The sequence below is a fragment of the Escherichia sp. MOD1-EC7011 genome, from assembly GCF_002965005.1.
GTDB lineage: Bacteria > Pseudomonadota > Gammaproteobacteria > Enterobacterales > Enterobacteriaceae > Escherichia > Escherichia ruysiae.
On record NZ_PTRD01000026.1, the window covers coordinates 1 to 57,671 of the forward strand.

The 57,671-nt window shown below is 50.4% G+C and carries 53 protein-coding genes, 1 rRNA gene and 1 pseudogene (1 of these 55 running past the window's edge); 33 read left to right on the forward strand and 22 right to left on the reverse strand.

What is annotated here, in order from left to right:
- Positions 1–75, reverse strand: a 16S ribosomal RNA gene (locus A7098_RS13520); the annotation flags it as partial.
- A 476-nt stretch (positions 76–551) separates the two neighbouring features.
- Here A7098_RS13520 and A7098_RS13525 point away from each other — a divergent pair.
- A complete protein-coding gene (locus A7098_RS13525) occupies positions 552–1,244 on the forward strand; it encodes a FadR/GntR family transcriptional regulator (RefSeq protein ID WP_001131152.1) in 693 nt (230 codons plus the stop codon).
- Between the two features lie 19 nt (positions 1,245–1,263).
- Positions 1,264–1,395: pseudogene (locus tag A7098_RS13530) on the forward strand (hypothetical protein); the annotation flags it as partial.
- A gap of 85 nt (positions 1,396–1,480) precedes the next feature.
- On the opposite strand, the gene rbsR reads toward A7098_RS13530, so the two are convergent.
- From rbsR to kup, 7 genes are all read right to left on the reverse strand, one after another.
- Positions 1,481–2,473 carry a ribose operon transcriptional repressor RbsR gene (gene rbsR, locus A7098_RS13535; protein ID WP_000224480.1) on the reverse strand — a complete coding sequence of 331 codons (993 nt, stop codon included), beginning with the start codon at positions 2,471–2,473 and terminating at the stop codon, positions 1,481–1,483.
- A 3-nt stretch (positions 2,474–2,476) separates the two neighbouring features.
- A complete protein-coding gene (gene rbsK, locus A7098_RS13540; protein WP_024165201.1) occupies positions 2,477–3,406 on the reverse strand; it encodes a ribokinase in 930 nt (309 codons plus the stop codon).
- Positions 3,407–3,531: 125 nt separating this feature from the next.
- A complete protein-coding gene (gene rbsB / locus A7098_RS13545) occupies positions 3,532–4,422 on the reverse strand; it encodes a ribose ABC transporter substrate-binding protein RbsB (protein ID WP_024218128.1) in 891 nt (296 codons plus the stop codon).
- Between the two features lie 24 nt (positions 4,423–4,446).
- Positions 4,447–5,412 (reverse strand): ribose ABC transporter permease, encoded by a 966-nt coding sequence (gene rbsC / locus A7098_RS13550; RefSeq protein WP_000211858.1) that lies wholly within the window; start codon positions 5,410–5,412, stop codon positions 4,447–4,449.
- Positions 5,413–5,416: 4 nt separating this feature from the next.
- Positions 5,417–6,922 (reverse strand): ribose ABC transporter ATP-binding protein RbsA, encoded by a 1,506-nt coding sequence (gene rbsA / locus A7098_RS13555; RefSeq protein ID WP_105280946.1) that lies wholly within the window; start codon positions 6,920–6,922, stop codon positions 5,417–5,419.
- A gap of 7 nt (positions 6,923–6,929) precedes the next feature.
- Complete coding sequence (gene rbsD / locus A7098_RS13560; protein WP_032226881.1) at positions 6,930–7,349, reverse strand: D-ribose pyranase; 420 nt, start codon at positions 7,347–7,349, stop codon at positions 6,930–6,932.
- Positions 7,350–7,513: 164 nt separating this feature from the next.
- A complete protein-coding gene (gene kup, locus A7098_RS13565) occupies positions 7,514–9,382 on the reverse strand; it encodes a low affinity potassium transporter Kup (RefSeq protein ID WP_000102310.1) in 1,869 nt (622 codons plus the stop codon).
- Between the two features lie 222 nt (positions 9,383–9,604).
- Between kup and ravA the strand changes: the two genes are divergently transcribed.
- Together ravA and viaA are read left to right on the forward strand one after the other, a co-directional pair.
- Positions 9,605–11,101, forward strand: a complete 1,497-nt coding sequence (gene ravA, locus A7098_RS13570) for an ATPase RavA (RefSeq protein ID WP_105280947.1) — start codon at positions 9,605–9,607, stop codon at positions 11,099–11,101.
- Positions 11,095–12,546 carry an ATPase RavA stimulator ViaA gene (gene viaA / locus A7098_RS13575; RefSeq protein ID WP_105280948.1) on the forward strand — a complete coding sequence of 484 codons (1,452 nt, stop codon included), beginning with the start codon at positions 11,095–11,097 and terminating at the stop codon, positions 12,544–12,546. The genes ravA and viaA overlap by 7 nt, the downstream gene beginning before the upstream one ends.
- A 4-nt stretch (positions 12,547–12,550) precedes the next feature.
- Here viaA and asnA read toward each other — a convergent pair whose 3' ends face one another.
- Entirely contained in the window at positions 12,551–13,543 is a 993-nt protein-coding gene (asnA, locus tag A7098_RS13580) for an aspartate--ammonia ligase (protein WP_000845136.1), read from the reverse strand.
- Between the two features lie 151 nt (positions 13,544–13,694).
- On the opposite strand from asnA, the gene asnC reads away from it, so the two are divergent.
- The 24 genes from asnC (at position 13,695) to phoU (ending at position 39,116) form a co-directional block, all read left to right on the forward strand.
- Positions 13,695–14,153 (forward strand): transcriptional regulator AsnC, encoded by a 459-nt coding sequence (asnC, locus tag A7098_RS13585; protein ID WP_000432970.1) that lies wholly within the window; start codon positions 13,695–13,697, stop codon positions 14,151–14,153.
- Between the two features lie 89 nt (positions 14,154–14,242).
- Positions 14,243–14,686: an FMN-binding protein MioC gene (gene mioC / locus A7098_RS13590; RefSeq protein ID WP_000763727.1), complete on the forward strand. Its 444-nt coding sequence runs from the start codon at positions 14,243–14,245 to the stop codon at positions 14,684–14,686.
- Between the two features lie 378 nt (positions 14,687–15,064).
- A complete protein-coding gene (mnmG, locus tag A7098_RS13595; protein ID WP_085461489.1) occupies positions 15,065–16,954 on the forward strand; it encodes a tRNA uridine-5-carboxymethylaminomethyl(34) synthesis enzyme MnmG in 1,890 nt (629 codons plus the stop codon).
- Positions 16,955–17,017: 63 nt separating this feature from the next.
- On the forward strand, positions 17,018–17,641 hold the full coding sequence (gene rsmG / locus A7098_RS13600; RefSeq protein WP_105280949.1) for a 16S rRNA (guanine(527)-N(7))-methyltransferase RsmG: 624 nt from the start codon (positions 17,018–17,020) through the stop codon (positions 17,639–17,641).
- A gap of 616 nt (positions 17,642–18,257) precedes the next feature.
- Complete coding sequence (gene atpI / locus A7098_RS13605) at positions 18,258–18,638, forward strand: F0F1 ATP synthase subunit I (RefSeq protein WP_000116699.1); 381 nt, start codon at positions 18,258–18,260, stop codon at positions 18,636–18,638.
- Positions 18,639–18,646: 8 nt separating this feature from the next.
- Entirely contained in the window at positions 18,647–19,462 is an 816-nt protein-coding gene (gene atpB / locus A7098_RS13610; protein WP_000135622.1) for a F0F1 ATP synthase subunit A, read from the forward strand.
- 46 nt (positions 19,463–19,508) lie between these two features.
- The gene (gene atpE / locus A7098_RS13615) at positions 19,509–19,748 is read left to right on the forward strand and encodes a F0F1 ATP synthase subunit C (protein ID WP_000429386.1); all 240 of its coding nucleotides are present in this window, start codon (positions 19,509–19,511) and stop codon (positions 19,746–19,748) included.
- 61 nt (positions 19,749–19,809) lie between these two features.
- Complete coding sequence (atpF, locus tag A7098_RS13620) at positions 19,810–20,280, forward strand: F0F1 ATP synthase subunit B (protein ID WP_001052219.1); 471 nt, start codon at positions 19,810–19,812, stop codon at positions 20,278–20,280.
- A 14-nt stretch (positions 20,281–20,294) separates the two neighbouring features.
- Positions 20,295–20,828, forward strand: a complete 534-nt coding sequence (gene atpH / locus A7098_RS13625) for a F0F1 ATP synthase subunit delta (RefSeq protein WP_001288587.1) — start codon at positions 20,295–20,297, stop codon at positions 20,826–20,828.
- 12 nt (positions 20,829–20,840) lie between these two features.
- Positions 20,841–22,382, forward strand: a complete 1,542-nt coding sequence (gene atpA / locus A7098_RS13630; RefSeq protein WP_001176745.1) for a F0F1 ATP synthase subunit alpha — start codon at positions 20,841–20,843, stop codon at positions 22,380–22,382.
- A gap of 50 nt (positions 22,383–22,432) precedes the next feature.
- Positions 22,433–23,296 (forward strand): F0F1 ATP synthase subunit gamma, encoded by an 864-nt coding sequence (gene atpG, locus A7098_RS13635; protein WP_000896498.1) that lies wholly within the window; start codon positions 22,433–22,435, stop codon positions 23,294–23,296.
- 26 nt (positions 23,297–23,322) lie between these two features.
- On the forward strand, positions 23,323–24,705 hold the full coding sequence (atpD, locus tag A7098_RS13640; protein WP_000190506.1) for a F0F1 ATP synthase subunit beta: 1,383 nt from the start codon (positions 23,323–23,325) through the stop codon (positions 24,703–24,705).
- A gap of 20 nt (positions 24,706–24,725) precedes the next feature.
- Positions 24,726–25,145: a F0F1 ATP synthase subunit epsilon gene (locus A7098_RS13645; RefSeq protein ID WP_001251965.1), complete on the forward strand. Its 420-nt coding sequence runs from the start codon at positions 24,726–24,728 to the stop codon at positions 25,143–25,145.
- A gap of 404 nt (positions 25,146–25,549) precedes the next feature.
- Positions 25,550–26,920, forward strand: a complete 1,371-nt coding sequence (gene glmU, locus A7098_RS13650; RefSeq protein ID WP_000933711.1) for a bifunctional UDP-N-acetylglucosamine diphosphorylase/glucosamine-1-phosphate N-acetyltransferase GlmU — start codon at positions 25,550–25,552, stop codon at positions 26,918–26,920.
- A gap of 162 nt (positions 26,921–27,082) precedes the next feature.
- Positions 27,083–28,912: a glutamine--fructose-6-phosphate transaminase (isomerizing) gene (gene glmS, locus A7098_RS13655; protein WP_000334114.1), complete on the forward strand. Its 1,830-nt coding sequence runs from the start codon at positions 27,083–27,085 to the stop codon at positions 28,910–28,912.
- A 304-nt stretch (positions 28,913–29,216) separates the two neighbouring features.
- A complete protein-coding gene (lpfA-O113, locus tag A7098_RS13660) occupies positions 29,217–29,789 on the forward strand; it encodes a long polar fimbria major subunit LpfA-O113 (RefSeq protein ID WP_000827800.1) in 573 nt (190 codons plus the stop codon).
- Between the two features lie 46 nt (positions 29,790–29,835).
- Entirely contained in the window at positions 29,836–30,567 is a 732-nt protein-coding gene (gene lpfB-O113, locus A7098_RS13665; RefSeq protein WP_000088108.1) for a long polar fimbrial chaperone LpfB-O113, read from the forward strand.
- Between the two features lie 24 nt (positions 30,568–30,591).
- Complete coding sequence (gene lpfC-O113 / locus A7098_RS13670; RefSeq protein WP_000258932.1) at positions 30,592–33,114, forward strand: long polar fimbrial usher protein LpfC-O113; 2,523 nt, start codon at positions 30,592–30,594, stop codon at positions 33,112–33,114.
- A 10-nt stretch (positions 33,115–33,124) separates the two neighbouring features.
- Positions 33,125–34,192 (forward strand): fimbrial protein, encoded by a 1,068-nt coding sequence (locus A7098_RS13675; protein WP_105280950.1) that lies wholly within the window; start codon positions 33,125–33,127, stop codon positions 34,190–34,192.
- 246 nt (positions 34,193–34,438) lie between these two features.
- On the forward strand, positions 34,439–35,479 hold the full coding sequence (pstS, locus tag A7098_RS13680) for a phosphate ABC transporter substrate-binding protein PstS (protein WP_105280951.1): 1,041 nt from the start codon (positions 34,439–34,441) through the stop codon (positions 35,477–35,479).
- 85 nt (positions 35,480–35,564) lie between these two features.
- The gene (gene pstC, locus A7098_RS13685; RefSeq protein WP_000741617.1) at positions 35,565–36,524 is read left to right on the forward strand and encodes a phosphate ABC transporter permease PstC; all 960 of its coding nucleotides are present in this window, start codon (positions 35,565–35,567) and stop codon (positions 36,522–36,524) included.
- Positions 36,524–37,414, forward strand: coding sequence for a phosphate ABC transporter permease PstA (gene pstA, locus A7098_RS13690; protein WP_001251991.1), 891 nt, complete (start codon positions 36,524–36,526; stop codon positions 37,412–37,414). Before pstC ends, pstA begins: the two co-directional genes overlap by 1 nt.
- A 182-nt stretch (positions 37,415–37,596) precedes the next feature.
- Positions 37,597–38,370: a phosphate ABC transporter ATP-binding protein PstB gene (gene pstB / locus A7098_RS13695; protein WP_000063120.1), complete on the forward strand. Its 774-nt coding sequence runs from the start codon at positions 37,597–37,599 to the stop codon at positions 38,368–38,370.
- Between the two features lie 14 nt (positions 38,371–38,384).
- Complete coding sequence (phoU, locus tag A7098_RS13700; RefSeq protein ID WP_000377802.1) at positions 38,385–39,116, forward strand: phosphate signaling complex protein PhoU; 732 nt, start codon at positions 38,385–38,387, stop codon at positions 39,114–39,116.
- A 69-nt stretch (positions 39,117–39,185) separates the two neighbouring features.
- Here the strand turns inward: phoU and yieH are convergent, their stop codons facing one another.
- Positions 39,186–39,851, reverse strand: a complete 666-nt coding sequence (gene yieH, locus A7098_RS13705; protein WP_032226867.1) for a 6-phosphogluconate phosphatase — start codon at positions 39,849–39,851, stop codon at positions 39,186–39,188.
- Between the two features lie 166 nt (positions 39,852–40,017).
- Here yieH and adeP point away from each other — a divergent pair, with 166 nt between their 5' ends.
- On the forward strand, positions 40,018–41,355 hold the full coding sequence (gene adeP / locus A7098_RS13710) for an adenine permease AdeP (RefSeq protein WP_105280952.1): 1,338 nt from the start codon (positions 40,018–40,020) through the stop codon (positions 41,353–41,355).
- Positions 41,356–41,409: 54 nt separating this feature from the next.
- On the opposite strand, the gene yieF is transcribed toward adeP, so the two are convergent.
- From yieF to rpmH, 12 genes are all read right to left on the reverse strand, one after another.
- On the reverse strand, positions 41,410–41,976 hold the full coding sequence (gene yieF / locus A7098_RS13715; protein WP_001291116.1) for a class I chromate reductase YieF: 567 nt from the start codon (positions 41,974–41,976) through the stop codon (positions 41,410–41,412).
- Positions 41,977–41,997: 21 nt separating this feature from the next.
- Positions 41,998–42,747: a 4'-phosphopantetheinyl transferase superfamily protein gene (locus A7098_RS13720; RefSeq protein ID WP_105280953.1), complete on the reverse strand. Its 750-nt coding sequence runs from the start codon at positions 42,745–42,747 to the stop codon at positions 41,998–42,000.
- 156 nt (positions 42,748–42,903) lie between these two features.
- Entirely contained in the window at positions 42,904–43,863 is a 960-nt protein-coding gene (gene yidZ, locus A7098_RS13725) for an HTH-type transcriptional regulator YidZ (RefSeq protein ID WP_105280954.1), read from the reverse strand.
- Positions 43,838–45,013 (reverse strand): multidrug efflux MFS transporter MdtL, encoded by a 1,176-nt coding sequence (mdtL, locus tag A7098_RS13730; RefSeq protein ID WP_105280955.1) that lies wholly within the window; start codon positions 45,011–45,013, stop codon positions 43,838–43,840. The genes yidZ and mdtL overlap by 26 nt, the downstream gene beginning before the upstream one ends.
- A gap of 259 nt (positions 45,014–45,272) precedes the next feature.
- Complete coding sequence (gene tnaB, locus A7098_RS13740) at positions 45,273–46,520, reverse strand: low affinity tryptophan permease TnaB (protein ID WP_000138823.1); 1,248 nt, start codon at positions 46,518–46,520, stop codon at positions 45,273–45,275.
- Between the two features lie 90 nt (positions 46,521–46,610).
- Complete coding sequence (gene tnaA, locus A7098_RS13745) at positions 46,611–48,026, reverse strand: tryptophanase (protein WP_105280957.1); 1,416 nt, start codon at positions 48,024–48,026, stop codon at positions 46,611–46,613.
- Positions 48,027–48,247: 221 nt separating this feature from the next.
- Positions 48,248–48,322, reverse strand: coding sequence for a tryptophanase leader peptide (gene tnaC / locus A7098_RS13750; protein WP_032147965.1), 75 nt, complete (start codon positions 48,320–48,322; stop codon positions 48,248–48,250).
- A gap of 241 nt (positions 48,323–48,563) precedes the next feature.
- Positions 48,564–49,928 (reverse strand): tRNA uridine-5-carboxymethylaminomethyl(34) synthesis GTPase MnmE, encoded by a 1,365-nt coding sequence (gene mnmE / locus A7098_RS13755; RefSeq protein ID WP_001282346.1) that lies wholly within the window; start codon positions 49,926–49,928, stop codon positions 48,564–48,566.
- A gap of 105 nt (positions 49,929–50,033) precedes the next feature.
- Positions 50,034–51,680, reverse strand: coding sequence for a membrane protein insertase YidC (gene yidC / locus A7098_RS13760; protein WP_000378289.1), 1,647 nt, complete (start codon positions 51,678–51,680; stop codon positions 50,034–50,036).
- A gap of 2 nt (positions 51,681–51,682) precedes the next feature.
- Entirely contained in the window at positions 51,683–51,940 is a 258-nt protein-coding gene (yidD, locus tag A7098_RS13765) for a membrane protein insertion efficiency factor YidD (RefSeq protein WP_001307474.1), read from the reverse strand.
- Entirely contained in the window at positions 51,904–52,263 is a 360-nt protein-coding gene (gene rnpA, locus A7098_RS13770; protein ID WP_000239730.1) for a ribonuclease P protein component, read from the reverse strand. The genes yidD and rnpA overlap by 37 nt, the downstream gene beginning before the upstream one ends.
- 16 nt (positions 52,264–52,279) lie before the next feature.
- On the reverse strand, positions 52,280–52,420 hold the full coding sequence (gene rpmH, locus A7098_RS13775; protein WP_000831330.1) for a 50S ribosomal protein L34: 141 nt from the start codon (positions 52,418–52,420) through the stop codon (positions 52,280–52,282).
- Positions 52,421–53,026: 606 nt separating this feature from the next.
- Here rpmH and dnaA point away from each other — a divergent pair.
- The 4 genes in view from dnaA to gyrB are tightly spaced (at most 28 nt apart) and all read left to right on the forward strand, a layout consistent with a single transcriptional unit that may run on beyond the window.
- The gene (dnaA, locus tag A7098_RS13780) at positions 53,027–54,427 is read left to right on the forward strand and encodes a chromosomal replication initiator protein DnaA (protein WP_000059098.1); all 1,401 of its coding nucleotides are present in this window, start codon (positions 53,027–53,029) and stop codon (positions 54,425–54,427) included.
- Between the two features lie 4 nt (positions 54,428–54,431).
- Entirely contained in the window at positions 54,432–55,532 is a 1,101-nt protein-coding gene (gene dnaN, locus A7098_RS13785; protein WP_105280958.1) for a DNA polymerase III subunit beta, read from the forward strand.
- Complete coding sequence (gene recF / locus A7098_RS13790) at positions 55,532–56,605, forward strand: DNA replication/repair protein RecF (protein WP_000060090.1); 1,074 nt, start codon at positions 55,532–55,534, stop codon at positions 56,603–56,605. The genes dnaN and recF overlap by 1 nt, the downstream gene beginning before the upstream one ends.
- Positions 56,606–56,633: 28 nt before the next feature.
- Positions 56,634–57,671, forward strand: partial view of a DNA topoisomerase (ATP-hydrolyzing) subunit B gene (gene gyrB, locus A7098_RS13795; protein WP_000072054.1) — the beginning only. The gene runs 1,377 nt beyond the window's last position; 1,038 of the gene's 2,415 nt are visible here — the first part of the coding sequence; its start codon is at positions 56,634–56,636; the stop codon falls past the right edge of the window.

Genomic DNA, 57,671 nt, shown 5'->3' on the forward strand with positions numbered 1-57,671 from the left:
CTGTTACCGTTCGACTTGCATGTGTTAGGCCTGCCGCCAGCGTTCAATCTGAGCCATGATCAAACTCTTCAATTTAAAAGTTTGATGCTCAAAGAATTAAACTTCGTAATGAATTACGTGTTCACTCTTGAGACTTGGTATTCATTTTTCGTCTTGCGACGTTAAGAATCCGTATCTTCGAGTGCCCACACAGATTGTCTGATAAATTGTTAAAGAGCAGTGCCGCTTCGCTTTTTCTCAGCGGCGCGGGGTGTGCATAATACGCTTTCCCGCTACAGAGTCAAGCATTTTTTTGCTTTCTCTGCCAAGATTCTCAGGAGAATCCCGCTGACCCGGCGGCGTGTTTGCCGTTGTTCCGTGTCAGTGGTGGCGCATTATAGGGAGTTATTCTGAGCTGACAAGAGGAAATTTAAAATAATTTTCCGAATGCGCGTTTTTTCATCAAAACACTTGTTGATGTGCCATAAAACAAGCAATTTGCCGTTTTTGCAACCGCAATCACACTTCCTGGTGGCATACTAAGGAGGAAAAAAAGAATAAGGAAGATGAGTATGCCATTAAGCGCACAACAGTTAGCTGCACAGAAAAACCTTTCGTATGTTCTGGCCGAGAAGCTGGCGCAACGGATCTTAAAAGGTGAATACGCACCCGGCACCATTCTGCCTGGTGAAATTGAGCTGGGTGAGCAATTTGGAGTGAGCCGTACTGCGGTACGCGAAGCGGTCAAGACGTTAACGGCAAAAGGAATGGTTTTGCCACGACCACGAATTGGTACGCGTGTCATGCCGCAATCCAACTGGAATTTTCTTGATCAAGAGTTGCTCTCCTGGTGGATGACAGAAGAGAACTTTCATCAAGTTATTGATCATTTTCTGGTTATGCGTATCTGTCTGGAGCCGCAAGCCTGCTTATTGGCAGCAACGGTGGGCACCGCAGAACAGAAGGCGCATCTCAATACACTGATGGCCGAAATGGTGTCGTTAAAAGAGCATTTCCGCCGGGAGCGTTGGATTGAGGTCGATATGGCCTGGCATGAACATATTTATGAAATGAGCGCCAATCCGTTTTTGACATCTTTCGCTTCACTATTTCATTCGGTTTATCACACTTACTTTACGTCAATAACCAGCGATACCGTGATAAAACTGGATCTACACCAGGCGATTGTCGATGCAATAATCCAAAGTGATGGCGACGCTGCATTTAAAGCTTGTCAGGCGCTGCTACGCTCCCCGGATAAGTAATATAACAAACGGATACAGTATGGCAGGTTTGCCGTGCATTGCGGCAATGGTCATCTTTATACGGACACTAAATCTCACCATCCTGAATACCACCTTATCCGCAATTGCTGCCATCATCAGTTATACGCTGACGGTGGCAATGCTTATTCCGGAGAATTATTACTGTTGCTTCAGTAGCAATATTCATGCTTCTGAAAGCAACTGATAGTAATAATTTGATTAAAAAAAGCGTAAATCTAAGCCGAGCCGCGCTCCATCAGTATCGGCGTAAGTTGTAGTCGTTGTTGCTGTAGATTTGGCTGTGCTATCCGGTGGATGAGTACATCAATCGCCAGCTCTCCCAGTTCATCTTTTGGTTGATGAATTGTAGTGAGCGGTGGCGTCATAAAGCTTGCCAGTTCGATATCGTCATAGCCAATCACCGCGATATCCTGCGGGACATATAACCCAGCCTGATATAGAGCCTGGTATACGCCAACTGCCATAGCGTCATTTCCAGTAAAGACTGCCTGGGGGCGCAGCGGATGCGATAACAATTGCTGCATCGCGTCAAACCCGCCGTTAAATTCAAAATCGCCAGTGACTTCATAACCATCAGGAACGTCAAGGCCAGCACGCTTCATTGCCGCCCGATAACCTTCCAGCCGCAAGCGCGCAGGCGTTTTATCCAACGGACCGGTAATACAGGCAATTCGGGTATAACCTTTGTCGATCAGATATTGCGTCGCTAAATCTCCGCCCAGCAACGAGTTATCCTGAATAAGATCGCTGTCGCCATCGAACGGCGCCCAGTCCATCATCACAGTAGGGATTGTTGGATAACGTTGCATTATTTCACGCGAAGGCTGGTGTGTTTCGGTGCACAGTAACAGCAAGCCATCAACGCGCTTTTGCATCAGCGTTTCCAGATTGCGATTCATTCGCTGCTCATCGCCTTCGGTATTACAAAGAACAAGGCTATAACCGCGTTCGAAGCAACTGCGTTCAACGCCACGCACCAGTTCGGAATAGAAAGGATTGGTACTGGCAGTAATCAACATGCCAATGGTTCGAGTCTGATTGAGCTTGAGGCTACGCGCCAGAGCTGATGGCGCGTAATTGAGTTCCTTAATCGCCGCTTCAACTTTGGCGGTAATCGCTTCGCTGACGAAGCGATCTTTATTGATGACGTGAGAAACGGTTGAGGTAGAAACGCCCGCCAGGCGGGCAACATCTTTCATTGTGGCCAAGCGTCACCTCTGCCTGTCTAAAAATGTTTCGATCTCTTCACGCCACGGTACTGACGGTTGTGCGCCTTTGCGCGTTACGGCAATCGCAGCGGCAGCATGAGCAAAACGAATCGCCTCAGGCAATGGTTTTTCTTCCAGCAACGCCGTGATTAACGCGCCGTTAAAAGTATCTCCGGCAGCAATGGTATCGACAGCCTGAACCCGGAATCCAGGAACGCGCTGACCTTCGCCATTCACGCTAGCCCACACGCCACGACTTCCTAAGGTAATCAGTACGGTACGGATACCTTTCTCATGCAGTACCTGCGCAGCCTTCGCCGCATCTTCATCATTTTCAACACGAATACCGGTGAGCTTTTCTGCTTCAGTTTCGTTTGGCGTAATAATGTCCACCAGCGCCAGCAATTCATCAGGTAATTCGCGAGCCGGAGCGGGGTTAAGCGCGACGATAGTCTTATTTTGATGGGCGATTTTCGCCGCCGCCATCACACTTTCGAGTGGTGATTCCAGCTGCATTAATAATGCCGACGCGTTAGCAATACGCTCACGTTGTGCTTCCACCAGCGCCGGGGAAAGGGCAGCGTTAGCCCCGGCATGAATACCAATGACGTTCTCGCCTTCACCATTAACAAAAATCAGTGCCACGCCTGTCGATTCGCCTTTGATCACGCTGACCGGCGAAATATCAATATTATCAGTGGCGAGCTGCTGGCGAACGCTCTCACCAATACTGTCATCTCCCGTGCAGGCAATAAACGCGATATTCGCGCCGCTACGGCCTGCTGCCACAGCCTGATTCGCGCCTTTACCGCCGAATGCGACTTGATAGTGGTTACCGGTTACTGTTTCGCCTGGAGTTGGAAAAGATTGAAGATTAAGAATGTGGTCAGCATTAATGCTGCCAAGAACAACGAGGCTGCCTGCGTTTTGCATATTCGGGATGTCCATAAAATGCGCCACCGTGTTAGGGTGGCGCGTGCCCTGCTTTTCTTTATATTACACGTTCATCTGTCGATGACGTATTTATGTCACCATCAGGTCATACAACCTGATTAAAACTACTGCTTAACAACCCGTTTCAGATCAACCGGATACTTAGCCTGAACTTTCTCGCCTTTCAGCACTTTATCAGCGGTTTCGACGCCTTTAGCGCCAATCTGATCGGGTAGCTGAGCGATAGTCGCTGCTAGTTTGCCATCATTCACCGCTTTTTCGCCATCCGGTGTACCGTCAAATCCGACGACCATCACATCCGATTTACCGGCAGTTTGCAGCGCGCGCAGTGCACCCAGCGCCATTTCATCATTCTGCGCGAACACAGCCTGCACATCCGGGTGAGCGGTCAGCAGGTTCTGCATGACGTTCAAACCTTTGGTGCGATCGAAGTCTGCCGGCTGGCTAGCGAGAACGTTAAACTTGTGAGCAGCAACGGCCTGCTGGAAGCCTTCACCACGTTCACGAGCAGCGGATGTACCGGCAATGCCTTGCAGTTCGATAACTTTTGCACCTTCGCCAGCTTTCTTCGCGATGTAATCACCCGCAATTTTGCCTCCCAGTACGTTATCAGAAGCAATGTGGCTAACCACTTCACCTTTCGTTGCCTGGCGGTCAAGAGTGATAACCGGGATGTTCGCCTGGTTAGCCATCTTCACAGCATTACCCACTGCGTCGGAGTCCGTCGGGTTAATCAGCAGAATTTTGGTGCCGCGAACGGTTAAGTCCTGCACGTTTGCCAGCTCTTTCGCCGGGTTGTTCTGGGAGTCCAGCACCACCAGGTTATAGCCAAGTTTATCCGCCTCTTTCTGCGCGCCATCTTTCAGCGATACAAAGAACGGGTTGTTAAGTGTAGAAACCACCAGCGCGATGGTGTCTTTTGCCATCGCATTCGCACTGACGGTGGCGCTTAGCGCAACAGCGGAAACCAGGGTAGCCAGTTTTTTCATGTTCATATTCAAGATGTCCTGTAGTCGTTATTACTGTTTTTTGTTGTCTACCAGCACCGCCAGCAAAATCACCACCGCTTTGACGATCATCTGGTAATAGGAGGAAACACCTAACAAATTCAACCCATTATTAAGGAAGCCAAGAATTAATGCGCCGATCAACGTCCCAACAATGCGACCTTTTCCGCCCGCCAGGCTCGTACCGCCCAGAACCACCGCAGCAATAGCATCCAGCTCATAGCCAGTCCCCGCCGTGGGTTGCGCGGAGGAGAGGCGCGCCACTTCAATGATCCCGGCCAGCGATGCCAGCAGACCACAAAGAGAATAGACGATGATTTTGATTTTATTGACGTTGATACCAGAAAGGCGCGTTGCTGCTTCGTTACCACCCAGCGCGTAGATGTAACGTCCCAGACGCGTGTGATGCAGCATGTACCAGGCCGCGAGGAAAACAATCCCCATGATCCAGACTGGCGTCGGAACACCCAGCGGACGACCAATACCAAACCAGCCGAACAGATCGGCGTTCTCAGTAAATCCGGTATTCACCGGACTACCGTTGGTGTAAACCATGGTCACGCCGCGCAGTAAAAGCATCATAACCAGCGTAGCGATGAACGCCTGGACGCGACCTTTCGCCACAATCACCCCGGTTACCGCGCCAATTGCCGCACCTAACGCGAGAGCGGCAGCGACAGCCACCAGCGCGTTGACTTCAATGCCGACGATAGATGCAGCAACTGCACCAGTCAGCGCCAACAGAGAACCGACCGACAGGTCGATGCCTGACGTCAGGATAACCAGCGTCATCCCGACCGCCATAATGGCGTTCACCGAGGTTTGCTGGAGAATATTGAATAAGTTATTGATGGTGAAAAAGTTCGGGCTTAACGTCGAGACAATCGCGATCAGCACCAGCAGAGCGATAAGCGATTTCTGTTCCATCAGCCACGCTTTCGTGAAATAACGGCGACCAGAGACAGTCTGGGTTGTCATTTTTTTACTCCTGATTCACGCGATTAAGCTTGCCCACAGCGGCAGCCATTAACACTTCCTGAGTGGCCTGCTCTCGAGTAAATTCCCCGCTGAGATGCCCTTCATGCATGACGATAATGCGATCGCTCATGCCTAATACTTCTGGCATTTCCGATGACACCAGAATGATGCTCAAACCATCGGCTTTGAACTGGTTAATCAGTTGATAGATCTCTTTTTTCGCGCCGACATCTACGCCACGGGTAGGCTCATCAAGGATCAACACTTTAGGACGCGTCATCAGGCCACGGGCAATCGCCACTTTTTGCTGATTTCCCCCGGAAAGCAGGCCTATTGCCTGTTCCATCGACGGCGTCTTGACGTTGAACAGACGGATAAAATCACTGACCGCCTGCTGCTCATCCGCATGTTTCAGGCTACCACCTGTGCGACTGAAGTAGCGTAGCGCGGTCAGTGACATGTTCTCTTTTACTGACATGCCCAACACTAAACCGTCGCGTTTACGGTCTTCAGAGATATACACAATGCCGTTTGCCAGGCCATCCTGCGGCGAACAGGTAACGACCTCATGCCCATCCAGGGTGACGTAACCGCTGGTGCGCGGCAGGGCGCCATAGAGCACTTTCATCAGTTCGGTACGACCTGCGCCCATCAAACCAGAGACGCCAAGAATTTCGCCTTTGCGTAAAGTAAAAGAGACATCGTTAACGCCAGGTCCGCAGAGATTATCGACTTTCAGTAAGACGTCTCCCGGCGCTTTGTCCAGGTGTGGATACTGATCTTCCAGCTTACGTCCCACCATCATCTCAATCAGCGAATCTTCAGTCAGTGACGCTACTTCGCGCTCGGCAATAAATTGCCCGTCACGAAAAACGGTAACGTCATCGCAAATCTCGAAGATTTCTTTCATACGGTGGGAAATATAGACAATGCCGCGCCCCTGCGATTTCAGTTCGCGGATAACGCGGAACAGGGATTCTGTTTCTGTATCGGTCAGCGCATCGGTCGGTTCATCCATAATGATGACTTTCGACTCAAAGCTCAGCACTTTGGCAATTTCCACCATCTGCTGGTCGCCAATAGAAAGATCGCCCACCAGCTTGTCGCTTTTAAACCGCAGGTTAAGTTTGGCTAAGAGTTTATCCGCTTCGGCATACATGGTTTTCCAGTCAATTTTGCCAAAGCGATTTACAAACTCACGACCGAGGAAAATGTTTTCTGCAATGGTCAACTGCGGGATCAGGTTCAGTTCCTGGTGGATAATCCCAATCCCGGCTTCCTGGGAGGATTTCGGCCCGGTAAAAGTAGTCTCTTTACCCAACCATAAAAGCGTACCAGCATCACGGGTATAGATACCGGTCAGCACTTTCATCATAGTGGATTTACCCGCACCATTTTCGCCTACCAGCGCCATCACACGACCTGGATAGACATTTAACGCGGCTCCCGAGAGAGCTTTTACGCCCGGAAACGCTTTATCGATACCTTTAAGCTGTAGTAATGCTTCCATGGCGGCCTCAGAACGTCACGCCAGCACAGAGAATGATATTCGCATACGGAGAACATTCTCCGCTGCGAATTACCGCCTGACTTTCTGCGGTTTGTTGTTTGAATTGTTCATGCGTGGTGTAACGAATTTCAATAGTGTTTCCCTGGTGTTTTTGCAGCTGCTCAAGGTGAGTGAGCAACGTTTCGTGGAGTTGCGGATTATGTTGTTTGATCTCTTCCGCGATAATGGCTGCCTCGACCTGCATTTCACTTGTGACGACGCCCAGCACCTGCATAAAAGAAGGTACACCCTGGGTTAATGCCATATCGATACGCGTTGTACTTTTGGGGATGGGTAAACCAGCATCACACACCACCAGCGTATCGGTATGCCCCAGGCAGGAGATCACCGACGAAATATCAGAATTAAGAACGGCGCCTTTTTTCATTTTTTTCTCCATCAGCGAAACGTTTCGCTGACCCGCAGTTTAATCCCGACTGATTAAGGAAAACCATCACGACGTTACTGAAATGTGATCAACATCGAAACGTTTTACATCGTGAGTAACCATGAAAAAAAACGCCCCCTTATGGAGAAAGGAGGCGTCTGGCGTTAGATTTCGACCTGAGTACCCAATTCGATAACCCGGTTTGGTGGGATTTCAAACTGATCCGGCGCGCGCAGCGCATTACGTTGCAACAGCAAGTACAGCTTGCCGCGCAGACGCAAATACCACGGGCGTTTGCCAAGGATCAGTGATTCATGCGACATAAAGAAGGAGGTTTCCATCATCCGGCAACTTAATCCTTCCAGACCGCAGCGGTGGAAAACTTCTTCCACGTTTGGCGTTTCTCGCCAACCATAACTTGCCACCACCCGCCAGAAAGTGGGCGACAATTGTTCAATCTGTACCCGACGGACGTTATGGACATATGGCGCGTCTTCAGTACGCAGAGTTAACAGAATAACCCGCTCATGCAACACCTTGTTATGTTTAAGGTTATGCATCAGCGCAAAGGGAATGACATTAATTGCACGCGACATATACACAGCGGTTCCGGGAACGCGAACAGGCGGTGATTTCTCCAGTGAAGCAATCATTGCTTCCAGAGAGTTACCATGTTCGTGCATCCGACGCAGCAGGCGGAAACGCTCGCTCTTCCAGGTCGTCATCACGATAAACATCACCGTGCCGAGGCTCAGAGGCAACCAGCCGCCGGAAAGCAGTTTATCGAGGTTAGCGGTAAACAGAGGGATATCGACACAAAGGAAAGCAATCAAAATCAGCGCAACAAAATACTTATTCCAGTGCCAGTTCTGACGCGCCACGGTGGTTGAAAGAATAGACGTCAGCACCATCGTTCCGGTCACCGCAATTCCATACGCCGCCGCCAGGTTGCTGGAGTGCTCAAAGCTGACAATGACAATCACGACTGCGACATAGAGCATCCAGTTCACAAACGGAATGTAGATTTGCCCTGACTCCATTTCAGAGGTGTGAATAATGCGCATCGGCGACAAGTATCCCAGACGTACCGCCTGACGCGTCAATGAGAAAACACCAGAAATAACCGCCTGCGAGGCAATCACCGTTGCCAGTGCGGCGATGATCAGTAGCGGGATCAGCGCCCAATCCGGAGCCAACAGGAAGAACGGGTTCTTAATCGCTTCCGGGTGTTTTAACAGCAGCGCCCCCTGCCCAAAGTAGTTAAGGGTCAAAGACGGCAATACGACGGTGAACCACGCCAGGCGAATAGGGAACTTACCAAAGTGCCCCATATCGGCATACAGCGCCTCGACACCGGTAATCGACAGCACCACCGCGCCTAACGCAATAAAGGAAACGGTTTTATATTCAAGGAAGAAATGCACCGCCCACATTGGATTTAAAGCATGTAACACTTCAGGGTTGGCAATAATGCTACGTAACCCCAGCCCCGCCAGAATCAAAAACCAGGTCAGCATAATCGGCGCAAACAACTTACCGACCATGGCAGTGCCATGCTTTTGAATCATAAACAGTAAAGTGAGAACGATGATTGAGAGGGGAACTATCCAGGTATCCAGCTGAGGGGCGACGATTTCCAGACCTTCAATGGCTGACATCACCGAAATAGCGGGTGTTATGACAACTTCACCATAGAAGAAACTGCCGCCGATTAGCCCCATAATCACCAGCATTGATGTCGTTCGCGCCGACGTATTACGCCCGGCAAGCGACATCAATGTCAGTATGCCCCCTTCCCCGGCGTTATCTGCCCGCATCACGAAGGTGAGATATTTAATGGAAACCACAAAGATTAGCAGCCAGAAGATCAGCGATAAAAAGCCAAACACGGCATCGCGTTCAACGCCAAAACCAAACTGGCCGGACAAACATTCACGAAGTGTATATAACGGGCTGGTACCAATATCGCCGTAGACAACTCCAATCGCCGCGAGGGTAATCGCGGGCAACGATTGCTTATTATCAGTGCTCATAGACTAGTCTTTCGTTGAAATATGAAATGTGTGCGTAGTCCCTTGGCCCACAAAAAAGCGCACAGTATGCACGATTAACGGCAAAATCGTACTCCTAAATGCGACCACATTAACCTGGCTCAAAGAAAAATAGCCCTCCTTTGAGACTATTTTTGCCACCAGCAAGAAACGTCTATACTCGCAGTTTACGCAGAACTTTTGACGAAAGGACGCCACTTCATTATGGCTCACCCTCATTTATTAGCGGAAAGAATTTCCCGTCTAAGCAGTTCGCTTGAAAAAGGGCTTTATGAACGTAGCCACGCCATCCGCCTGTGTTTGTTAGCGGCATTAAGTGGTGAAAGCGTATTCCTGCTTGGCCCACCAGGTATTGCTAAAAGTTTAATCGCCCGGCGCTTAAAATTCGCCTTCCAGAATGCGCGCGCGTTTGAATATCTGATGACCCGCTTCTCCACACCGGAAGAAGTTTTTGGCCCCCTTTCTATTCAGGCGTTAAAAGATGAAGGCCGCTATGAGCGTTTAACCAGCGGCTACCTGCCGGAAGCAGAAATCGTCTTTCTTGATGAGATCTGGAAAGCCGGGCCAGCGATTCTTAATACCCTACTAACCGCTATTAATGAACGCCACTTCCGCAACGGCGCACATGTTGAAAAAATCCCTATGCGCCTGCTGGTGGCGGCCTCCAACGAACTGCCAGAAGCAGACAGCAGCCTGGAAGCGTTATATGACCGTATGCTGATTCGTCTGTGGTTAGATAAAGTGCAGGATAAAACGAATTTTCGCTCCATGCTGACCAGCCAACAGGATGAAAACGACAATCCCGTTCCACCATCCTTGCAGGTCACGGATGAAGAATACGAACGCTGGCAGAAAGAGATTGGTGAAATTACGCTGCCCGATCATGTATTTGAGCTGATTTTTATGCTGCGCCAGCAACTGGATAAATTACCGGATGCGCCTTATGTCTCCGACCGTCGCTGGAAAAAAGCGATCCGCTTATTGCAGGCCAGCGCCTTTTTTAGCGGTCGCAGCGCGGTTGTCCCGATTGATCTCATCTTGCTGAAAGATTGCCTGTGGTACGACGCCCAAAGTCTGAATTTAATTCAACAACAAATTGACGTATTGATGACCAGTCATGCGTGGCAGCAACAGGAAATGCTGACGCGACTGAGTGCAATTGTGCAGCGTCGCCTGCAACTCCAGCAGCAACAAAGCGATAAAACGGCCTTTACGGTGATTCGTCAGGGTGGCATGTTCAGCCGTCGCCCACAGTATCAACTTCCTGCCGACGTTGCTGCTTCCACGCTGACCCTGTTGCTGCAAAAACCATTAAAATTGCATGATATGGAAGTTGTTCATATCGCTTTTGAGCGTAGCGCACTGGAACAGTGGCTGAATAAAGGTGGTGAAATTCGCGGCAAACTGAACGGTATCGGCTTTGCCCAGAAACTGAATCTGGAAGTTGATAGCGCCCAACATCTGGTTGTACGCGATGTGAGTTTACAAGGCAGTACGCTGGCGCTTCCCGGTTCATCGGCTGAAGGTCTGCCAGGTGAAATAAAACAACAACTGGAAGAGCTTGAAAGCGACTGGCGCAAGCAACACGCCTTATTCAGCGAACAGCAAAAATGTCTGTTTATCCATAGCGACTGGTTAGGTCGCATTGAAGCCAGCCTACAGGATGTCGGCACCCAGATTCGCCAGGCGCAACAATGCTAACACTGGATACGCTCAATGTGATGCTGGCCGTCAGCGAAGAGGGATTGATCGAAGAGATGATCATCGCTCTGTTGGCCTCACCGCAGTTGGCTGTCTTCTTTGAAAAATTCCCACGACTGAAGGCGGCAATCTCTGATGATATTCCCCGCTGGCGTGAGGCGCTACGCAGTCGGCTGAAAGATGCCAGAGTTCCGCAGGAACTCACGGAAGAAGTCATGTGCTATCAGCAAAGCCAACTTCTTTCCACACCTCAATTTATTATGCAGCTACCGCAGATACTGGACTTACTGCATCGACTGAATTCCCCGTGGGCCGAACAAGCCCAGCAGTTGGTTGATGCCAACGGCACGATCACTCCAGCATTACACACGCTTTTTCTCCAGCGTTGGCGCTTAAGTCTGATAGTGCAAGCGACGACGTTAAATCAACAGTTATTAGAAGAAGAACGCGAACAACTGTTGAGTGAAGTTCAGGAACGCATGACGCTAAGTGGGCAGCTTGAACCGATTCTGGCAGAAAACAACACCGCAGCCGGTCGTCTGTGGGATATGAGCGCCGGTCAGCTTAAACGTGGCGACTATCAGTTAATTGTAAAATACGGTGAATTTCTTAACGAACAGCCGGAACTGAAGCGCCTGGCGGAACAGCTCGGGCGTTCGCGGGAAGCCAAATCGATACCACGCAACGATGCGCAGATGGAAACCTTCCGCACTATGGTGCGCGAACCGGCGACCGTTCCTGAGCAGGTTGATGGTCTGCAACAAAGCGATGATATTTTACGCCTTCTGCCGCCGGAACTGGCTACGCTTGGGATAACTGAACTGGAGTATGAGTTTTACCGTCGGCTGGTGGAAAAGCAGTTGCTTACCTATCGTCTGCACGGTGAATCGTGGCGTGAAAAAGTGATCGAACGCCCGGTGGTACATAAAGATTACGACGAACAGCCGCGCGGGCCGTTTATTGTCTGCGTGGATACTTCCGGCTCAATGGGCGGCTTTAATGAACAGTGTGCGAAAGCATTCTGCCTGGCATTGATGCGCATTGCCCTCGCTGAAAACCGGCGCTGCTTTATTATGTTATTTTCCACCGAGATTGTCCGTTATGAGCTTTCAGGCTCACAAGGCATCGAACAAGCGATTCGCTTTTTAAGCCAGCAGTTTCGTGGCGGCACCGATCTTGCCAGTTGTTTTCGCGCCATTATGGAACGCTTGCAAAGCCGGGAATGGTTTGACGCCGATGCGGTGGTGATTTCTGATTTTATCGCCCAGCGGTTGCCTGACGACGTGACGAGTAAAGTGAAAGAGTTGCAGCGGGTACATCAGCATCGCTTTCATGCCGTGGCGATGTCGGCACACGGCAAACCCGGCATCATGCGCATTTTCGATCATATCTGGCGTTTTGATACCGGGATGCGAAGCCGCCTGCTCAGACGCTGGCGGCGATAAATTATTACAGCAGAGAAGGGACGCTCTCACGAACTGCCGCAGGCCAAACGCCACACTGAACCTGGCCGATATGCGGCAGTTGCAGCAGTAGCATGGTCAAACGAGACTGGCCGATACCGCCGCCGATAGTCTGCGGCATTTCACCGCGCAGCAGCGCCTGATGCCACTCTAGTTGCAGACGATCTTCATCACCAGTTAGCGCCAGTTGGTGCTTCAGCGTGTCAGCATCTACGCGAATCCCCATGGAAGAAAGCTCAAACGCATCTTCCAGTACCGGGTTCCACACCAGAATATCGCCGTTCAGACCCGCATGGCCCAGCTCTGACGGGGTGCTCCAGTCATCATAATCCGGTGCGCGCACGTCATGACGATGACCATCACTCAACTTGCCGCCAATCCCGACAAGGAATACCGCGCCAAGATCTTTCGCAATCGCCCGCTCACGCCCTTTGGCATCGAGATCCGGATAACGAGACAGTAATTCCTGGCTGTGTACGAAGTGGATCTGATCCGGCAGGAACGGTGCCAGGCCAAACTCTTCGCTAACCGCAGCTTCGGTTGCTTTAATTCCCGCCCAGATCGCCTCTACCGTGCTTTTCAGAGTCGAGAATTGACGCTCGCCGTCGCCCATTACGCGTTCCCAGTCCCACTGGTCTACATAGACCGAGTGCAACGGAGAAAGACGGTCTTCATCGGGGCGAAGGGCTTTCATGTGCGTGTACAGCCCTTCGCCCACGCTGAAGTCGTGTTGCCCTAACGTCTGACGTTTCCACTTCGCCAGTGAATGAACCACTTCGAACTGGGCATCAGGCAGAGCTTTCACTTTTACCTGTACCGCTTTTTCACAGCCCGACAAGTTATCCTGCGTGCCATCCCCCACACGACTAAGGATTGGCGCCTGGACTTCAATCAGCCCTAAGCGTTCTTCCAGTTGACGAGAAAAGTGAGATTTCACGAAGCTAATTTGACGTTGTTTGGCAATGTAAGCGGTTTTCATTTTTTATACTCCTGCGTCCTGTTGCGTATGATTAAGCAACAAAAACCAGCACACATGCAATAATCATTCAATAAAAAGCCTTACCCACTTTTGATTCATTAAAAAAGAAGACTAAAATAGAATGAATCATCAATATGAATAAGAAAATCCTATGGAAAATTATCTGATCGACAATCTGGACCGTGGCATCCTGGAAGCATTAATGGGCAATGCGCGCACCGCTTACGCTGAACTGGCGAAACAATTTGGCGTCAGCCCGGGGACGATTCACGTTCGTGTAGAGAAAATGAAGCAGGCGGGGATCATTACCGGTGCGCGTATCGACGTCAGCCCGAAGCAGCTTGGTTATGACGTAGGCTGCTTTATCGGCATTATATTAAAGAGCGCCAAAGACTACCCTTCCGCGCTGGCAAAGCTGGAAAGCCTTGATGAAGTTACTGAAGCCTATTACACAACCGGCCACTACAGCATCTTTATAAAAGTGATGTGCCGTTCGATCGATGCTCTCCAGCATGTACTTATCAACAAGATCCAAACAATTGATGAAATTCAGTCCACCGAAACACTGATCGTCCTGCAGAACCCGATCATGCGTACCATCAAGCCATGATCAGCTTTTTTAATCCCATACTTTTCCACAGGTAGATCCCAGCGCGTTCACAGCGTACAATACGCCACTCTTAATAAAGGTGGCGGTTTATGGCAGATATCACTCTTATCAGCGGCAGCACCCTGGGCGGTGCCGAATATGTAGCAGAACACCTGGCAGAAAAGCTGGAAGAGGCGGGTTTTACCACCGAAACGCTGCATGGTCCGTTGTTAGAAGATTTATCTGCCTCCGGGATCTGGCTGATTATCAGTTCTACCCACGGTGCCGGAGATATTCCGGACAACCTTTCTCCTTTCTATGAAGCGTTGCTGGAACAAAAACCCGATCTTTCTGCGGTACGCTTTGGCGCAATCGGTATTGGCAGTCGTGAATACGACACTTTTTGTGGGGCTATCGATAAACTCGAGGCAGAACTCAAAAATTCCGGTGCGAAACAGATGGGCGAAACACTGAAGATCAACATCCTTGATCACGACATTCCGGAAGATCCGGCAGAAGAATGGCTGGGATCGTGGATTAATTTACTCAAATAAGTATACAGATCGTGCGATCTACTGTGGATAACTCTGTCAGGAAGCTTGGATCAACCGGTAGTTATCCAAAGAACAACTGTTGTTCAGTTTTTGAGTTGTGCATAACCCCTCATTCTGATCCCAGCTTATACGGTCCAGGATCACCGATCATTCACAGTTAATGATCCTTTCCAGGTTGTTGATCTTAAAAGTCGGATCCTTGTTATCCACAGGGCAGAGCGATCCTAATAAGAGATCACAATAGAACAGATCTCTAAATAAAAAGATCTTCTTTTTAATACCCAGGATCCCAGGTCTTTCTCAAGCAGGCAAAGTTGAGTAGAATCCACGGCCCGGGCTTCAATCCATTTTCATACCGCGTTATGCGAGGCAATCACCATGTTTTATCCGGATCCTTTTGACGTCATCATCATTGGCGGGGGTCATGCAGGCACCGAGGCCGCGATGGCTGCGGCGCGTATGGGTCAACAGACTCTGCTTTTGACACACAATATCGACACTCTGGGACAGATGAGCTGCAACCCGGCAATCGGCGGTATTGGGAAGGGACATCTGGTAAAAGAAGTGGATGCACTCGGCGGTCTGATGGCAAAAGCGATCGACCAGGCGGGTATCCAGTTTAGGATACTAAACGCCAGCAAAGGACCGGCGGTTCGTGCAACCCGAGCACAGGCGGATCGTGTGCTGTACCGTCAGGCGGTACGCACTGCACTTGAGAATCAACCAAACCTGATGATCTTCCAGCAGGCGGTTGAGGATCTTATTGTCGAAAACGATCGCGTGGTCGGTGCTGTCACCCAAATGGGGTTGAAATTCCGTGCTAAGGCTGTCGTGCTCACCGTTGGGACGTTCCTCGACGGTAAAATTCATATCGGTCTGGATAACTACAGCGGTGGTCGTGCTGGTGATCCGCCGTCCATTCCGCTCTCTCGCCGTTTGCGTGAACTGCCGCTGCGCGTTGGTCGTCTGAAAACAGGGACGCCGCCGCGTATTGACGCCCGCACCATCAATTTCAGTGTGCTGGCGCAACAGCATGGCGATAACCCAATGCCGGTGTTCTCGTTTATGGGCAACGCAGCGCAGCATCCACAGCAGGTGCCGTGCTATATCACCCATACCAACGAGAAAACTCATGACGTGATCCGCAGTAACCTCGATCGTAGTCCAATGTATGCCGGAGTGATTGAAGGTGTTGGCCCACGCTACTGTCCGTCGATCGAAGACAAAGTCATGCGCTTCGCCGACAGAAATCAGCATCAGATCTTCCTTGAACCGGAAGGGCTGACGTCTAACGAAATTTATCCGAACGGTATCTCCACCAGCCTGCCGTTCGATGTGCAGATGCAAATCGTCCGCTCCATGCAGGGGATGGAAAACGCGAAGATCGTGCGTCCGGGTTATGCCATTGAGTATGACTTCTTCGATCCACGCGACCTGAAACCGACGCTGGAAAGCAAGTTTATTCAGGGGCTGTTCTTTGCTGGTCAGATTAACGGCACTACCGGTTACGAAGAAGCCGCTGCGCAAGGTTTGCTGGCCGGTCTTAACGCCGCTCGACTGTCTGCCGACAAAGAAGGCTGGGCGCCTGCGCGATCCCAGGCTTACCTTGGCGTACTGGTCGATGACCTGTGCACTTTAGGAACCAAAGAACCGTACCGTATGTTTACCTCACGCGCAGAATATCGACTGATGCTGCGTGAAGATAACGCAGACCTGCGTCTGACTGAAATTGGTCGTGAGCTGGGGCTGGTTGATGATGAACGTTGGGCGCGCTTTAACGAGAAGCTTGAGAACATCGAGCGTGAGCGCCAGCGTCTGAAATCGACCTGGGTAACGCCGTCAGCGGACGTTGCAGCCGAAGTGAATGCTCACCTGACTGCGCCGCTTTCCCGTGAAGCCAGTGGTGAAGATCTGCTGCGTCGTCCGGAAATGACTTATGAAAAATTAACCACGCTGACGCCGTTTGCCCCTGCGTTGACAGACGAACAGGCGGCGGAACAGGTTGAGATTCAGGTTAAATACGAAGGTTATATTGCGCGCCAGCAAGATGAGATCGAAAAGCAGCTGCGTAACGAGAATACCTTGCTGCCTGCGACGCTGGATTACCGCCAGGTATCCGGTCTTTCTAACGAAGTGATCGCCAAACTCAACGATCACAAACCGGCCTCTATCGGTCAGGCTTCGCGTATTTCTGGCGTCACGCCTGCGGCTATCTCCATTCTGCTGGTATGGCTGAAAAAACAAGGTATGCTGCGTCGTAGCGCATAACGCATTAAAAATGCCTGGTAAGCAGGTGCTTACCAGGCAACGCATCAAGAACAGGTAATCACCGTGCTCAACAAACTCTCCTCACTGCTGAAAGACGCAGGAATTTCGCTTACCGATCACCAGAAAAATCAGCTTATTGCCTACGTAAATATGCTGCACAAATGGAACAAGGCGTACAACCTGACTTCGGTGCGCGATCCTAATGATATGCTGGTACGCCATATTCTGGACAGCATTGTCGTCGCACCTTATCTGCAAGGTGAACGTTTTATTGATGTCGGCACCGGCCCGGGTCTGCCCGGCATTCCTCTATCTATCGTACGCCCTGACGCCCACTTCACACTACTGGATAGCCTCGGTAAACGCGTGCGTTTCCTGCGTCAGGTTCAACATGAATTGAAACTGGAGAACATTGAGCCGGTACAGAGTAGGGTAGAAGAGTTTCCGTCAGAGCCACCGTTTGATGGTGTAATTAGCCGTGCTTTTGCCTCTCTGAACGATATGGTGAGCTGGTGTCATCATCTTCCTGGCGAGCAAGGCCGTTTCTATGCGCTGAAAGGACAAATGCCGGAAGATGAAATAGCCCTATTGCCCGCAGTATATCAGGTTGAATCAGTGGTTAAACTTCAGGTTCCTGCTCTGGATGGCGAACGCCATTTGGTTGTGATTAAAGCAAATAAAATTTAATTTTTATCAAAAAAATCATAAAAAATTTATCGGTTTGACTGTTAACAACGACCGGGTTTTTTACTGATATAACTGGTTACATTTAACGCCACGTTTACCATTTCGCATCAATGAACTAACGTGGCTTTTTTGGGTAAGCAGAAAATAAGTCATCGGTGAAAATATCAGTCTGCTAAAAATCGGCGCTAAGAACCATAATTTGCTGTTAAAATTTTATTAAGAATGTCAATGTCTGGTTTTTGTTGTGTAAATGCTATTTATGAAAACAGTATCTGTTTTTAGACTGAAATATCAGAAACTTGCAATGGCATCATTTGCCAAGTAAATAAATATGCTGTGCGCGAACATGCTCAATCTGTGATCTGAAGCACGCTTTACCACCAGTGTTTACGCGTTATTTACAGTTTTTCATGATCTGGCGTGGTTAGCAGAAAAGTCGCAATTGTATGCACTGGAAAAATATTTAAACATTTATTCACCTTTTGGCTACTTATTGTTTGAAATCACGGGGGCGCACCGTATAATTTGACCGCTTTTTGATGCTTGACTCTAAGCCTTAAAGAAAGTTTTATACGACACGCGGCATACCTCGAAGGGAGCAGGAGTGAAAAACGTGATGTCTGTGTCGCTCGTGAGTCGAAACGTTGCTCGGAAGCTTCTGCTCGTTCAGTTACTGGTGGTGATAGCAAGTGGATTGCTGTTCAGCCTCAAAGACCCCTTCTGGGGCGTCTCTGCATTAAGCGGAGGCCTGGCAGTCTTTCTGCCTAACGTTTTGTTTATGATATTTGCCTGGCGTCACCAGGCGCATACACCAGCGAAAGGCCGGGTGGCCTGGACATTCGCATTTGGCGAAGCTTTCAAAGTTCTGGCGATGTTGGTGTTACTGGTGGTGGCGTTGGCGGTTTTAAAGGCGGTATTCTTGCCGCTGATCGTTACGTGGGTTTTGGTGCTGGTGGTTCAGATACTGGCACCGGCTGTAATTAACAACAAAGGGTAAAAGGCATCATGGCTTCAGAAAATATGACGCCGCAGGATTACATAGGACACCACCTGAATAACCTTCAGCTGGACCTGCGTACATTCTCGCTGGTGGATCCACAAAACCCCCCAGCCACCTTCTGGACAATCAATATTGACTCCATGTTCTTCTCGGTGGTGCTGGGTCTGTTGTTCCTGCTTATGTTCCGTAGCGTCGCCAAAAAGGCGACCAGCGGCGTACCAGGTAAGTTTCAGACCGCGATTGAGCTGGTAATCGGCTTTGTTAATGGTAGCGTGAAAGACATGTACCATGGCAAAAGCAAGCTGATTGCACCGCTGGCCCTGACGATCTTCGTTTGGGTATTCCTGATGAACCTGATGGACTTACTGCCTATCGATCTGCTGCCATATATCGCAGAACACTGGATCGGTTTGCCGGCACTGCGTGTAGTTCCGTCTGCTGACGTGAACGTGACGCTGTCAATGGCTCTGGGCGTATTTATCCTGATTCTGTTCTACAGCATCAAAATGAAAGGCATCGGCGGCTTCACGAAAGAGTTGACGCTGCAGCCGTTCAATCACTGGGCGTTCATTCCTGTCAACTTAATCCTTGAAGGGGTAAGCCTGCTGTCCAAACCAGTTTCACTCGGTTTGCGACTGTTCGGTAACATGTACGCCGGTGAGCTGATTTTCATTCTGATTGCTGGTCTGTTGCCGTGGTGGTCACAGTGGATCCTGAATGTGCCGTGGGCCATTTTCCACATCCTGATCATTACGCTGCAAGCCTTCATCTTCATGGTTCTGACGATCGTCTATCTGTCGATGGCGTCTGAAGAACATTAATTTACCAACACTACTACGTTTTAACTGAAACAAACTGGAGACTGTCATGGAAAACCTGAATATGGATCTGCTGTACATGGCTGCCGCTGTGATGATGGGTCTGGCGGCAATCGGTGCTGCGATCGGTATCGGCATCCTCGGGGGTAAATTCCTGGAAGGCGCAGCGCGTCAACCTGATCTGATTCCTCTGCTGCGTACTCAGTTCTTTATCGTTATGGGTCTGGTGGATGCTATCCCGATGATCGCTGTAGGTCTGGGTCTGTACGTGATGTTCGCTGTCGCGTAGTAAGCGTTGCTTTTATTTAAAGAGCAATATCAGAACGTTAACTAAATAGAGGCATTGTGCTGTGAATCTTAACGCAACAATCCTCGGCCAGGCCATCGCGTTTGTCCTGTTCGTTCTGTTCTGCATGAAGTACGTATGGCCGCCATTAATGGCTGCCATTGAAAAACGTCAAAAAGAAATTGCTGACGGTCTTGCTTCCGCAGAACGAGCACACAAGGACCTTGACCTTGCAAAGGCCAGCGCGACCGACCAGCTGAAAAAAGCGAAAGCGGAAGCCCAGGTAATCATCGAGCAGGCGAACAAACGCCGCTCGCAGATTCTGGACGAAGCGAAAGCTGAGGCAGAACAGGAACGTACTAAAATCGTGGCTCAGGCGCAGGCGGAAATTGAAGCCGAGCGTAAACGTGCCCGTGAAGAGCTGCGTAAGCAAGTTGCTATCCTGGCTGTTGCTGGCGCCGAGAAGATCATCGAACGTTCCGTGGATGAAGCTGCTAACAGCGACATCGTGGATAAACTTGTCGCTGAACTGTAAGGAGGGAGGGGCTGATGTCTGAATTTATTACGGTAGCTCGCCCCTACGCCAAAGCAGCTTTTGACTTTGCCGTCGAACACCAAAGTGTAGAACGCTGGCAGGACATGCTGGCGTTTGCCGCCGAGGTAACCAAAAACGAACAGATGGCAGAGCTTCTCTCTGGCGCACTGGCGCCAGAAACGCTCGCCGAGTCGTTTATCGCAGTTTGTGGTGAGCAACTGGACGAAAACGGTCAAAACCTGATTCGGGTTATGGCTGAAAATGGTCGTCTTAACGCGCTCCCGGATGTTCTGGAGCAGTTTATTCACCTGCGTGCCGTGAGTGAGGCTACCGCTGAGGTAGACGTCATTTCCGCTGCCGCACTGAGTGAACAACAGCTCGCGAAAATTTCTGCTGCGATGGAAAAACGTCTGTCACGCAAAGTTAAGCTGAATTGCAAAATCGATAAGTCTGTAATGGCAGGCGTTATCATCCGAGCGGGTGATATGGTCATTGATGGCAGCGTACGCGGTCGTCTTGAGCGCCTTGCAGACGTCTTGCAGTCTTAAGGGGACTGGAGCATGCAACTGAATTCCACCGAAATCAGCGAACTGATCAAGCAGCGCATTGCTCAGTTCAATGTTGTGAGTGAAGCTCACAACGAAGGTACTATTGTTTCTGTAAGTGACGGTGTTATCCGCATCCACGGCCTGGCCGATTGTATGCAGGGTGAAATGATCTCCCTGCCGGGTAACCGTTACGCTATCGCACTGAACCTCGAGCGTGACTCTGTAGGTGCGGTAGTTATGGGTCCGTACGCTGACCTTGCCGAAGGCATGAAAGTTAAGTGTACTGGTCGTATCCTGGAAGTTCCGGTTGGTCGTGGCCTGCTGGGTCGTGTGGTTAACACCCTGGGTGCGCCAATCGACGGTAAAGGTCCGCTGGATCACGACGGCTTCTCTGCTGTAGAAGCAATCGCTCCGGGCGTTATCGAACGTCAGTCCGTAGATCAGCCTGTACAGACTGGTTATAAAGCCGTTGACTCCATGATCCCAATCGGTCGTGGTCAGCGTGAATTGATCATCGGTGACCGTCAGACCGGTAAAACCGCACTGGCAATCGACGCGATCATCAACCAGCGCGATTCCGGTATCAAATGTATCTATGTCGCTATCGGCCAGAAAGCGTCCACCATTTCTAACGTGGTACGTAAACTGGAAGAGCACGGCGCACTGGCTAACACCATTGTTGTGGTAGCAACCGCGTCTGAATCCGCAGCACTGCAATACCTGGCACCGTATGCCGGTTGTGCAATGGGCGAATACTTCCGTGACCGTGGCGAAGATGCGCTGATCATTTACGATGACCTGTCTAAACAGGCTGTTGCTTACCGTCAGATCTCCCTGCTGCTCCGTCGTCCGCCAGGACGTGAAGCATTCCCGGGCGACGTATTCTACCTCCACTCTCGTCTGCTGGAGCGTGCTGCGCGTGTTAACGCCGAATACGTTGAAGCCTTCACCAAAGGTGAAGTGAAAGGGAAAACCGGTTCTCTGACCGCGCTGCCGATTATCGAAACTCAGGCGGGTGACGTTTCTGCGTTCGTTCCGACCAACGTAATCTCCATTACCGATGGTCAGATCTTCCTGGAAACCAACCTGTTCAACGCCGGTATTCGTCCTGCGGTTAACCCGGGTATTTCCGTATCCCGTGTTGGTGGTGCAGCACAGACCAAGATCATGAAAAAACTGTCCGGTGGTATCCGTACCGCTCTGGCACAGTATCGTGAACTGGCAGCGTTCTCTCAGTTTGCATCCGACCTTGACGATGCAACACGTAAGCAGCTTGACCACGGTCAGAAAGTGACCGAACTGCTGAAACAGAAACAGTATGCGCCGATGTCCGTAGCGCAACAGTCTCTGGTTCTGTTCGCAGCAGAACGTGGTTACCTGGCGGATGTTGAACTGTCGAAAATCGGCAGCTTCGAAGCCGCTCTGCTGGCTTACGTCGACCGTGATCACGCTCCGTTGATGCAAGAGATCAACCAGACCGGTGGCTACAACGACGAAATCGAAGGCAAGCTGAAAGGCATCCTCGATTCCTTCAAAGCAACCCAATCCTGGTAACGTCTGGCGGCTTGCCTTAGGGCAGGCCGCAAGGCATTGAGGAGAAGCTCATGGCCGGCGCAAAAGAGATACGTAGTAAGATCGCAAGCGTCCAGAACACGCAAAAGATCACTAAAGCGATGGAGATGGTCGCCGCTTCCAAAATGCGTAAATCGCAGGATCGCATGGCGGCCAGCCGTCCTTATGCAGAAACCATGCGCAAAGTGATTGGTCACCTTGCACACGGTAATCTGGAATATAAGCACCCATACCTGGAAGACCGCGACGTTAAACGCGTGGGCTACCTGGTGGTGTCGACCGACCGTGGTTTGTGCGGTGGTTTGAACATTAACCTGTTCAAAAAACTGCTGGCGGAAATGAAGACCTGGACCGACAAAGGCGTTCAATGCGACCTCGCAATGATCGGCTCGAAAGGCGTGTCGTTCTTCAACTCCGTGGGCGGCAATGTTGTTGCCCAGGTCACCGGCATGGGGGATAACCCTTCCCTGTCCGAACTGATCGGTCCGGTAAAAGTGATGTTGCAGGCCTATGATGAAGGCCGTCTGGACAAGCTTTACATTGTCAGCAACAAATTTATTAACACCATGTCTCAGGTTCCGACTATCAGCCAGCTGCTGCCGTTACCGGCGTCAGATGATGATGATCTGAAACACAAATCCTGGGATTACCTGTACGAACCCGATCCGAAGGCGTTGCTGGATACCCTGCTGCGTCGTTATGTCGAATCTCAGGTTTATCAGGGCGTGGTTGAAAACCTGGCCAGCGAGCAGGCCGCCCGTATGGTGGCGATGAAAGCCGCGACCGACAATGGCGGCAGCCTGATTAAAGAGCTGCAGTTGGTATACAACAAAGCTCGTCAGGCCAGCATTACTCAGGAACTCACCGAGATCGTCTCGGGGGCCGCCGCGGTTTAAACAGGTTATTTCGTAGAGGATTTAAGATGGCTACTGGAAAGATTGTCCAGGTAATCGGCGCCGTAGTTGACGTCGAATTCCCTCAGGATGCCGTACCGCGCGTGTACGATGCTCTTGAGGTGCAAAATGGTAATGAGCGTCTGGTGCTGGAAGTTCAGCAGCAGCTCGGCGGCGGTATCGTGCGTACCATCGCAATGGGTTCCTCCGACGGTCTGCGTCGCGGTCTGGATGTAAAAGACCTCGAACACCCGATCGAAGTCCCGGTAGGTAAAGCGACTCTGGGTCGTATCATGAACGTACTGGGCGAACCGGTCGACATGAAAGGCGAGATCGGTGAAGAAGAGCGTTGGGCGATTCACCGCGCAGCACCTTCCTACGAAGAGCTGTCAAACTCTCAGGAACTGCTGGAAACCGGTATCAAAGTTATCGACCTGATGTGTCCGTTCGCTAAGGGCGGTAAAGTTGGTCTGTTCGGTGGTGCGGGTGTAGGTAAAACCGTAAACATGATGGAGCTGATTCGTAACATCGCGATCGAGCACTCCGGTTACTCTGTGTTTGCGGGCGTAGGTGAACGTACTCGTGAGGGTAACGACTTCTACCACGAAATGACCGACTCCAACGTTATCGACAAAGTATCCCTGGTGTATGGCCAGATGAACGAGCCGCCGGGAAACCGTCTGCGCGTTGCTCTGACCGGCCTGACCATGGCTGAGAAATTCCGTGACGAAGGTCGTGACGTTCTGCTGTTTGTTGACAACATCTATCGTTACACCCTAGCCGGTACGGAAGTATCTGCACTGCTGGGTCGTATGCCTTCAGCGGTAGGTTATCAGCCGACCCTGGCGGAAGAGATGGGTGTTCTGCAGGAACGTATCACCTCCACCAAAACCGGTTCTATCACCTCCGTTCAGGCGGTATACGTACCTGCGGATGACTTGACTGACCCATCCCCAGCAACCACCTTTGCTCACCTTGACGCAACCGTGGTACTGAGCCGTCAGATCGCGTCTCTGGGTATCTACCCGGCCGTTGACCCGCTGGACTCCACCAGCCGTCAGCTGGATCCGCTGGTAGTTGGTCAGGAACACTACGACACCGCTCGTGGCGTTCAGTCCATCCTGCAACGTTATCAGGAACTGAAAGACATCATCGCCATCCTGGGTATGGATGAACTGTCTGAAGAAGACAAACTGGTGGTAGCGCGCGCTCGTAAGATCCAGCGTTTCCTGTCCCAGCCGTTCTTCGTGGCAGAAGTATTCACCGGTTCTCCGGGTAAATACGTCTCCCTGAAAGACACCATCCGTGGCTTTAAAGGCATCATGGAAGGCGAATACGATCACCTGCCGGAGCAGGCGTTCTACATGGTCGGTTCCATCGAAGAAGCAGTGGAAAAAGCCAAAAAACTTTAACGCCTTAATCGGAGGGTGATATGGCAATGACTTACCACCTGGACGTCGTCAGCGCAGAGCAACAAATGTTCTCTGGTCTGGTCGAGAAAATCCAGGTAACGGGTAGCGAAGGTGAACTGGGGATCTACCCTGGCCACGCACCGCTGCTCACCGCCATTAAGCCTGGTATGATTCGCATCGTGAAACAGCACGGTCACGAAGAGTTTATCTATCTGTCTGGCGGCATTCTTGAAGTGCAGCCTGGCAACGTGACCGTTCTGGCCGACACCGCAATTCGCGGCCAGGATCTCGACGAAGCGCGAGCCATGGAAGCGAAACGTAAGGCTGAAGAGCACATTAGCAGCTCTCACGGCGACGTAGATTACGCTCAGGCGTCTGCGGAACTGGCCAAAGCGATCGCGCAGCTGCGCGTTATCGAGTTGACCAAAAAAGCGATGTAACACCGGCTTGAAAAGCACAAAGCCAGTCTGGAAACAGACTGGCTTTTTTATTGCGTGCGCTGCGCATATTTTCATCTGGATAGCGGTACAGCAGGATTTGTGCTGTGGTCATTCATGTTCCGCGATTAACTCTTCTTATATAAACCAGCGAAATTCTTTGCTTGTTTTCTCGTTTATTCATTGATCGAAATAAGAGCAAAAACATCATGCTGACGCTTAAATGAAGGTGCTATCTTACTTTTATGCAGACAAAAGGCGCGCCAATGGTCGAAAATGATGTTTTCGTCAGTGGGGATAATCCTTTACTGCGCAATTTATCCTCTGTCCATTTCACGATGAAAAAAATGTAGTTTTTTCAATGTGAAGCGGTTTAAATTCGTTCTCAAATTACAGTCAGGACGCGTATGTTGAATAATGCTATGAGCGTAGTGATCCTTGCAGCAGGCAAAGGCACTCGCATGTATTCTGATATTCCAAAAGTGCTGCATACCCTTGCCGGGAAAGCGATGGTTCAGCATGTCATTGATGCTGCGAATGAATTAGGCGCAGCACACGTTCACCTGGTTTACGGTCACGGTGGCGATCTGCTTAAACAGTCGCTGAAAGATGACAACCTGAACTGGGTGCTTCAGGCCGAGCAACTGGGCACCGGTCATGCAATGCAGCAGGCTGCACCTTTCTTTGCCGATGATGAAGACATTTTAATGCTCTACGGCGATGTGCCGCTGATCTCGGTCGAAACACTCCAGCGTCTGCGTGATGCAAAACCGCAGGGTGGGATTGGTCTGCTGACAGTGAAACTGGATGATCCAACCGGTTATGGTCGCATTACCCGTGAGAATGGCAAAGTTACCGGCATTGTTGAGCATAAAGATGCTACCGATGAGCAGCGTCAAATCCAGGAGATCAACACCGGTATTCTGATCGCCAACGGTGCAGATATGAAACGCTGGCTGGCGAAGCTGACCAATAATAATGCTCAGGGCGAGTACTACATCACCGACATTATTGCCCTGGCGTATCAGGAAGGACGTGAAATCGTCGCTGTACATCCGCAGCGTTTAAGCGAAGTCGAAGGTGTAAATAACCGTCTGCAACTCTCCCGTCTGGAGCGCGTTTATCAGTCCGAACAGGCAGAAAAATTGCTGCTGGCGGGAGTTATGCTGCGCGATCCGGCTCGTTTTGATCTGCGCGGTACGCTTACTCACGGGCGCGATGTTGAAATTGATACTAACGTTATCATCGAGGGTAATGTTACTCTCGGCAATCGCGTGAAAATTGGCACTGGTTGCGTGATTAAAAACAGCGTGATTGGCGATGATTGCGAAATCAGCCCATATACAGTCGTGGAAGATGCGAATCTGGCGGCGGCCTGTACCATTGGCCCGTTTGCCCGTCTGCGCCCTGGTGCAGAACTGCTGGAAGGCGCACACGTCGGTAACTTTGTTGAGATGAAAAAGGCGCGTCTGGGTAAAGGCTCGAAAGCCGGTCATCTGACTTACCTGGGCGATGCGGAAATCGGCGATAACGTTAACATCGGCGCGGGAACTATTACCTGCAACTACGACGGTGCGAATAAATTTAAAACCATTATTGGCGACGATGTATTTGTCGGTTCTGACACCCAACTTGTTGCACCGGTAACGGTTGGTAAAGGCGCAACCATTGCTGCGGGTACTACCGTAACGCGCAATGTTGGTGAAAATGCCCTGGCAATCAGCCGTGTGCCGCAGTCACAAAAAGAAGGCTGGCGTCGTCCGGTTAAGAAAAAGTAATTCTGGCTGGGTAATCCGGCCACCAGGGATGAGGAGATAACATAATCTCCCGCCCAATATGTTGTACTTATAAAAATAACCCCACTCTCTACAAGGCTCGGGGCGCCCGAAAAATCGGGTATACAGGTTGACCGACAACGATATCAATCGGAATTAAAAACTATGTGTGGAATTGTTGGCGCGATCGCGCAACGTGATGTAGCTGAAATCCTTCTTGAAGGCTTACGTCGTCTGGAATACCGTGGTTATGACTCTGCCGGTTTGGCAGTCGTCGATGCAAACGGAAATATGACCCGCTTGCGTCGTCTCGGTAAAGTACAGATGCTGGCCCAGGCAGCGGAAGAACATCCTCTGCATGGTGGCACCGGTATTGCTCACACCCGCTGGGCGACTCACGGAGAACCTTCAGAAGCGAATGCGCATCCGCATGTTTCTGAACACATTGTGGTGGTGCATAACGGCATCATCGAAAACCATGAACCGCTGCGCGAAGAGTTAAAAGCGCGTGGCTATACCTTCGTTTCTGAAACCGACACAGAAGTGATTGCTCACCTGGTGAACTGGGAACTGAAACAGGGCGGCACTCTGCGTGAGGCCGTTCTGCGCGCTATCCCTCAACTGCGTGGCGCTTACGGTACGGTTATCATGGACACCCGCAACCCGGATACTTTGCTGGCGGCTCGTTCCGGTAGCCCGCTGGTTATCGGCCTCGGTATGGGCGAAAACTTTATCGCTTCTGACCAGTTGGCACTATTGCCGGTGACCCGCCGTTTTATCTTCCTTGAAGAGGGCGATATTGCGGAAATCACTCGCCGTTCGGTAAACATCTTCGATAAATCTGGCGCGGAAGTAAAACGTCAGGATATCGAATCCAATCTGCAATATGACGCGGGCGATAAAGGTATTTACCGCCACTACATGCAGAAAGAGATCTACGAACAGCCTAACGCGATCAAAAACACTCTCGCCGGACGTATTAACCACGGTCAGGTTGATCTAAGCGAGCTGGGCCCGAATGCCGATGAACTGCTGTCGAAGGTTGAGCATATTCAGATCCTCGCCTGTGGCACTTCTTACAATTCTGGTATGGTTTCCCGCTACTGGTTTGAATCGCTGGCAGGCATTCCGTGCGACGTCGAAATCGCCTCTGAATTCCGCTATCGCAAATCAGCCGTGCGTCGTAACAGTCTGATGATCACTCTGTCGCAGTCCGGTGAAACGGCAGATACCCTGGCTGGCCTGCGTCTGTCGAAAGAGCTGGGTTACCTTGGTTCGCTGGCAATCTGTAACGTTCCTGGTTCTTCTCTGGTGCGTGAATCCGATCTGGCGCTGATGACCAATGCCGGTACTGAAATTGGCGTGGCATCTACCAAAGCCTTTACCACTCAGCTAACTGTGCTGTTGATGCTGGTGGCAAAATTGTCTCGACTGAAAGGTCTGGATGCCTCCATTGAACATGACATCGTGCATGGTCTGCAGGCGCTGCCGAGTCGTATTGAGCAGATGCTGTCTCAGGACAAACGTATTGAAGCTCTGGCAGAAGATTTCTCTGACAAACATCACGCACTGTTCCTGGGCCGTGGCGATCAGTATCCCATCGCGCTGGAAGGCGCATTGAAGCTGAAAGAGATCTCTTATATTCACGCTGAAGCCTACGCTGCGGGTGAACTGAAACACGGTCCGCTGGCGTTGATTGACGCCGATATGCCGGTTATCGTCGTCGCGCCGAATAACGAACTGTTGGAAAAACTGAAATCCAACATTGAAGAAGTTCGCGCGCGTGGCGGTCAGTTGTACGTCTTTGCCGATCAGGACGCAGGTTTTGTAAGTAGCGATAATATGCACATCATCGAGATGCCGCATGTGGAAGAAGTGATTGCCCCAATCTTCTACACCGTTCCGCTGCAACTGCTGGCGTACCATGTCGCGCTGATCAAAGGCACCGATGTTGACCAGCCGCGTAACCTGGCGAAATCGGTTACGGTTGAGTAATTCTAACCGTTAAGTAAGTAAGGGCTGCCAGCGGGTGGCCCTTTTTCATATTTATTTCCAATAAATTTTCCATTTAGATAACTAAATAAATATATTCTGAATTTTTACCAATGTCCGTTTACGAACTTGATTTACTATTATTTGAATAATATTTATATAATAAATTTATATTCTCCGATTGATTTATAGATATTAATTTAGCTAAACCTGTGTCATTGATGTAATATGTTTGCGAATCATAAATACACTTATTAATATAAGTGATGGTTCGGGTTGAAGGATATATTATATCAATGGAATTTTTATGAAACGTAATATTATTGGTGGTGCATTCACGCTGGCATCTTTAATGCTGGCCGGACATGCACTCGCAGAGGATGGTGTTGTTCACTTTGTTGGTGAAATTGTTGACAGTAGTTGTGAAGTTACCTCCGATACAGCGGATCAAACTGTTCCTCTTGGAAAAGTCAGTAAAAATGCATTTTCAGGCGTAGGTAGCATGGCATCGCCACAGCAGTTTAGTATTAAACTGGAGAAATGCCCGGCAACGTACACTCAGGCTGCGGTTCGTTTTGATGGTACAGAAGCACCTGGCGGCGATGGCGATCTGAAAGTGGGTACTCCGACTACAGCTGCCGATCCGGGTGATTATACCGGCACCGGGGCAGCGATTGTGGCCACTGGTGTTGGTATCCGTATCTTTAACCAGGCTGACAACTCTCAGGTCAAACTTTATAACGACTCAGCTTATACCACTATCGATGGTAACGGCACTGCGGAAATGAAATTTATTGCACGCTATGTTGCAACAAATGCAGTCGTAACGGCGGGTACAGCGAACGCCGATTCACAATTTACTATCGAATATAAGAAATAATTTATCAGAGCCTTTTTATTCAGTTGGCTTTGGCCAGGGAGTTATTATGTCCAGAAAAAGTTGTTTAATCAGGCTCTTTAAAACAACCCTTTGGTACAAATTATTTATCGCGATTATGTTAAGCCTTTTTTTAGGCCAGCCAGCATTAACCTATGCAGGCGTTGTCATTGGCGGTACGCGGGTTGTTTACATAAGTAATAATGCAGATAAATCTATTTCTGTATTCAGCAAGGAAGAGAAGATCCCTTATCTCATCCAGTCATGGGTGGATCCGTTTAATAAAGATGATAAAAGTAAAGCGCCCTTTACTGTTATACCTCCTGTATCCCGACTTGAACCCGGACAAGAAAAAGTATTACGTATTCTTCACACGAAGGGAATGTCATTACCCGACGACCGTGAATCCGTCTTCTGGCTGAATATCAAAAATATTCCGCCTGCAGCAACCAATAAAGCGGCTAACTCTTTGGAAATTGCTGTTAAAACGCGTATCAAGCTGTTCTGGCGACCAGCAACTATTCGACTTATTCCTGAAGATGCAGCGCCTAAGGTTAAGTGGCGCCGTGAAGGCAAAAATCTGATTGCTGAAAATCCAAACCCGATTCATATCAGTGTGATGGATGTCATTGTTGATGGCCATGATGTGCCTCTCAACATGATCCGTCCTTTCGAAACGCTCTCTTTACCGTTGCCTGCCAATTCTGCGGGTAACCAAATGACCTGGCGATTCATAAATGATTATGGCGCGATAAGCGAACCGCTAAAAAACGCACTGTAAGCATGGCATAAGGATAGGCGTATTATGGTTACGACCAGAATAGCGGTTGGCCTGATGGCAGGGACGTGTCTGATATTCTCACATAGTCTGATGGCCCAGGTCAGCGTATTTAACCCGGCGCTACTGGAAATCGACCATCAATCCGGGGTCGACATTCGTCAGTTTAACCGGGCAAATATGATGCCTCCCGGCGTTTATAGCGTTGATATTTTTATCAACGGTAAAATGTTTGAACGTCAGGATGTGACATTTGTTCAGGATAATCCCGATGCTGATTTACACGCCTGCTTTGTCGCTATAAAAAAAACGCTGATCTCCTTTGGCGTAAAAGTTGATGCACTGAAATCGCTCAATGATGTGGATGAAACGGTCTGTATTGATCCTGAGCCACGCATTGAAGGCTCATCCTGGCAACTGGACAGCGATAAACTGCAACTGAATATCTCCATTCCCCAAATCTACATGGACGCGATGGCCTACGATTACATAAGCCCTACGCGTTGGGATGAGGGGATTAATGCGCTCACTATCAACTACGATTTTTCCGGTTCACATACCCTGCGTTCTGATTATGGTTCTCAGGAGACGAATACCAGCTATCTCAACCTGCGCAACGGACTGAATATTGGGCCGTGGCGATTACGCAATTACAGTACTTTAAACACAACCGATGGTCGTGCGGATTACAACTCTATAAGCACCTGGATACAACGTAATATTGCCGCGTTACGAAGCCAGATTATGATCGGCGATACGTGGACGGCGAGCGATATTTTCGACAGCACGCAAATCCGTGGCGCACGTCTTTATACCGATAACGATATGTTGCCTGCTAGCCAGAATGGATTTGCCCCTGTGGTGCGTGGCATTGCCAAGTCCAACGCCACGGTCATCATTCGTCAAAGTGGTTATGTGATTTACCAGTCTGCCGTTCCACTAGGTGCCTTTGAAATTACTGACCTGAACACTGCCAGTTCAGGGGGAGATTTGGACGTAACTATCAAGGAAGAAGATGGTAGCGAACAACGATTCACCCAACCTTACGCCACTTTGGCAATCCTTAAGCGTGAAGGTCAAACAGATGTCGATATCAGCGTGGGTGAATTACGCGATGAAGATGGATTTATGCCAGATGTCATCCAGGCGCAGATCCTTCATGGCCTGCCGCATGGGTTTACGTTGTATGGTGGTTTACAGGCTACCGAGAATTATGGTTCAGCAGCGTTAGGGATGGGTAAAGATCTTGGTTCTCTGGGTGCTATCTCGTTCGATGTGACTCATGCGCGTGCAAAATTTAGTCATGATGATACGGAAACCGGACAGTCCTATCGCTTTCTGTATTCGAAACGTTTTGATGATACGGACACCAGTTTGCGTCTGGTTGGCTATCGTTATTCCACTGAAGGCTACTATACCCTCAACGAATGGGCGTCACGGAGCAACAGTCCTGACGATTTCTGGCAAACCGGTAACCGCCGCAGTCGTGTGGAAGGAACGCTAACGCAGTCGCTGGGAAGAGATTACGGCAACGTATACCTGACATTAAGTCGTCAGCAGTACTGGCATACCGATGATGTCGAGCGATTAATGCAATTTGGCTACAGCAGTAGCTGGAAGCGTCTCTCGTGGAATATCTCCTGGAGTTATTCCAATACCGCTCGTCAGGGGACGAGTAATAATTATGCCAGTGATAACAGCAGTGAGCAGATCTACATGCTCTCTTTATCTGTGCCTTTATCTGGCTGGTGGGGGAATAGTTACGCCACATATTCCGTTTCACAAAATGATAATTCCGGCAGTTCACATCAAGTAGGGATAAGCGGAACAGCCCTGGAAAAAAATAATCTGTCCTGGAATTTAATGCAGTCTTATAACAGCCACGATGATGAAGTTGGCGGGAATATGTCACTGTCTTATGACGGCACCTACGGTTCGCTGAACGGCAGTTATAATTACAGCCAAAATTCCCAGCGACTCAATTACGGTATTAAGGGCGGTATTCTGGCGCACAGCGAAGGGGTAACGTTAAGTCAGGAGTTAGGTGAAACCATCGCGCTGGTTAAAGCACCAGGCGCAGCCGGGCTGGAAATTGATAATATGCGCGGTGCCGCAACGGACTGGCGTGGCTACACGGTCAAGACACAACTAAATCCATATGATGAAAACCGAGTGGCAATCAGTGATAACTATTTCTCGAAAGCCAATGTCGAGCTTGATAATACCGTCGTGACGATGATTCCGACGCGTGGCGCTGTGGTTAAAGCAGAGTTTGTTACGCATGTGGGTTACCGTGTTTTATTCAGAGTCATGAATGTAAAAGGTAAGCCAGCACCATTTGGCGCGATGGCATCAGTACAAAGCGCGTCCTCTGCAAACTCAGGGATTGTGGGGGAGCATGGCGAGCTTTATCTCTCGGGGCTTCCTGAAAAGGGACAAGTAACATTATCCTGGGGCGAAAATGCGACCACAAAATGTACCTTCGATTACACTCTCTCATTACCTGCAAGTGAAAGTGGATTAATTGAGCAAGACGTGACATGTCATTAAAAGGATTTTTATGAACAAGAATATTATACGATGGTGGCTGGCGGTTCTTATTATCTCTTTTAGTGGCACAATACTAGCTGCGCCTAAAGGTATTTGTACTCCAGATAATGGGGTTTTCCATAGTACGCTTAATTTTTCAGGCTATCTTATTACAGCCAACCAGAACAGAGTAGGTACGATATTTAACACTACGGTAAGTAATGGTGCTTCTTATCCAGGTCGCTGTCATTGTGATACGGGGCCTTTAGATCGATTCCCTTTTGTTTACTATACGGCCAGAATTAATGATGCTTTAAGCTTTGCTGGTGTTCACTCAAATTTGAGTTATTATAATCTTAATCCGAATCTCGATGTGGGTATTGCAATCGATATTCTCGGGGTTGGAATGGTTAATGCACCTTTTGAATATCAGCCTAATAAGCCTTCTGCCAGTTATGATTGCGGTCGCATAGCACCATTAAATTTTTCGAGTGGTGCAAGAGCACAAATTTATTTTTATATCAAAAAAACCTTTGTGGGAAAGTTAATTATTCCTGAAACACGGATATCTACGTTGTATGCAACCATCAGTCGTGATACGCCGGTTGATTATTCTCAACCGCTGGCTGATGTCTACATTCGTGGTGATATCACTGCGGCACAAACTTGCGAAATTAATAATTTACAACCGGTTTATTTTGATTTTAAAGAAATACCCGCCGCAGATTTTTCCTCTGTTACCGGGAGTGCGGTAACAACGCATAAAATCACTAAAACCGTCACTATTGAGTGTGAAAACATGGGGTTACTGAATACAGACGATATCACCACATCATTTTATGCTACTGAATCCAGTACGGATAATTCTATGGTTGTAACGTCAAACCCCAACGTGGGGGTAAAAATATACGATAAAAATAATAAGGAAATCAAAGTAAACGGAGGCGAATTGTCGACAGATATGGGCAAAACAACCGTCTATGGAGAGAAAGCTGGCAACGTCACTTTTTCTGCCGCACCTGCAAGCCTCACTGGAGCTCGCCCTGCGCCAGGAACATTTACCGCGACTGCAACCATAACAATTGAGATTGTTCGCTAACCGAACTGACAGCGGTGCTCCTCACACCGTTGTCATTTTACGCATTTTTGGCTGTATATTTTCATCCGACATGACAAAACGATGACATCGCTTTCCTTTTTTTCTTCAAATAAATTAAATACTTAAATAATAATCCTGATTTGTCATAAAACTGTCATAAACCTTACATATAACTGTCACCTGTTTGTCCTATTTTGCTTCTCGTAGCCAACAAACAATGCTTTATGAATCCTCCCAGGAGACATTATGAAAGTTATGCGTACCACCGTCGCAACTGTTGTCGCCGCGACCTTATCGATGAGTGCTTTCTCTGTGTTTGCAGAAGCAAGTCTGACAGGTGCAGGTGCAACCTTCCCTGCGCCGGTGTATGCCAAATGGGCTGACACTTACCAGAAAGAAACCGGTAATAAAGTTAACTACCAGGGTATCGGTTCTTCCGGTGGCGTAAAACAGATTATCGCTAACACCGTTGATTTCGGTGCTTCTGACGCGCCGCTGTCTGACGAAAAACTGGCTCAGGAAGGACTGTTCCAGTTCCCGACCGTGATTGGCGGCGTGGTGCTGGCGGTTAACATTCCGGGGCTGAAGTCTGGCGAACTGGTGCTGGATGGTAAAACCCTCGGCGACATCTACCTGGGCAAAATTAAAAAGTGGGATGATGAAGCCATCGCCAAACTGAATCCGGGTCTGAAACTGCCTTCACAGAACATTGCTGTAGTACGCCGCGCAGATGGCTCCGGGACTTCCTTCGTCTTCACCAGCTACCTGGCGAAAGTGAACGAAGAGTGGAAAAACAACGTTGGTACTGGCTCTACCGTAAAATGGCCGATCGGTCTGGGCGGTAAAGGTAACGACGGTATCGCCGCGTTCGTTCAGCGTCTGCCGGGTGCAATTGGTTACGTTGAATATGCTTACGCTAAGCAGAATAACCTGGCGTACACCAAACTGATCTCCGCCGACGGTAAACCGGTCAGTCCGACCGAAGAAAACTTCGCCAATGCGGCAAAAGGCGCAGACTGGAGCAAAACCTTCGCTCAGGATCTGACCAACCAGAAAGGCGAAGATGCGTGGCCTATTACCTCTACCACGTTCATACTGATCCACAAAGATCAGAAGAAACCTGAGCAGGGTGTAGAAGTGCTGAAGTTCTTCGACTGGGCATACAAAACCGGGGCTAAACAGGCTAACGACCTTGATTACGCCAGCCTGCCGGAGAGCGTTGTAGAACAGGTTCGCGCTGCGTGGAAGACCAATATTAAAGACAGTAGCGGTAAGCCGCTGTACTAATAAAACACCATGCCGGATAAGGTCTTTACGTCGTATCCGGCATTACAAAATGACTTTGTAAACGCGTTTAACTGAAGAGTAACTTATGGCTGCAACCAAGCCTGCTTTTAACCCACCGGGTAAAAAGGGCGACATAATTTTCAGCGTGCTGGTAAAACTGGCGGCGCTGATTGTGCTATTGATGTTGGGTGGCATTATTGTCTCTCTGATCATCTCCTCCTGGCCGAGCATTCAGAAATTTGGTCTGGCTTTCCTGTGGACCAAAGAGTGGGATGCGCCGAACGATATCTACGGGGCGCTGGTGCCGATCTACGGTACGCTGGTGACCTCGTTTATCGCGCTGCTGATCGCCGTTCCGGTGAGTTTCGGTATCGCCCTGTTCCTGACCGAGCTTGCGCCAGGCTGGCTGAAGCGCCCGCTGGGGATCGCCATTGAGCTGCTGGCAGCCATTCCAAGTATCGTTTACGGCATGTGGGGCCTGTTTATCTTCGCGCCGCTGTTTGCCGTTTACTTCCAGGAGCCAGTCGGCAATATCCTGTCGAATATCCCGATTGTCGGCGCGCTGTTCTCCGGCCCGGCCTTTGGTATCGGTATCCTCGCGGCAGGCGTGATCCTCGCCATCATGATCATTCCGTACATTGCGGCGGTCATGCGCGATGTGTTCGAACAGACACCTGTGATGATGAAAGAGTCGGCCTACGGTATCGGCTGCACCACCTGGGAAGTTATCTGGCGTATTGTTCTTCCGTTCACCAAAAATGGTGTTATCGGCGGCATTATGCTGGGGCTGGGGCGCGCGCTCGGTGAAACCATGGCGGTGACCTTTATCATCGGTAACACCTACCAGCTCGACAGCGCCTCGCTGTACATGCCGGGCAATAGTATCACCTCTGCGCTGGCCAACGAATTTGCGGAAGCGGAATCTGGCTTGCACGTTGCCGCACTGATGGAACTCGGCCTGATCCTGTTTGTAATTACCTTCATCGTACTGGCCGCATCGAAGTTTATGATTATGCGCCTGGCTAAGAATGAGGGGGCACGCTAATGGCTATGGTTGAAATGCAAACCACTGCGGCGCTGGCGGAATCCCGCCGCAAAATGCAGGCGCGTCGCCGTCTCAAAAACCGTATTGCGCTGACGCTCTCAATGGCGACGATGGCCTTCGGCCTGTTCTGGCTGATCTGGATTTTAATGTCCACCATCACTCGCGGAATCGACGGTATGTCGCTGGCGCTGTTCACCGAAATGACGCCGCCGCCAAATACGGAAGGTGGTGGTCTGGCGAACGCCCTGGCGGGTAGCGGCCTGTTAATTTTGTGGGCCACGGTATTCGGTACGCCGCTGGGTATTATGGCGGGGATTTATCTGGCGGAGTATGGCCGTAAATCCTGGCTGGCAGAAGTGATTCGCTTTATTAACGACATTCTGCTCTCTGCACCGTCGATTGTGGTTGGTCTGTTTGTTTATACCATCGTGGTGGCGCAGATGGAGCACTTCTCCGGCTGGGCGGGCGTAATTGCGCTGGCGCTGTTGCAGGTGCCGATTGTTATCCGTACCACCGAGAACATGCTGAAACTGGTGCCGGACAGCCTGCGTGAAGCGGCTTATGCGCTGGGTACGCCGAAGTGGAAGATGATCTCCGCGATTACGCTGAAAGCGTCGGTATCCGGGATCATGACCGGTATCCTGCTGGCGATTGCCCGTATTGCCGGTGAAACCGCGCCGCTGCTGTTTACCGCGCTCTCCAACCAGTTCTGGAGCACGGACATGATGCAGCCGATCGCCAACCTGCCGGTGACGATCTTTAAGTTTGCGATGAGCCCATTTGCGGAATGGCAGCAACTGGCCTGGGCCGGGGTATTGATCATCACCCTGTGCGTCCTGCTGCTAAACATTCTGGCGCGCGTTGTTTTTGCGAAGAATAAACACGGTTGATATTGCTGACACGGTTTTCCCCTCACCCTAACCCTCTCCCCAGAGGGGCGAGGGGACCGATCGAGCGCCTTTTTGACTCTGTACACGGTTAACACTTTGCCGGATGCGGCGTGAGCGCCTTATCCGGCCTACGGTAAGCCTGATTCGCGAAGTGCATCAGGCACGATGAGGAAAAGATTGCAATGAGTATGGTTGAAACTGCCCCGAGTAAAATTCAGGTTCGTAATTTGAACTTCTACTACGGCAAATTCCATGCCCTGAAAAACATCAACCTGGATATCGCTAAAAACCAGGTTACGGCGTTTATCGGGCCGTCCGGCTGCGGTAAATCGACGCTGCTGCGTACCTTCAATAAAATGTTTGAACTGTACCCGGATCAGCGTGCGGAAGGTGAAATTCTGCTCGATGGCGACAACATTCTGACGAACACTCAGGATATCGCCCTGCTGCGTGCGAAAGTGGGCATGGTGTTCCAGAAACCGACGCCGTTCCCGATGTCCATTTACGACAACATCGCTTTTGGTGTCCGTCTGTTTGAGAAGCTCTCTCGTGCCGACATGGACGAGCGCGTACAGTGGGCATTGACCAAAGCCGCATTGTGGAACGAAACCAAAGATAAATTGCACCAGAGCGGTTACTCTCTCTCTGGTGGTCAGCAACAGCGTCTGTGCATTGCGCGAGGAATCGCCATTCGCCCGGAAGTGCTGCTGCTCGACGAACCGTGTTCGGCGCTCGACCCTATCTCCACCGGGCGTATTGAAGAGCTGATCACCGAACTGAAGCAGGATTACACCGTGGTGATCGTCACCCACAACATGCAGCAGGCTGCGCGTTGTTCCGACCACACGGCATTTATGTATATGGGCGAATTGATTGAGTTCAGCAACACGGACGATCTGTTCACCAAGCCAGCGAAGAAACAAACAGAAGACTACATCACCGGTCGTTACGGTTGATTCAGGAGTGCGTTATGGACAGTCTCAATCTTAATAAACATATTTCTGGCCAGTTCAATGCCGAACTGGAAAGCATCCGCACGCAGGTGATGACCATGGGCGGTATGGTGGAGCAACAGCTTACTGATGCCATCACCGCCATGCACAATCAGGATAGCGATCTGGCGAAGCGTGTGATCGAAGGCGACAAAAACGTCAACATGATGGAAGTGGCAATCGATGAAGCCTGTGTGCGCATTATTGCTAAACGTCAGCCGACGGCGAGCGACCTGCGTCTGGTGATGGTGATAAGCAAGACCATCGCCGAACTGGAGCGTATTGGCGACGTGGCGGACAAAATCTGCCGTACTGCGCTGGAGAAATTCTCCCAGCAGCATCAGCCGTTGCTGGTAAGTCTGGAATCTCTGGGGCGTCACACAATCCAGATGCTGCATGACGTACTGGACGCGTTCGCGCGCATGGATATTGACGAAGCGGTACGAATTTATCGTGAAGATAAAAAAGTCGATCAGGAGTACGAAGGTATTGTTCGTCAGCTGATGACCTACATGATGGAAGATTCGCGCACTATTCCGAGCGTACTTACCGCGCTGTTCTGTGCGCGTTCAATCGAACGTATCGGTGACCGTTGTCAGAATATCTGTGAATATATCTTCTACTACGTGAAAGGGCAGGATTTCCGTCACGTCGGCGGCGATGAGCTGGATAAACTGCTGGCAGAGAAAGATCCGAAAGCCTCACGCTAACCGTATGCCGCATCAGGCAATCTGCGAGTACGTAATCTGACCGGTGAGATATATCACCGGTCTCTTTATTTACTGAGTGATATCCCAGCCGCGAGCCTTCCAGAGTTCCGGTAACTGTGAAAGATGGGTAAAAGTAGTGACTTTCGGATGAACGATCGGCTTATTGTGCGGGTCAGCGCAGAAGTAAAACACTTCCATACCGGCATCGATTCCTGACTGCGCACCGGCGCTGGAGTCATCAACCAGAATGCAGTTTTCAACGTTCACATTCATCGCTTTTGCCGCATGGAACATTAACGCCGGATCGGGCTTCCAGCGTTGGATATCGTAACCGCTGAACAGTTTTTCCGGGAAATAGTGCAGCATATTGAGTTTGCCAAGCGAATGTTGCATTTTGCTGACTGGGCCGTTAGAGACGACGCACATCGGCACGTTAACGCTCGCCAGCAATTCGTTAGCACCCGCAATCACCTCCAGTTCGCTATCAAACAGACGCGCCACTTCCGCACGATAAACGTGCTCGGCATCGGCACGAACCATTTCTACGCCCTGTTCTTTGCTAATGATGTCGATGATTTCGTAGAGTTTTACGCCTTTAAAACGGGTAAAAATCTCTTCCAGGTCAACGTGAATGCCAAATTCCCTGAACATCGTGACATAGGCGCGAGAGCAAATAACCTCGCTATCGACCAGCGTACCGTCACAGTCGAAAAATACCGCTTCTATCTGGGACATGTCTTTCCTTTATCGTTAGTTTAACGTTTTCGTCATGCAGATTGGCGCGACGCAATCGTTGCCGTATAAGCAAATACAATGAAAAAAAGTTATCTTCAGCCGTCCATATTGTCTCATTTTGGTATACGATAGCGACGGATTTTCCCTCCTTGTTCGGAAATAGATAATGAGTCAACAACACACAACCCAGGCTTCTGGCCAGGGGATGCTGGAACGCGTGTTTAAACTGCGCGAACATGGCACGACGGCACGAACCGAAGTGATCGCTGGTTTTACCACCTTCCTGACGATGGTTTACATCGTTTTTGTTAACCCGCAAATTCTTGGCGTCGCTGGCATGGACACCAGCGCCGTCTTCGTCACCACCTGTCTGATTGCTGCGTTCGGCAGTATTCTGATGGGGCTGTTTGCTAACCTGCCAGTCGCGCTGGCTCCCGCTATGGGTCTGAATGCGTTCTTCGCCTTTGTTGTGGTGCAGGCGATGGGCTTGCCATGGCAGGTCGGGATGGGCGCCATTTTCTGGGGCGCGATTGGTCTGCTGTTACTGACGATTTTCCGCGTTCGCTACTGGATGATTGCCAACATTCCGGTGAGTCTGCGTGTGGGGATCACCAGCGGTATCGGCCTGTTCATTGGTATGATGGGGCTGAAAAACGCAGGTGTCATTATCGCTAACCCGGAAACGCTGGTCAGCATCGGTAACCTGACTTCTCACAGCGTGCTGCTGGGTATCCTCGGCTTCTTCATCATTGCTATTCTGGCCTCGCGCAACATTCACGCGGCGGTACTGGTTTCCATCGTGGTGACGACGCTTTTGGGCTGGATGCTGGGTGATGTGCACTACAACGGCATTGTCTCCGCGCCGCCGAGCGTGATGACGGTAGTGGGTCATGTGGATTTAGCCGGGTCATTAAACCTCGGTCTGGCAGGGGTAATTTTCTCTTTCATGCTGGTCAACCTGTTTGACTCCTCCGGTACGTTGATTGGCGTAACCGATAAAGCGGGTCTGGCGGATGAGAAAGGTAAATTCCCGCGCATGAAGCAGGCGCTGTATGTCGACAGTATCTCTTCTGTTACCGGTTCCTTTATCGGTACATCTTCCGTCACGGCGTATATTGAGTCCTCTTCTGGTGTTTCCGTTGGCGGTCGTACCGGTCTGACGGCAGTGGTTGTCGGCCTGCTATTCCTGCTGGTTATCTTTCTGTCACCGCTGGCGGGAATGGTGCCTGGCTATGCTGCTGCTGGCGCGCTGATCTACGTGGGCGTACTGATGACCTCAAGTCTTGCTCGCGTGAAATGGCAGGATCTTACTGAATCCGTTCCGGCGTTTATTACCGCCGTGATGATGCCGTTCAGCTTTTCGATTACTGAAGGTATTGCGCTGGGCTTCATTTCCTACTGCGTGATGAAAATCGGCACCGGACGTCTGCGTGATCTAAGCCCGTGCGTAATCATCGTTGCGCTGCTGTTTATCCTGAAGATCGTGTTTATCGACGCCCACTAAAATCGATAACTCGTTAAAAAACCCGCCATGAGTTACCGCTGGCGGGTTTTTTATTTAGAGTTTCACCCGCTGAATAAACTCGCCAAATGCGGTCAATTGTCCGGTCAGATGATCCAGTGTTCCTTGATCAATCACTTCTCCGGTTTGTGGATCGACTTTGTTCTGAATCACACCGCCCATAAACTCCGGTTTGTTCATTACCATCGCGTCGAGAAAAACCAGAATCTGGCGCAGGTGATACTGGCAGCGCGCGCCGCCAATCACGCCCATTGAGCTGGTCTGAATCAACACCGGTTTACCGGCCAGCGGTTGATCCGGCAGGCGAGATAGCCAGTCGATGGCATTTTTCAGTCCGCCCGGCACGGAGTAGTTATATTCCGGCGTGACGATCACCACGCCGTCAGCTTGGCGAATTTGTTCCGCCAGAGCTTCAACTGTCGCTGGAAAACCTTCTTCCTGCTGTACGTCAGCGTCATACAGAGGAATGTCGGCAATGGAAGGTAACGCATTGACTTCCATACCCGCAGGGGCAATTTTCGGCAGTGTACGTGCAACCATGCCATTAAATGAGCCTTTGCGCAGGCTCCCCAGTAACGTAACCACCTTCAATTTTTCAGACATGATGACTCCTGTGGTTGTCTATCAATATGGCGAAAAAGACTTCACGGTAGATAGCTGGGCAAAACGCATCATCCGGCTGGTGGGGGTGTTGGCGCGACTGTGAATATCCGGCAGACTTTTCCAGCCTTGCTTACCATCTAACTCCCAGACACTGAGCTTCTCAATCGCGGGAGTGACCGCCACGGACCACACCAGCACGTCCTCTGCGTCGCATAACGCTTCTACATGATTTACATGGGCACATTTCAGGCGTCCGGCAATGGGCAGCAATTGCAGATCGCGCGGGTCGTCATTCAGTACATCGCCGGTAAGTTTTAGCACGCTTCGGCGCAAAGTAATGAGTTGCGCTCGTGCTTCATTAGGATCGTTCTGCTTACTGATCCATAACGATTCATTGCTGGAAAAAATAGGGTTATCGGGTGCATGGGGACTATGAAACCCGCGTGTTGCGCGCTGTAGCTCCATATCGAGACCACACTCACCTTCGGTTGTTAACGCTACGCCGACCATATTTCCGGCATAGGATATTGAAAATGATGGTAAATTTTTATCGAGGAAAACCGGCTTTCCTTTAGCCTGGGTGACGATCTCTGGTAATTCGCTTATGCCATACAGCATAGACATCAGTTCTGCGAGTAAACCTCTGGACGCCAGAAAACGGCTTTGACGATGAGGGAGAAGATTTCGGGCTTCTTGATGACACCGGGAGGGGAGACGAACAGATATCAAATGTCCTTCCGTTAAAATCCCTCGGGCAAAGTGAGTCGCCATTTTTCGCTCCATGCTTAATGGTCCATTATGAATACAAGAGTAATCATTTGCTGGAACTATGGACAGACTAAAGTGGCGAAAAGTTCGATTCGGATAAGTTTATTACATGTTTTTTACATTTTATCGTGAAATGTGGTCGCATTTTATACGATTTTATTATGCTATCGAGGTGTAAATATTTTTAATGGTTTCCCGTAACCAGACGATCTTTGGGTTATGGCTATTCCGTTTGTGCCACAGCAGAGTAAACGGTACTTCCAGCTTTTTTTGCTGGCTTTCGTCAAAGGGGAGAGGAAGAGCAACCAACGGCAGTTGGTGGAGCTGATTGTAGTACTGACAGTAGCGTGGCGCGGTCGCCATTAGCAGATTGTCGGGCTGCGCCGCCATAAATAGTGCCTGCTCAAATTCTGGCAGACTCATAGCAATCGTGCGTTCTCGGCCTAGCTCCTGTAACACATTGTCCAGTGCCCAGGTGTCGCTCTGTTCCCAGCAAATGCTGATATGCGGATAACGCAGAAAGGTGTCCAGATCCCACGCTTCACGTAGTGCCGGATGATCTTTGCGTAGCCAGACGCAGGGCACATCACTAAACAGCACTTCATAATCAATGGATAACGGCAACGAACTTAGTAGCTCCCGCGAACGGGGATGACTTTCACGACCGGAAAAACCGATATCCACTTCGCCACGGGTAATTGCATCCAGCGAATCGTAATCCCAGTTACGTAGTTTGATGGTCGCCTGGGGGTAACGCTGGTAGATCTGTTTCGATAACGCGTTAAACATGATCATCATCAGCGGCGACTCCGCCGCTAACTCAAACTTAAGGCCGCGCGGCGTTTCGTGATGCGGTTTATCCAGCAGCAGATTGCTCATTTGCATCCATTCCGCCAGATTTTGTTCCATGCTGACCATCAGCGGTGTGGGCGACAGGCCCAGCGGTGAGTTCACAAAGAGCGGATCATCAAACCATGCCCGAAGTTTTGCCAATGACTTGCTCACCGCCGAAGGCGTTACGTTCATCCGTTTCGCCGCTTTGGTTACGCTGCGCTCCTGCATCAGCAATTGCAGACAGAGCAGCAAATTGAGATCAAGCGTGGTGATGGATTTCTTCATGAGCGGCAACCGGGCGTCCAGGCGCGACGAACATAATCAGCAACAGGCTCACTATGCTACAGGCAATCAGAATCCCGATCAGCATATTCCATGCGCTGAGACCAACCACCGCTGCCAGCCAAATCCACAGTGACGAGCCGCAAACCTGCGCGATGCCTAAGGTCGAACTGGCCACGCCTGCGCGTAATGAAAACGGCCCTAACGCCTGACTCATTGCCACGCCGAAGCCTACCGAAAAACCGGCGCAAATCAGCGTGATGCCAAACAGAGAAATCACGTGGGAAGGTGAAATGGCAAGGGTGATACCCGCCGCCAGGAATAACACCTGCGAGGTGATCATCAGCGTTCGCGGCTTAAAAATTCCCAATGCAAACGGCGTGGAGAACGATACGGTCATACTGACGCCTGCGGTCAGCGCCATAATGGTGGCGTATTCTCCGCGCTCAAAACCCATGATTTCCATCATCAATACAGGCGACGTATTCACGAAGGTGAGGATCACCGAAACGCTGAGGGTGGTGATAACAACACGGCTGAGGAAAAAACGGTTAAGCAGCGATTCAGTATCTTCTCGTGGTTTGTCCGAAGCGGCAGGCGCAGCAGGGCGCGTTTCTTTTAAAATAAATAAAGACAACATCAGTACTGCGAAGCCCATCATCGCCATTACCCAGAACAGGCTTTGCCACGGGAATTTAAGCATAATCAGATGCCCGAGTACCGGCGCTAACACCGGAATGATGCAGGTAATGCCGTTGAGTAACGACAGCACTTTTGCCCGACGTCGATCGTCCAGTGTGTCGCGTAAAATGGCGAACGCCACCACGTAACAACAGCCCGCGCCCAGCCCCTGTAGAAAGCGTCCTGCAAGAAATAACGCGCTGGTTTCAGCCAGTGAACAGAACACTGAGGCGATAATAAATAGCGTCGCGCCGGGGATGGCGACCGGCTTTCTCCCTGAACGATCGGCCACTTTACGGGCAAATAACATCGCTACCGCCATTCCCGCCAGATAAACGGAAAACGCAATATGTAACTGCGCTTCGCTGGCATTGAGGTCGGCGGCGATGCGCGGTAAACCAACGAGGTACATATCAATCCCTGCGGGATAAAGTAAAACCAGGGCAAAACTACAAATTAAGAAACGGGACATGAGCTAAAGCGTCCTGACGGAAAGGTGACGCAAAGCATACGTGGTGACGGAGAATCAGGCGAGTTGCCATTTGGACAAAAGAGATTTCCTGAGAGGCAAGAAGCCAGCGAAATGGCTGGCTTCTATACTCGTCATACTTCAAGTTGCATGTGCGGCGTCTGCGTTCGTTCACCCCAGTCACTTACTTTAGTAAGCTCCTGGGGATTCACTCACTTGTCGCCTTCCTGCAACTCGAATTATTTAGAGTATAAGTGGCTGTTTAGCCAAATTTAGGTAACACGTTAAAAACGTTACCGAACCAGCATAAAATTACGGTTATACCAAAGAGAATGACAATCGCCGGAATAAGATTGCCGCCCCAGACCGTAAACATCTGATTGGGAAACTTCTTGCGAGCTTTGATTGCCAGCACTGCGGGAATAATGACCGCCCAGATAGTGGCGCACAGTCCGGCACCGCCGATCCCGTAAATAAAGCCATTCGGGAAGACGAGATACAACAACGCGGGTGGCAGGAAGGTTAACAGCACGGTTTTGAAACGCCCGCCGTGGGAGTTATCAATCTTAAACAGATCCGCCAGATAATCGAACAGTCCCAGCGTGACGCCAAAGAACGAACTGGCGACAGCTAAGTTAGAGAACACCAGCAGGCAAAACTCGATAATGCCATGTTGTTTGGTGCCGAGGAACGATTTCACCAGTGAATCGACGTTGCCGCCGGAGGAGATAATCGCTTTAAAACTTTCACGCGGAATATTCCCCATCGTGCAATACAGCCAGAAGAGATAAATCACCAGCGCCAGCAGCGAACCGAAAACCACGCTTTTGATGAGCTTATCTTTGCGTTTGCCATAGCAAATAATCAGGCTGGGAATATTGCCGTGGAAACCAAATGACGCAAGGCACACTGGCAGAGCCATAAAAATGTACGGGAAGTAAGACGTCCCCGCAGTCGTGCTGGTGGCATCACGTAGAACGGAATAATCGACCTGGAAGAAGAAAGAGCCAAACACAATGACAAAGGAGATAATCTTCAGCCCGAGGAACAATGACGTGATACGGCTGGCGGCTAACGAACTTATCCATAATACGCTGGCGACGAAAATGGCCGTGCAGATCCCGACAATGCGAGGATTGGCATGGTAGCCCAGATTCATTGATATCGTTTCGCTAATGATCGCGCCGTTAGCGGAGATATAGGCGTAAGTGAGAATATAGAGAACGAAGGCAACGGTAATGCCGCTGATAATGTTCCAGGTGTTACCGATTAAATCTTTAGTGATGGTATTAAAACTGGAGCCGACGGGATAATTTAAATTTGCTTCTAATAAAAGTAACCCAGAATGTAGCATTGAAAACCAGGCAATGATAAGGATAAAGGCACCCCAGAAAAACCAGGCACCGGCAAGATCAACAGGCAAAGCAAACATACCTCCACCGATTACTGTACCTGCTATAACCATAACACCCCAAAATGCAGAGTGTTTTTTTTCTGCTTGTTCAGTCATGATGCCACCTTTAGAGGAAGGCTATTTTTGTTATTGAGGATGTAGGGAGTGGAGTGGCTAACATCCTTATAGCCACTCTGAGTGTATTAATTAAACTTCTTTCAGTTTTGCGGTGAAGTGACGCAATACTTTAGGTTCGTAGGTAAAGGTTAACCCTTTAATATTTGCTGCGTTCTCTTTCACATGTTTGAAGGCTTCAATAATAAAGTCCATATGTGTTTGAGTATAGGTTGCGCGTGGAATGGTTAAACGCAGCAATTCTGCCGGGCACGGCAGTTGTTTACCGGTTTTCGGATCGCGGCCTAACAGGAAAGAACCAATTTCTACCGCACGGATACCGGCGACTTTATACAGCTCGCACGCCAGCGCCTGTGCCGGGAACTGATCTGTCGGAATATGCGGCAACAGTTTACCGGCATCAACGAACGCCGCGTGACCGCCCGCCTGCTGACACACAACGCCAATCTCTTCCAGACCATCGACCAGATACTGCACCTGCGCAATACGATAAGCCAGCCAGTCATGATTCATGCCATCATACAGACCCACAGCCAGACGCTCCATCGCGCCACCTTCCAGACCACCATAAGTCGGGAAGCCTTCCTGCACCACGCAAAGGGTTCTGCACTCGGTATAGACATCGAAGAAGCTGTCGTCTTTCACGCACAGCAGGCCGCCCATCGGCACCATCGCATCTTTCTTGGCGGACATTGCCAGCATATCGGCATATTTGTAGGTTTCGCGGGTAATTTGCTCGATAGTCCAGTCTTTGTATTCCGCTTCACGTTGCTTGATGAAATAGGCGTTTTCAGCAAAGCGCGCGGAGTCCATCACTACAGGAATGTCATATTTCTTCGCAATGCTGTACATCGCTTTCATATTTGCCAGTGAAACCGGCTGACCACCTGCGGAGTTACTGGTGATGGTAGCAACGATATATGGCACGTTATTCGGGCCAACTTCCTCAATACCGCGTTCTAATCCTTCGAGGTCAAAGTTACCTTTAAAGTCGTAACGCACGCCCGTATCGAAGGCTTCTTTGATATAGACGTTACGCACGGTACAGCCGTTAATCTGGCTATGCCCCTGCGTGGTATCAAAGAAATAGTTAGAGAATGCCACCATTTTGCTGCGATCCAGGCCTTTTTCCTGCTCGCGTTTTTTAATCAGTACCGGAATATAGATTTGTTCTGCACCACGGCCCTGGTGAGTCGGAATGGTGTATTGATAACCAAAGATATTCTTCACTGACTCGGCTAACGCATAGTAGCTGCGGCTGCCGCTGTAAGCTTCGTCGCCGCGCATCATCGCAGCCTGCATGCTCTGCGTCACCGCCCCGGTGCCACTATCGGTCAGTAAATCGATAAACACATCTTCGCTATCCAGCAGAAATGGGTTCATACCGGATTTAATAATCGCTTCTTCACGATAAGCGCGAGTGGTACGTTTTACTGGCTCAATAACACGAATGCGGAACGGTTCAGGGAGGTGTTTAAAGTTTTCCATTGCATAATCCTTCATTTATTTTAATTGCAGTGATCCCTGTGAATATTACATTTGCAATATCTATTAATTCGCCAGATATATATGCAAGAGCCATTATTTACTAAAACAAGTAAATAAATGAGAGATAGCCTTTGCAAAAGGCAAAATTAAGATATAGCAAACAAATAGATCACATTGAATCTAATTCGGTTTGGTTATTATGATGGCTACAGAAGGGCAAATTAAGGGCGGTGATCGACAATTCTGTTGTCAATATTAAACCACTTTGAGGTCACACATATATGTAAGGTATTCATAATGCACTTATCCTCGAAAGACACGACGTTACAGTATAATACTCAAGATTTTTGTCTATTCTGAAATTGTTTAAATGTGAATCGAATCACAAACGATTACGAAGCAATATTAAATGCTTTTTTAAGAAAATAAGTTACGTGAGAAGGTTAAGGTTTATAAAAAGGGTTGAGTAATAATAAGAGTGCTAACAAGAAAGCAAAGCCGCATCAGGCAATCAGGATGCGGCTTTGTAGGTACGGGTTACTTACCGATACAGAAGCTGGAGAAAATTCTCCCCAGCAGATCGTCAGATGTAAATTCCCCGGTGATCTCGCTTAAGTTCTGCTGTGCCAGGCGTAGTTCTTCCGCCAGCAGTTCACCTGCCCAGGCTCCCAACAGTTGCGCTTTGCCCTGTTGTAGATGTTCCGCCGCCTGTTCCAGCGCCTGTAAGTGACGACGACGCGCCAGGAAGCCACCTTCCATATTCGTGTCGAAACCCATGCTCTGTTTGAGATGGTTACGCAACACATCCACGCCTTCGCCAGTCCTTGCAGAGAGACGAATCAACGCGTGACCGTTCACTTCGCTCATTCCCAGCGTTTCGCCGGTAATGTCGGCTTTATTGCGCACCACGGTGATCGGCAGTTTTGCAGGCAGACGGGCGATAAACTCCGGCCAGATCTCTGCTGGATCAACGGCGTCTGTCGTCGTGCCATCAACCATAAACAGCACTCGATCGGCCTGTTCAATTTCCTGCCACGCGCGCTCGATACCAATACGTTCCACTTCGTCGCTGGCTTCTCGTAGCCCGGCGGTATCGATAATATGTAGAGGCATCCCGTCAATATGAATATGCTCACGCAGCACGTCGCGCGTGGTTCCGGCAATATCAGTCACGATTGCCGCTTCACGACCTGCCAGCGCGTTTAACAGGCTCGATTTACCGGCATTTGGGCGCCCGGCAATCACCACCTTCATCCCTTCGCGCAACAAACTACCCTGACGAGCTTCGGCGCGCACAGCATCAAGATCGGCAATCACGTCATTGAGCTGGGCTTCAATTTTTCCGTCGGAGAGGAAATCGATCTCTTCATCGGGGAAATCAATTGCCGCTTCGACGTAAATGCGCAAGTGGGTGAGGGCTTCCACCAGATGGTTGACCCGTGCGGAGAATGCGCCTTGCAGCGAGTTAAGTGCCGAACGGGCTGCCTGTTCCGAACTGGCGTCGATAAGATCGGCAATCGCTTCGGCCTGGGCTAAATCGAGTTTATCGTTAAGAAACGCGCGTTCTGAAAACTCACCAGGGCGAGCAATCCGCAGGCCAGGAATGGTCAGAATACGTTTTAACAGCAGGTCGAGGATCACCGGACCGCCATGACCTTGCAGTTCCAGCACATCTTCACCGGTGAACGAGTTCGGGCCAGGGAACCATAGCGCAATCCCCTGATCGAGCACGCTGCCGTCGGCGTCTTTAAACGGAAGATAATCGGCGTAGCGCGGCTTAGGCAATTTACCCAGCACGGTTTCGGCAACTTCACGGGCTTTGAAGCCGGAGATGCGCAGGATGCCAACGCCGCCACGTCCAGGAGGCGTGGCCTGGGCTACGATAGTGTCATTATCGCTCATGATGTTCCTGTTGCTTTGTGTGGCGGATGCGCTGTGCTTATCCGCACTACGAAAAGAAAAAAGGCGGTCAACTGACCGCCCTTATTTTAGCGAAAACTCACCGAATCAGGATTTTTTCTTCTCGCGGCTATGCAGGCCACGTTTTTCCAGACCACGGTAAATCAGCTGCTGCTGAATAATGGTTACCAGGTTGCTGACGATATAGTACAGCACCAGACCTGACGGGAACCACAGGAAGAACACGGTGAAGATGACCGGCATAAAGGTCATGATCTTCTGCTGCATCGGGTCGGTCACTGTGGTTGGCGACATCTTCTGAATGAAGAACATCGTTACGCCCATCAGGATCGGCAGGATGTAGTACGGGTCCTGTGCAGACAGGTCGTGGATCCACAGTGCAAACGGTGCCTGACGCAGTTCAACGGAACCCATCAGCATGTAGTACAACGCCAGGAAGATTGGCATCTGGATCAGCAGCGGGAAGCAGCCGCCCAGCGGGTTAACCTTCTCAGCTTTGTACAGCGCCATCATTTCCTGGCTGATACGCTGTTTGTCATCGCCCAGACGCTCACGCATAGCCTGAATTTTCGGCTGCAGCATACGCATCTTCGCCATGGAGGTGTACTGCGCTTTGGTCAGCGGGTACATGATGCCACGAACGATAAAGGTGATGATGATAATGGAGAAGCCCCAGTTACCCACAAAGCTATGGATCCATTTCAGCAGTTTGAACAGCGGCTGAGAGATGAACCACAACCAACCGTAATCAACGGTCAGATCCAGGTGCGGAGCAACGGCCGCCATTTTGTCCTGGATTTCCGGGCCAACCCACAGGGTGCTGTTCATCGCGCCAGTCTGACCAGGCTGAACCAGTACCGGCTGAGACTTATAGCCGATAGCGGCAATGCCGTTACCCAGATTAGCGGTATAGAAGTTGTTGGTGCCGTCGTTATGCGGGATCCATGCAGTTGCGAAATACTGTTGCAGCATCGCAACCCAACCACCTTTCGAAGAGATGTTCAGGTTTTCGTTGTCAGCAATAGTATCGAACTTGTATTTCTCGTACTTCTCGTCAGGCGTGGAGTACGCCGCGCCACGGAAGGTATGCAGCGCAAAGTTGCTGCTTCCGGTATCGAGATGCGGTGGCAGAGTGATGGATTGCTTCAACTGACCAAAGGTGGAGATCTCCAGCGGTTTTTCGCCAGCGTTCTGCACGTTGTAGTTGACGTTGACAGCGTAATCACCACGTTTCAGGACAAACGTTTTGGTAAACGTGTTGCCTGCCGCGTCGGTATACGTCATCGGCACCTGCAGTTCGTTTTGGCCTTCAGCCAGCACATAAGCGTCTTTTTCGACGTTATACAGCGGACGCGGGCCGTTAGCCGGGTTATCCGGGCCATCACGACCGGTCAGACCGCTCTGTGCCTGATAAATAAACTGCGGTGAGGTTTCCAGCAGCTGGAACGGCTGGGTAGAGTTCAGTTCTTTCGGGTAAGCCGGCAGCAGGGCCTGCTCAACATCACCACCACGGGTGTTGATGGTCAGATCAAGCACGTCGGTTTTAACCGAAATCAGTTTCCCCTGGCCACTGGCCGGTACGCCCTGGTCGGCGGCGCTACCCGCTGCGGTGGTCGTTGTCTGCGTGGTCTGTTGAACCTGAGGTTGCGGGTTTTTATCCTGCTCCCAGGCTTGCCAGATCATGAAAGACACGAACAGCAAAGCGATGACTAAAAGATTGCGTTGCGAATCCATCGTTAGTGTTCTCTGGTATCAAATGGTCCGGGCGGGACGGGATCGTCACCACCAGGGTGTAAAGGGTGGCATTTTAATACGCGTTTCACCGTCAACCAACTGCCTTTTATCACTCCAAACCTGCGCAATGCCTCAATTCCGTAGCTTGAACAGGTTGGAGTGAAACGACAATGCGGCCCGAGTAGCGGACTAATCAGGCGTTGGTATACCCGAATAAGGGCTATCAGGACCCGCGAGCCAGGCGACAGTGGCGGCGCCATAATTTTTCCAACGCTTCCGAGAGAGCACGGTTATCGAGGTCGGCAACCCCTTTTTTCGCCACCACCACGAAATCCATAGCCGGGAGTTCATGTTGGCGTAGACGGAAGCTTTCACGCGTCAGACGTTTAATCCGATTGCGTTCATGCGCTCGTCGAACGTTTTTCTTGGCGACTGTAAGACCGATACGGGGATGCCCCAGCGAATTCAGGCGGCCGAGGATGGTGATTTGCGGCGTGCCAGCCCGTTGTGGCTGCTGGAAGACGAATGTGAATTGACTGGGAGTTAACAAGCGTAACTCCCTGGGAAATGCGAGCTTAACCACTCAGGGGTTAGCTTTATTACTTAGAAACGGTCAGACGAGCACGGCCTTTAGCACGACGACGTGCCAGTACCTGACGACCATTTTTAGTAGCCATACGAGCACGGAAGCCGTGAGAACGGTTGCGCTTCAGTACAGACGGTTGAAAAGTGCGTTTCATGGCGATTTCTACCTAAACTTGAATAAATTCAATGGCTTTATTGGATATCCGTCCGAAAATCGAACGATGGACACCGAAGCCATGGGTGATTAAAGAGGCCGGATTGTAATAATTGTACACTCCGGAGTCAATTCTCTTTCCTTATTTACCGCGCTTTTCCGCACCTTTTCACAGGGAAAAAGTGCAACTGTATACCGGTGAAAACCAGCATTGCGCGCCGGGTGGGGGATTATACGGGCTACCAGGTAAAGCGCAAGGATCGCTCAGGATCTTTATTAGATCGATTAAGACTAATTTTGTTTATGGTCATTAAATTTTCCAATATGCGGCCTAAATCGTGCCCGCCTTGCGCCTGGATCGTTTACACTTAACGGGTTCTGGAAAGTCCTGTGGATAAATCGGGAAAATCTGTGAGAAACAGAAGATCTCTTGCGCAGTTTAGGCTATGATCCTCGGTCCCGATCGTTTTGCAGGATCTTGATCGGGCATATAACCGCAGACAGCGGTTCGTGCGTCACCCTCATGCAGGGTCTTTTCGACGTGCGTCAACAATCATGAATGTTTCAGCCTTAGTCATAATCGACTTTTGTTCGAGTGGAGTCCGCCGTGTCACTTTCGCTTTGGCAGCAGTGTCTTGCCCGATTGCAGGATGAGTTACCAGCCACAGAATTTAGTATGTGGATACGCCCATTGCAGGCGGAACTGAGCGATAACACGCTGGCCTTGTACGCGCCAAACCGTTTTGTCCTCGACTGGGTACGGGACAAGTACCTCAATAATATCAATGGACTGCTAACCAGTTTCTGCGGAGCGGATGCCCCACAGCTGCGTTTTGAAGTGGGCACAAAGCCCGTGACACAAACGCTGAAAGTCCCTGCCAGTAACACCGTTGCACCAGCTCAGGCCGCTCAGGTGCAACCGCAACGTGCTGCACCTGCGGCGCGCTCGGGTTGGGATAACGTTCCGGCTCCGGCAGAACCGACCTATCGTTCCAACGTTAACGTTAAACATACATTTGATAACTTCGTCGAAGGTAAATCTAACCAACTGGCGCGCGCGGCGGCTCGCCAGGTGGCAGACAACCCTGGCGGCGCCTATAACCCGCTGTTCCTTTATGGCGGCACGGGGCTGGGGAAAACTCACCTGCTCCATGCGGTGGGCAATGGCATTATGGCGCGCAAGCCCAATGCCAAAGTGGTTTATATGCACTCCGAACGTTTTGTGCAGGACATGGTAAAAGCTCTGCAAAACAACGCGATTGAAGAGTTTAAACGCTACTACCGTTCCGTAGATGCGCTGCTGATCGACGATATTCAGTTTTTTGCTAATAAAGAACGATCCCAGGAAGAGTTTTTCCACACCTTCAACGCCCTGCTTGAAGGTAATCAGCAGATCATTCTCACCTCGGATCGCTATCCGAAAGAGATCAACGGCGTTGAGGATCGTTTGAAATCCCGCTTTGGCTGGGGACTGACTGTGGCGATCGAACCGCCAGAGCTGGAAACCCGCGTGGCGATCCTGATGAAAAAGGCCGACGAAAACGACATTCGTTTGCCGGGCGAAGTGGCGTTCTTTATCGCCAAGCGTCTACGATCTAACGTGCGTGAGCTGGAAGGGGCACTGAACCGCGTCATTGCTAACGCTAACTTTACCGGACGGGCGATCACCATCGACTTCGTGCGTGAGGCGCTGCGCGATTTGCTGGCATTGCAGGAAAAACTGGTCACCATCGACAATATTCAAAAGACGGTGGCGGAGTACTACAAGATCAAAGTCGCGGATCTCCTTTCCAAGCGTCGATCTCGCTCGGTGGCGCGTCCGCGCCAGATGGCGATGGCGCTGGCGAAAGAGCTGACTAACCACAGTCTGCCAGAGATCGGCGATGCGTTTGGTGGTCGTGACCACACGACGGTGCTTCATGCTTGCCGTAAGATCGAGCAGTTGCGTGAAGAAAGCCATGATATCAAAGAAGATTTTTCAAATTTAATCAGAACATTGTCATCTTAATCCTATGAAATTTACCGTAGAACGTGAGCATTTATTAAAACCGCTACAACAGGTGAGCGGTCCGTTAGGTGGTCGTCCTACGCTACCGATTCTCGGTAATCTGCTGTTACAGGTTGCTGACGGTACGTTGTCGCTGACCGGTACTGATCTCGAGATGGAAATGGTGGCACGTGTTGCGCTGATTCAGCCGCACGAACCAGGGGCGACGACCGTTCCGGCGCGCAAATTCTTTGATATCTGCCGTGGTCTGCCTGAAGGCGCGGAAATTGCCGTGCAACTGGAAGGTGAGCGGATGCTGGTGCGCTCCGGGCGTAGCCGTTTTTCGCTGTCTACCCTACCAGCGGCGGATTTCCCGAACCTCGATGACTGGCAGAGCGAAGTCGAATTTACCCTGCCGCAGGCGACGATGAAGCGTCTGATTGAAGCGACCCAGTTTTCAATGGCGCATCAGGACGTTCGCTATTATTTAAACGGTATGTTGTTCGAAACCGAAGGCGAAGAACTGCGTACCGTGGCGACCGACGGTCACCGTCTGGCGGTCTGCTCAATGCCGATTGGTCAGTCTTTGCCAAGCCATTCGGTGATTGTGCCGCGTAAAGGTGTGATTGAACTAATGCGTATGCTCGACGGTGGCGACAATCCGCTGCGCGTGCAGATTGGCAGCAACAACATTCGCGCCCACGTTGGCGACTTTATCTTCACCTCCAAACTGGTGGACGGTCGCTTCCCTGATTACCGTCGAGTTCTGCCGAAGAACCCGGATAAACATCTGGAAGCTGGCTGTGATCTGCTCAAACAGGCGTTTGCTCGTGCGGCGATTCTCTCTAACGAGAAATTCCGTGGTGTGCGCCTGTATGTCAGTGAAAACCAGTTGAAAATTACCGCCAACAACCCGGAACAGGAAGAAGCGGAAGAGATCCTCGACGTCATCTATAGCGGTGCAGAAATGGAAATCGGCTTCAACGTTAGCTATGTGCTGGATGTTCTGAACGCGCTGAAATGCGAAAACGTGCGTATGATGCTGACCGATTCGGTTTCCAGCGTGCAGATTGAAGATGCCGCATCACAGTCGGCTGCCTATGTTGTCATGCCAATGAGACTGTAATGTCCCTCACCCGCTTGTTGATCCGCGATTTCCGCAATATCGAAAACGCGGATCTCGCTTTATCTCCTGGCTTTAACTTTCTGGTGGGTGCCAACGGCAGTGGCAAAACCAGCGTGCTGGAAGCCATCTATACGCTCGGTCACGGTCGGGCGTTTCGTAGTTTGCAGATTGGTCGCGTCATTCGCCATGAGCAGGAGGCGTTTATTCTCCACGGGCGATTACAGGGCGAAGAGCGTGAGACGGCAATTGGCTTAACCAAAGATAAACAGGGCGACAGCAAAGTCCGCATTGACGGTACTGACGGGCATAAAGTCGCGGAGCTGGCGCATCTGATGCCGATGCAACTGATAACGCCAGAAGGGTTTACTTTACTCAACGGCGGCCCGAAATACAGAAGAGCATTCCTCGACTGGGGATGCTTTCACAACGAACCTGGATTTTTCACCGCCTGGAGCAATCTCAAGCGTTTGCTCAAGCAGCGCAATGCGGCGCTGCGCCAGGTGACTCGTTACGAGCAGCTACGCCCGTGGGATAAAGAACTGATCCCGCTGGCGGAGCAAATCAGCACCTGGCGCGCCCAGTACAGCGCCGGTATCGCCGCCGATATGGCCGATACCTGTAAGCAATTTCTCCCGGAGTTTTCTCTGACTTTCTCTTTTCAGCGCGGCTGGGAGAAAGAGACAGAATACGCTGAGGTGCTGGAACGTAATTTTGAACGCGATCGCCAGCTAACCTACACCGCGCACGGCCCGCACAAAGCGGACTTACGCATTCGCGCCGACGGTGCGCCGGTGGAAGATACCTTATCGCGTGGGCAGCTAAAGCTGCTGATGTGCGCCTTACGTCTGGCGCAAGGAGAGTTCCTCACCCGTGAAAGCGGGCGGCGGTGTCTCTACCTGATAGATGATTTTGCCTCTGAGCTTGATGATGAGCGTCGCGGACTGCTTGCCAGTCGCTTAAAAGCGACGCAATCACAGGTCTTTGTCAGTGCGATAAGTGCTGAACACGTTATAGACATGTCGGACGAAAATTCGAAGATGTTTACCGTGGAAAAGGGTAAAATAACGGATTAACCCAAGTATAAATGAGCGAGAAACGTTGATGTCGAATTCTTATGACTCCTCCAGTATCAAAGTCCTGAAAGGGCTGGATGCGGTGCGTAAGCGCCCTGGTATGTATATCGGCGACACGGATGACGGCACCGGTCTGCACCACATGGTATTCGAGGTGGTAGATAACGCTATCGACGAAGCGCTCGCGGGTCACTGTAAAGAAATTATCGTCACCATTCACGCCGATAACTCTGTCTCTGTACAGGATGATGGGCGCGGCATTCCGACCGGTATTCACCCGGAAGAGGGCGTATCGGCGGCGGAAGTGATCATGACCGTCCTGCACGCGGGCGGTAAATTTGACGATAACTCCTATAAAGTGTCCGGCGGTCTGCACGGCGTTGGTGTTTCGGTAGTAAACGCCCTGTCGCAAAAACTGGAGCTGGTTATCCAGCGTGAAGGTAAAATTCACCGTCAGATCTACGAGCACGGTGTACCGCAGGCACCGCTGGCGGTTACCGGCGATACTGATAAAACCGGCACTATGGTTCGTTTCTGGCCAAGCCTCGAAACGTTCACCAATGTGACCGAGTTTGAATATGAAATTCTGGCGAAACGTCTGCGTGAGTTGTCGTTCCTCAACTCCGGCGTTTCCATTCGTCTGCGCGACAAGCGCGACGGCAAAGAAGACCACTTCCACTATGAAGGCGGTATCAAGGCATTCGTTGAATATCTGAACAAGAACAAAACGCCAATCCACCCGAATATCTTCTACTTCTCCACCGAAAAAGACGGTATCGGTGTCGAAGTGGCATTGCAGTGGAACGATGGCTTCCAGGAAAACATCTACTGCTTTACTAACAACATTCCGCAGCGTGACGGCGGTACTCACCTGGCAGGCTTCCGTGCGGCGATGACCCGTACCCTGAACGCCTACATGGACAAAGAAGGCTACAGCAAAAAAGCCAAAGTCAGCGCCACCGGTGACGATGCGCGTGAAGGCCTGATTGCGGTCGTTTCCGTGAAAGTGCCGGATCCGAAATTTTCCTCCCAGACCAAAGACAAACTGGTTTCTTCTGAGGTGAAA

Excerpts from the sequence above, each read along its gene's own strand:
- pstB (WP_000063120.1), top strand. The coding sequence starts at position 37,597 with ATGAGTATGGTTGAAACTGCCCCGAGTAAAATTCAGGTTCGTAATTTG.
- atpB (WP_000135622.1), top strand. The coding sequence starts at position 18,647 with ATGGCTTCAGAAAATATGACGCCGCAGGATTACATAGGACACCACCTG.
- atpG (WP_000896498.1), top strand. The coding sequence starts at position 22,433 with ATGGCCGGCGCAAAAGAGATACGTAGTAAGATCGCAAGCGTCCAGAAC.
- lpfB-O113 (WP_000088108.1), top strand. The coding sequence starts at position 29,836 with ATGTCCAGAAAAAGTTGTTTAATCAGGCTCTTTAAAACAACCCTTTGG.
- lpfA-O113 (WP_000827800.1), top strand. The coding sequence starts at position 29,217 with ATGAAACGTAATATTATTGGTGGTGCATTCACGCTGGCATCTTTAATG.
- glmS (WP_000334114.1), top strand. The coding sequence starts at position 27,083 with ATGTGTGGAATTGTTGGCGCGATCGCGCAACGTGATGTAGCTGAAATC.
- pstC (WP_000741617.1), top strand. The coding sequence starts at position 35,565 with ATGGCTGCAACCAAGCCTGCTTTTAACCCACCGGGTAAAAAGGGCGAC.
- yieH (WP_032226867.1), bottom strand. The coding sequence starts at position 39,851 with ATGTCCCAGATAGAAGCGGTATTTTTCGACTGTGACGGTACGCTGGTC.
- yidD (WP_001307474.1), bottom strand. The coding sequence starts at position 51,940 with ATGGCGCCGCCACTGTCGCCTGGCTCGCGGGTCCTGATAGCCCTTATT.
- tnaA (WP_105280957.1), bottom strand. The coding sequence starts at position 48,026 with ATGGAAAACTTTAAACACCTCCCTGAACCGTTCCGCATTCGTGTTATT.
- yidC (WP_000378289.1), bottom strand. The coding sequence starts at position 51,680 with ATGGATTCGCAACGCAATCTTTTAGTCATCGCTTTGCTGTTCGTGTCT.
- pstA (WP_001251991.1), top strand. The coding sequence starts at position 36,524 with ATGGCTATGGTTGAAATGCAAACCACTGCGGCGCTGGCGGAATCCCGC.
- lpfC-O113 (WP_000258932.1), top strand. The coding sequence starts at position 30,592 with ATGGTTACGACCAGAATAGCGGTTGGCCTGATGGCAGGGACGTGTCTG.
- dnaN (WP_105280958.1), top strand. The coding sequence starts at position 54,432 with ATGAAATTTACCGTAGAACGTGAGCATTTATTAAAACCGCTACAACAG.
- rbsA (WP_105280946.1), bottom strand. The coding sequence starts at position 6,922 with ATGGAAGCATTACTACAGCTTAAAGGTATCGATAAAGCGTTTCCGGGC.
- mnmG (WP_085461489.1), top strand. The coding sequence starts at position 15,065 with ATGTTTTATCCGGATCCTTTTGACGTCATCATCATTGGCGGGGGTCAT.
- atpE (WP_000429386.1), top strand. The coding sequence starts at position 19,509 with ATGGAAAACCTGAATATGGATCTGCTGTACATGGCTGCCGCTGTGATG.
- A7098_RS13720 (WP_105280953.1), bottom strand. The coding sequence starts at position 42,747 with ATGGCGACTCACTTTGCCCGAGGGATTTTAACGGAAGGACATTTGATA.
- rbsB (WP_024218128.1), bottom strand. The coding sequence starts at position 4,422 with ATGAACATGAAAAAACTGGCTACCCTGGTTTCCGCTGTTGCGCTAAGC.
- recF (WP_000060090.1), top strand. The coding sequence starts at position 55,532 with ATGTCCCTCACCCGCTTGTTGATCCGCGATTTCCGCAATATCGAAAAC.
- mioC (WP_000763727.1), top strand. The coding sequence starts at position 14,243 with ATGGCAGATATCACTCTTATCAGCGGCAGCACCCTGGGCGGTGCCGAA.
- rbsK (WP_024165201.1), bottom strand. The coding sequence starts at position 3,406 with ATGCAAAACGCAGGCAGCCTCGTTGTTCTTGGCAGCATTAATGCTGAC.
- A7098_RS13525 (WP_001131152.1), top strand. The coding sequence starts at position 552 with ATGCCATTAAGCGCACAACAGTTAGCTGCACAGAAAAACCTTTCGTAT.
- kup (WP_000102310.1), bottom strand. The coding sequence starts at position 9,382 with ATGAGCACTGATAATAAGCAATCGTTGCCCGCGATTACCCTCGCGGCG.
- ravA (WP_105280947.1), top strand. The coding sequence starts at position 9,605 with ATGGCTCACCCTCATTTATTAGCGGAAAGAATTTCCCGTCTAAGCAGT.
- mnmE (WP_001282346.1), bottom strand. The coding sequence starts at position 49,928 with ATGAGCGATAATGACACTATCGTAGCCCAGGCCACGCCTCCTGGACGT.
- rbsD (WP_032226881.1), bottom strand. The coding sequence starts at position 7,349 with ATGAAAAAAGGCGCCGTTCTTAATTCTGATATTTCGTCGGTGATCTCC.
- atpH (WP_001288587.1), top strand. The coding sequence starts at position 20,295 with ATGTCTGAATTTATTACGGTAGCTCGCCCCTACGCCAAAGCAGCTTTT.
- A7098_RS13675 (WP_105280950.1), top strand. The coding sequence starts at position 33,125 with ATGAACAAGAATATTATACGATGGTGGCTGGCGGTTCTTATTATCTCT.
- atpD (WP_000190506.1), top strand. The coding sequence starts at position 23,323 with ATGGCTACTGGAAAGATTGTCCAGGTAATCGGCGCCGTAGTTGACGTC.
- viaA (WP_105280948.1), top strand. The coding sequence starts at position 11,095 with ATGCTAACACTGGATACGCTCAATGTGATGCTGGCCGTCAGCGAAGAG.
- atpI (WP_000116699.1), top strand. The coding sequence starts at position 18,258 with ATGTCTGTGTCGCTCGTGAGTCGAAACGTTGCTCGGAAGCTTCTGCTC.
- atpA (WP_001176745.1), top strand. The coding sequence starts at position 20,841 with ATGCAACTGAATTCCACCGAAATCAGCGAACTGATCAAGCAGCGCATT.
- rpmH (WP_000831330.1), bottom strand. The coding sequence starts at position 52,420 with ATGAAACGCACTTTTCAACCGTCTGTACTGAAGCGCAACCGTTCTCAC.
- yidZ (WP_105280954.1), bottom strand. The coding sequence starts at position 43,863 with ATGAAGAAATCCATCACCACGCTTGATCTCAATTTGCTGCTCTGTCTG.
- yieF (WP_001291116.1), bottom strand. The coding sequence starts at position 41,976 with ATGTCTGAAAAATTGAAGGTGGTTACGTTACTGGGGAGCCTGCGCAAA.
- rbsC (WP_000211858.1), bottom strand. The coding sequence starts at position 5,412 with ATGACAACCCAGACTGTCTCTGGTCGCCGTTATTTCACGAAAGCGTGG.
- mdtL (WP_105280955.1), bottom strand. The coding sequence starts at position 45,013 with ATGTCCCGTTTCTTAATTTGTAGTTTTGCCCTGGTTTTACTTTATCCC.
- adeP (WP_105280952.1), top strand. The coding sequence starts at position 40,018 with ATGAGTCAACAACACACAACCCAGGCTTCTGGCCAGGGGATGCTGGAA.
- asnC (WP_000432970.1), top strand. The coding sequence starts at position 13,695 with ATGGAAAATTATCTGATCGACAATCTGGACCGTGGCATCCTGGAAGCA.
- asnA (WP_000845136.1), bottom strand. The coding sequence starts at position 13,543 with ATGAAAACCGCTTACATTGCCAAACAACGTCAAATTAGCTTCGTGAAA.
- phoU (WP_000377802.1), top strand. The coding sequence starts at position 38,385 with ATGGACAGTCTCAATCTTAATAAACATATTTCTGGCCAGTTCAATGCC.
- pstS (WP_105280951.1), top strand. The coding sequence starts at position 34,439 with ATGAAAGTTATGCGTACCACCGTCGCAACTGTTGTCGCCGCGACCTTA.
- A7098_RS13645 (WP_001251965.1), top strand. The coding sequence starts at position 24,726 with ATGGCAATGACTTACCACCTGGACGTCGTCAGCGCAGAGCAACAAATG.
- tnaB (WP_000138823.1), bottom strand. The coding sequence starts at position 46,520 with ATGACTGAACAAGCAGAAAAAAAACACTCTGCATTTTGGGGTGTTATG.
- glmU (WP_000933711.1), top strand. The coding sequence starts at position 25,550 with ATGTTGAATAATGCTATGAGCGTAGTGATCCTTGCAGCAGGCAAAGGC.